A 57,671-nucleotide genomic window follows, 5' to 3' on the forward strand; every position below is an offset into this window, starting at 1 on the left:
GCCCGTACCCCTGGATCCAGGGGTACGGGCCACACGCCGTCGCGCGTTCTCCGGGGTCAGACCACCTGGTGCAGCCAGCGGACCGGGGCGCCCTCGCCCGCGTAGCGGAAGGGTTCCAGTTCGTCGTCCCAGGGCTTGCCGAGGAGCTTGGCGAGGTCGGCCTCCAGGTCGGTCTCACCGCGCTGGGAGCGCAGCAGCGCGGCGCGCAGCCGGTCCTCGGGGATGAGGATGTCGCCGTGGATGCCGGTGACGGCGTGGTAGATGCCGAGTTCGGGGGTGCAGCTGTAGCGCTCACCCTCGGCGGTGGGGCACGGTTCGGCGGTGACCTCGAAGCGCAGCAGGTGCCAGCCGCGCAGTGCGGAGGCGAGTTTGGAGGCGGTGCCGACCTCGCCCTTCCAGGAGAACTCGGATCTCCAGGTGCCGGGCGCGGCGGGCTGCCGGATCCAGTCGAGGTTGACGCGCGTGCCGAGCACCCCCGCGACCGCCCACTCGACATGCGGGCACAACGCGCGGGGCGCGGAGTGCACGTAGAGAACTCCACGTGTCGTCACTGGGGCCTCCGGACAGAGCGAGACATCTTGTAACTTAGCGGAACGGCAGTGGCAGGGCGGCCACGGGGCGAGGCTACCGTGCGGTGACGCGAGGAGTGTGACGTACCGTCGGTCCAGGCGCCGTGAACTCCGAGGTTTCACCCGGCGGGACGCGTCCGGACCTCCTGCGGGGGTCCGGAGCGGTCTCCGGGCCGGTCCGGCCGCCCCGTGGAGCGCGGGCGGCCGGCCCTGTACGACGTGGTGCGACCGACCGCACGGAGCGGGTGCCGACCAACCCTGTACAACGAACGAGGAGACCAGGGGATGCGCAATCGCGGCCACCGTTCACGGGCCGTCCTCGCCGTCGCGGTGGCGGCCCTCCTCGGCGTCGCCGGGTGCGACGCCTCCGGCGGCAACTCCTCCGCGCCCAGCGGTACGGGGGGCCACGCGTCCCCGCGGCCCACGCCGGCGTGGGACCGCAGTCCGACGTCGATGGCCGCGGTCGGCGACTCCATCACCCGCGGGTTCGACGCGTGCAGTGTGCTGTCCGACTGCCCCGAGGTGTCCTGGGCGACCGGCAGCGACCCACGGGTCAGGAGCCTCGCGGTCCGACTGCTCGGCAGGACCGGGGCGGCCGAGCGGAGCTGGAACTACGCGGTGACCGGCGCGCGGATGGACGACCTGCCCGGCCAGATGGCGCAGGCGGCGACCCGCAGGCCGGAGCTGGTCACGGTGATGGCGGGCGCCAACGACGCCTGCCGCGCCTCCACCTCGGCGATGACGTCGGTGACCGCCTTCCGCCGCTCGTTCCGGGACGCGATGGACACCCTGCGCGGGACGCTGCCCAAGACCCAGGTGTACGTGTCGAGCGTGCCGGACCTGAAGCGGCTGTGGTCGCAGGGGCGGGGCAACGCGCTCGGCAAGCAGATCTGGAAGCTGGGCATCTGCCCCTCGATGCTCGGCGACGCGGACTCGCTGACGTCGGCGGCCACGCTGCGCCGGGACCGGGTGCAGGACCGGGTGGAGGCCTACAACCAGGTGCTGCGCGAGGTGTGCGCCAAGGACCGGTACTGCCGCTTCGACGGGAACGCGGTGTTCGACTACCGCTTCGGCACGGACCAGTTGAGCCACTGGGACTGGTTCCACCCGAGCACGGACGGTCAGGCACGACTCGCGGAGATCGCCTACCGGACCGTTACCGCGCGGAGACCTGTCACCTAGGGTTTCTCCCATGAGCGAACTTTTCGGCACACTTTCCGACGGCACTCCCGTCCACCGCTTCACGCTGGAGCGGGCCGGGGTCCGGGTGCGTGTGCTCACGTACGGCGGCATCGTGCAGTCGGCCGAGGTGCCGGACCGGGACGGGCGGGCCCTCGACATCACCCTGGGGTTCCCCGACCTGGCGGGGTACGTGGAGCACCCGGAGCCGTATCTCGGGGCCCTGGTGGGGCGGTACGCGAACCGGATCGGCGGCGCGCGCTTCCCGCTCGACGGGGCGACCTACCACCTGGCGCCGAACAACGGGCCCAACTCGCTGCACGGCGGCGACGGGGGCTTCGACAAGCGGGTGTGGGACGCGGAGCCGCTCGAACACGGGGTGCGGCTCTCCCGGGTCAGCCCGCACGGCGAGGAGGGCTTCCCGGGCCGCGTGGAGGTCTCCGCGACGTACACGCTCGACGAGCGGGGCGCGCTGCGGATCGTCTACGAGGCGGTCACCTCAGCACCGACGGTGCTGAACCTGACGAACCACACGTACTGGAACCTGAGCGGGTCCGGCAGCGCGATCGGGCACGAACTGCGGCTCGACGCCTCGCGGTTGACGCCGGTGGACGCCGACCTCATCCCGACCGGGGAGCTGGAGCCCGTCGAGGGCACCCGCTTCGACTTCCGTACCGCGCGCAAGACGGGGGCGGGGTACGACCACAACTTCGTGCTCGACAAGGGGATCACGGACACTCCGGTCGAGGTGGCCGAGCTGCACGATCCGGCGTCCGGGCGGGTGCTGACCGTGGCGACCACCGAACCCGGCCTGCAGTTCTACACCGCCGACCACCTGGACGCCCCGTTCGCCCCCAACGACGGGATCGCGCTGGAGACCCAGCACTTCCCCGACTCGCCGAACCGGCCGGAGTTCCCGACCACCGAGCTGCGGCCGGGCGCCGTCTACCGGTCGGAGACGGTGTACGCGTTCTCCGCGCGCGCCTAGCGACCCGGGAAACGGCGAGCCCCGGTCCGGAGGTCAGGTTCCGGACCGGGGCTGTTCAGGGGGACGTGCGCCGGTTACGCCTCGATGATCGTGCGCAGCCGGGGGTCCGTGAGGGAACGCCCTGCCTGAACCTCGTACGAACCCTTCACAAACGCCCAGCCGCCGGCGGCGGTGTCCCAGATCTCGAAGGCGCGGCGCGGCAGCTCCACGACGGCCTCGACGCTCTCGCCGGGGCCGGCCTCGACGGCGGCGAATCCGGCGAGCGCCCGAGCGGGCCGCTCGGCGTCCGGCTCCGCCGGGGCGAGGTAGACCTGGACGACCTCGCGTCCGGCGCGCTCACCGGAGTTGCGGACACGGACGGTGACGGTGCTGCCCTCGACCTCGATCGCCTCGTACGTCCAGTCGGTGTAGCCGAGGCCGTGACCGAAGGCGTACGACGGGGTCCGTCCTTCCTTCTCCCAGGCGCGGTAGCCGATGAACACGTCCTCCGTGTACGGGAGTTCGCCGTCGGCGGGGGCGACCCGGGTGACCGGGGCGTCGGCGAGGGATCCCCAGGTGGTGGGGAGCCGGCCGCCGGGCTCGTGGGCGCCGGTGAGGACGTCGGCGAGGGCGGCGCCGCCCTCCTGGCCGGGGAACCAGCTCAGGAGCACCGCGGCGACCTCGTCGCGCCACGGAAGCTCCACCGGGGAGCCGGAGTTGACGATCACGACGGTGTTCGGGTTGGCGGCGGCGACGGCGTGCACCAGTTCGTCCTGGCGGCCGGGGAGCCTGAGGTCCGCCCGGTCGAAGCCCTCGGACTCGACGCGGTCGGTGGTGGCGACCACGACGACGGCGGTGTCGGCGGCGCGGGCCGCCTCGACGGCCTCGGCGATCAGTTCGTCGGCGTCGCGCACCGGCTCCTGGTGGGCGAGCGAGAAGCCGACGACCTTCATCGGGATGTCCTCGGGGAGCGCCACGACGTACGTGAGGGACACCTCGACGGGCTGTCCGGCGGTGAGTTCGACCTGGCCGCGCGGGACCGGAGCGCCGAAGAACGTGATGAAGGGGTCGTCCTTGTCGGTGCCCTGGACGTCGTCGAAGTAGGTCGTGCCGTCGACGGTGAGGGCGAACGCGCCGAGGCCCTTCACGCCAAAGGTGTGCAGGCCGGTGTCGCGCGGGGTGAACGTGCCGGTCAGCTCGACAGTGTGCAGGGTGTCGTGGGTGACGCCCTCGGGCAGGTCGTCACCCATCCACTGGATCTGGCCGTTCGGGGCCGAGCCGCTGCCGATGACCTCCCCCGCTGCGTCGCGGCAGACCGCGCGGAGCTCGAACCCCTTGTCGGCGACGGGGAGTTCGACGGTCGGGTCGGCTCCGACGGCGTAGCTGAGGGTGCCCTCGGGGAGGGCCGCGGTGAGGCCGTCCAGGGGAGAGACCACCCGGGCGGGGAAGACCGTGGCGGAGCCGCCGCCGAGGACGCGGGCGTCGCGGGCGGCGGCGCCGATGAGGGCGACGCGCCGGCCCTCCGTGAGCGGCAGGGCCCCTTCGTTGCGGACGAGGACGAAGGCCCGGCGGGCGATCTCGCGGGCCAGCGCCTCTCCGTCGACGGTCGCGGGCGGCTCGGTGACGACGGGCTCGGCGCCCTGGAGGATGCCGACGCGGGCGGCGAGGCGCAGCACGTTGCGGACGGCCGTGTCGACCGTGGCCTCGTCGACCTCGCCGGCCCGGACGGCGGCGGCGAGCGGTGCGCCGTAGACGGTGCGCGGGCCGGGCATGGCGACGTCGAGGCCGCCCTCGATGGCGGCCTTGGTGGCGCGGCCGGCCATCCAGTCGGAGACGTTGAAGCCGTCGAAGCCCCACTCGCCGCGCAGGACCTCGTTCACGAGGTAGCGGTGCTCGGTCATCGTGGTGCCGTTGACCTGGTTGTAGGCGGTCATGATGCCCCAGGGATGAGCGTTCTCGACGATGGTCTCGAAGGGGGCCAGATAGAGCTCGCGCAGGGCGCGTTCGGAGACGAGGTTGTCGACGGTGAAGCGGTCGGTCTCGGCGTCGTTGGCGACGAAGTGCTTGACGGTGGTGCCGACTCCGCCGGCCTGCACGCCCCGGACGTAGCCGCTGCCGATCGCGCCGGTCAGCAGGGGGTCCTCGCTGTAGGCCTCGAAGTGACGCCCGCCGAGCGGGGAGCGGTGCAGGTTCACGGTGGGGGCGAGCAGGACGTGGACGCCCTTGCGACGGGCCTCCTGGGCGAGGAGCGTGCCGGCACGGCGGGCCAGCTCCGGGTCCCAGGTGGCGGCGAGCGCGGTGGGCGAGGGCAGGGCGACGGAGGGGTCGTCGGCTGTCCAGTGGACGCCTCGGACGCCGATCGGGCCGTCCGACATCACGAGGGACCGCAGGCCGATCTCCGGGAGCGCGGGGAGCGTCCACATGTTCTGGCCGGACAGCAGCCGGGCCTTCGCGTCCAGGTCGAGGCGGGCGAGAGCCGCCTCGACGACGGCCTCGCGGGCCGCGTCCGCCCCTTGCGGGCCCTTCGCCGTGTCCACCGCTGTCTCCGCCATGGCGGCACCTCCTCGTTGAAAGCCGTCTGTGGCTCCATCCTGCATCGACTACCTGTAGAGCGGTAGGTTTCGTTACGTGCCCGTTATGGTGAGGGTGATCGGATGCCGTACGGTGACGCCATGGCGACCAGGACCACCCGGAGTGAGGAGCGGCGCGCGGAGATCGTGCGCGCGGCGCTGGAGGTGATCGCCGAGCGCGGCTACCGGGGCGCGAGCCTCGCCGCGGTCGCCGAGCGCGTGGGACTCACCCAGCAGGGCCTGCTGCACCACTTCCCGACGAAGGAGGCGCTGCTCGTCGCCGTGCTCAAGGAGCGCGACCAGTGGGACGCGGTGCCGGACAGCGCGTGGCGGACCGATCTGCTCGTCTCGCTGGTCGAGTACAACGCGATGCGGCCCGGCATCATCCAGACCTTCTCCGCGCTGCTCGGCGAGAGCGTCACGGAGGGGCACCCGGCGCGTGAGTTCTTCACCCGCCGCTACACCGCCGTCCGCGCGAACATGGCCTCGGTGCTGCGCGCCGAGTACGGGGAGCGGCTGCCGAGCGGCCTCACGCCGGAGCGCGCCGCTCCGCTGCTCGTGGCCGTGATGGACGGCCTCCAGTACCAGTGGCTGCTGGACCCGGAGTCGGTGGACATGCCGGCCGCGTTCCGTGACTTCCTCACGCTGCTGGGCGAGAACTGACCCCTCTCGCACCCCCTGCGAGGACCGGCGCGCTTCGGCCACGTGGGCCCCGCACCATGGCGTACGTCCCCCGCGTCACGGGATACTCGGCGCCGTCCGGTTGCACCCCCACGCGACGGAAGGCCCGAACTCCCTTGAATCGTCTCCGCGTTCGGATCGGCGTCCTCGGGCTCGCGCTGCTGGCGGGGTTCGCCGCGCCGCCCGCCGCCTCGGCCCTGCCGGCCGTGTCCGCCCCGGTGGCCGGGGTTCCCACGGCCGAGGAGCAACGGCTCGACCGGGCGGCGCCGCAGGAGATCCTGCGGCGCTCCGGATTCGACACGGTGGCACCGGAGTTCGCGCGGGCGCTGGAGCGGGCCGGGTCGTACGCGCAGGCCGAGCGGATCGTCCGGCGGCAGGGTGCGCGCCTGTGGCAGCGGGCGGTCGACCGGGTCCAGGGCCGGGGACCCGCGGGCGGGGACCTGAGCCGGGACGACGACCGGCCGCTGTACTGGGCCCGGCTCGGCATGACCCGCGAAGTCCGGCAGTGGCAGCCCGCGTTCGGGATGACCGACGGCCGGCGGACCCGGTTGCTGGACGGCCTGGAGCGGAGTTCACGCGGCCAGGACGCCGTCCGCTATCCGCCGCGCGAGAAGCTGAAGCGGATCCTCGTCACCGGGTTCGACCCGTTCACCCTGGACCGGGACGTCCGTATCTCCAACCCCTCCGGGGCGACCGCGCTCGCCCTCGACGGCACGACGATCAGGACGGCGGACGGTCCCGCGCGGGTGGAGGCCGTCGTCTTCCCCGTCCGCTGGCGGGACTTCGCCGAGGGCGCGGTGGAGCGCGCCCTGCGCCCGTACCTCCCGCACGTGGACCTGTTCACGACCGTGAGCCAGGGCCGCGTCGGCCGGTTCGACGTGGAGCGCACCAACGGGGCCTGGCGGGGCGGCTTCCCGGACAACGAGAACGTCTCCAGCACCGGGACCGTGCCGGTGACCGACCCGGCCGCGCAGCCCCAGTGGACGTCGACGACCCTCCCGTACGCGCGGATCGTCGCCGCGCCGACGGGGCGCTTCCCGGTCTACGACCACACCGCGGTGACCGAGATCCCGGCCGGGGGCACCGATCCCGTCGTCCGCGCCGACGGACCGACCCCGGGCTCACAGGCCCGCGCGGGCGGCGGCGGGGACTACCTGTCGAACGAGATCGCCTACCGGGCGACTCTGCTGCGTGACCGTCTCGGCCTGGGCGCGAGCCTGCCGGGCGGCCATGTCCACACGCCCGTGCTGGAGTTCGGGGCCGGCAACACGGACCCGGCGACCGGGACGGTGACGGACCCCGCGTTCGTGCGCAACCGCCTCGACATCGTCGCCCAGGTGCGCGCGATCCTGACGGTGGCCGCCGATGCCGGGGCACCCGCCGTCGGCGCGGCGCGGCGGTCGCGCGGCTGAACCGGAGGTGCGGGGGCCGGACGCCGCCCGGTCACGGGGCGGCGGTCTCCTCCGCCGAGGCCACCGCGGCCGCCGCGGAGACCTCGGCGTCGCTCGCGCCCTCGCCGGTCTCCTCGCCGAGCAGGTCCCGGGCCATCAGGGTGGCGCCCGCGACGGCGCCCGGCATCAGGAAGACCGCGACGAACGGCACGACGAACGCCAGGGCCAGCGGTGTGCCGAAGCCCCAGACCAGCGTCTTGCGGGAGCGGAGCAGGGTGAGGCGGGCCTTCAGGTCGACCCGGCGGCGCTGCAGGGCGACGGCGACGAGTTCCTCGGTGAGGAAGAAGCCGGTGACGAAGAAGCCGAGCACCGGGACGGCGGTCTGGCCGACGAACGGCACGAAGCCGAGCGCGAAGAGGAGCACGCCCCAGACGGCGGCCCGCACCACGATCCGGAGGCTGTCGCGCCCGGAGATCCACAGTTCCCGCCAGAGCGGCAGCCCCGACTCGGGGGCGGTGCCGTCCGGGGAGACGTCACGGTCGACCTTCTCCGAGAGGTTCTCGTAGAAGGGCTGGCCTATCAGCAGGGTGACGGCGGTGAAGGTGACGACGGCCAGCAGCAGCGCGAGGGCGAACAGGACGGCGGTGAGGAAGCCGCGGAAGAGGCCGGACCAGGGGCTGGTCCAGTGGTCGGCGAACGGGGTGGACCAGGTGACGAGGTCCTCGCCGTACATACCGAGAGAGACCAGCGCCGCGGCGTACAGCACGAGCGTGATGAGCCCGGGCAGCAGGCCGAACCCGTACTGCTTGCCGTGCCGGACCACCCACCGCTGGCCCCGCAACAGATGACCGAAGCCCACCCCGAGATCGCGCATGGGGGGAACCATATCGGGGTGCCGCGCGGGACATCACGGGGCGGTGGCGACCGGTTTCCGCCAGGCGCGGCGCAGGGCCCGTCGTCATGTACGGCGAAAGCCGCACCCCGCGTCCCGGGGTGCGGCCTCCGTGGCGTGCGACGGGCGCCGTCAGACGAGCGTCACGGTGATGTTGCCGCGCGTCGCCTTCGAGTACGGGCAGACCTGGTGAGCCTTCTCCAGGAGCGCGCGGGCGGTGCCGGCGTCGACGTTCGGGATCGCGGCGGAGATCTCCACGATGATCCCGAAGCCGTCGTGGTTCTTGCCGATGCCGACCTTCGCGGTGACGGTCGAGCCGGAGATGTCGGCGTTCTCCTGCCGGGCCACGACGCCGAGGGCGCCCTGGAAGCAGGCGCTGTACCCGGCGGCGAAGAGCTGCTCCGGGTTGGTTCCGGCGCCGCTGCCGCCCATCTCCTTCGGCGGGTTGACGACGACGTCGAGCTTGCCGTCGTCGGTGGCGACGCGGCCGTCCCGGCCGTTCTCGGCGGTGGCGACTGCGGTGTACAGGACCTCGGACTGCTGGATGGACATACGGTGCGCTCCTCCTTGGCCGGTCGCGACTCGCGCCCACGATCGCGACGACTTCGGAAAGAAGTTATCGCATGTCGGAAGTCCTGCGACAGGCCCGCCCCCGGTCGCCGTGGCGGCCGGGGGCGGGACGTGCATCGCGTCCGAGCAGGTCGGGGCAGGTCAGAGCTTGACGATCATCTTTCCGGTGTTGTCGCCGCGCAGGACGCCGAAGAAGGCCTCCAGGTTGTTCTCGATGCCCTCGGCGACCGTCTCGTTGTACTTCAGCTCGCCGGAGCGGACCCAGCCGCCGACCTCCTGGACGAACTCCTGCTGGAGGTCGTAGTGGTCGCCGACGAGGAAGCCCTGGATGCGGCCGCGGGTCTGGATCAGGCGGGCCAGGTTCTTCGGGCCGGGGACGGCCTCGGTGCTGTTGTAGACGGAGATCATGCCGCAGATCGCGATGCGGCCGTCCCGGTTGAGGGCGCCGATCGCCGCTTCCAGGTGGTCGCCGCCCACGTTGTCGAAGTAGACGTCGACACCGTCGGGAGCGGCCTCGCGGAGCTGCTGGGAGACCGGGCCGTTCTTGTAGTTGAAGGCCGCGTCGAAGCCGTACTCCTCGACGAGGAGCTTGACCTTCTCGTCCGAGCCGGCGGAGCCGATGACGCGCGAGGCGCCCTTCAGCCTGGCGATCTGGCCGACCTGGCTGCCGACCGCGCCGGCCGCGCCGGAGACGAAGACCGAGTCGCCCTCCTTGAAGGACGCGACGCGCAGCAGCCCCGCGTAGGCGGTGAGGCCGGTCATGCCCAGAACGCCGAGGTACGTGGAGAGCGGCGCCGCCTCGGGGTCGACCTTGACGGCCTGCTTGGCGTCCACGACGGCGTACTCGCGCCAGCCGAGGAAGTGCAGGACGTGGTCGCCGACGGCGATGCCCTCGGCGTTCGAGGCGACGACCTCGCCGACCGCGCCGCCCTGCATGGTCTTCCCCAGCTCGAAGGGCGCGACATAGGACTTGGCCGAGCTCATCCGGCCGCGCATGTACGGGTCGACGGACACGTAGGCGTTGCGCACCAGGACCTGGCCCGGTCCCGGCTGCCGCACCTCGGCCTCGACCAGGGCGAAGTCCTCGGGCTTCGGCCAGCCGACCGGACGGCTGACCAGCTGCCATTCACGGTTGACGGCGGGGAGCTGGGGGGTCTCGGACATGAGGGTGCGCCTTTCACAGTGACGGGCGAGCGGCTCTGGCGGTTCAGCGGTGGTTCGTCCACGGCAACAAGTACTTCATTACCTGAAACAACCATGCGCCTGAATATTTCATGATGTCAAGTAACGGGGTACGCTCGGAGACATGGCCACCCAGAAGAGACCCCGGATCGACCCCTTGACCATGGAGGTCGTCGAGCTGATCGGCACGGTCGTGGCCCGCTACCACGACGAGTACGAGGACGCCGCGGCCGAGCACGCCCTGACCGGCGCGCAGGCACGGCTGCTGAGCCTGCTCTCGCTGGAGCCGCTGCCCATGCGCCGCCTGGCGCAGAAGCTGCGGTGCGAACCGTCGAACGTCACGGGGATCGTGGACCGGCTGGAGGCGCGGGGCCTGGTGGAGCGGCGCCCCGATCCGGCGGACCGCCGGGTGAAACTGGCCGCCGCCACGGCCGAGGGGCGCACGGTGGCCGGGGGCCTGCGCGACTCCTTGAAGTTCGCGCGCGAACCCCTCGCCGGTCTGTCGGAGCAGGAGCGGCTGACCCTGCGGGACCTGCTGTCCAGGATGCTGCTGGAGCCGGACGGCACCGCGGGCTGACCCTCTCGCACGCAGGGCGCGGGAGTCCCGGGAGGCCGCCCCCTGTGGTCCGGCACGATCCGGACGGCGGATCCTAGGCGCACCACCACAGGAAACGGCTGCACGTCTCCGAAGGGGTGGGTTTCGGCGGCGGGGCCGAGGTCGTCGGGGCCGTCGTGGCGGGGGTCGAGGTCCGGGAGGCCGAGGGGGCCGGCGCGGCTGTCGAGGGCCGGTTCGGGAGCGTGCCCGCGGTCGCCGTCTGCGCGTGCTTGGCGTCCTTCGCGCTCGTCGCGGACGCGGACGCCGAGGGGGAATCGGAGGCCGAGGGCGAGATCGAGGCGTCGGGTGTCCGGCCGGCCGAGGCGTCACCGGGGGCCGGCGTGCCCTCCTTCGGGCGTGCGGCGTCCTTCGCCCGCGCCGCCGAACCGTCGGGCGACTCCCCGCCGGCCGCCGCCGGGCCGGGACCCAACCCGGGTGCGTCGACGCCGAGTTCGGCGAGACTCAGGCCGCCCGCCGCGAGGACGAAGCCGGCCACGACGAACAGAGTGCGACGGCGGCGCCTGCGGTGCGCGGCGGCCTTGCGGTCACGTCGGCTGGTACCGGCCTCCGCGTCCGGCGCCTCCGGATCGTCCAAGTCGTCCGGATCACCCGGCTCACTCGAAGTCCCGCCGCCGGGGCCGGAGTCGGCGCCGTCGTCGTACGAGGTGCCGTCGTCGTACACGGGTCCCTGGCCGTACGCGGCCCCTCCGTCGTACGCGGCACCGTAGACCGGGTCGGCGTCCCGTTCCCGCGCGCCGGGCCGTTCGGTGGGGACCCGGGGTTCTGCGGCGCGCAGGCCCTCGACCGGGGTGCCGCACCCGGGGCAGGCAAGGGCGCCGTTGAGGTGCCGTCGGCACGCGTGGCAGTAGTCCATGACGCGGGAAGACTAAGTTCACCCTCGGTAACGTTCCTAGGGGCGCCTGTGAAAGTTCTGTGCGGAACCCGGAGTTCCGGCATGGCGGTACACGACACCCCCGGCGATTTCCTGCCATCCGCGCCATCCACGACGTCCGGGCCGCCGACGCGACCCGCCCCCCACGCGTCCGCCCGCCGCACCACACTGTCCCGCGCGAGGCCCGCCGAAACCGTTCTCCGCGCGAACCATTGACACCCCCCGGGCCGCGTCTCTACTGTCACGCCAGCATTTCGAACGTGTGACGAAATTTCGAACAGAGAAGCACAGGGGGCAACTGCCGTGCGCATCACGGGAATCACCACACATGTGGTCGGGACACCCTGGCGGAACCTGACCTACGTCCAGGTGCACACCGACGAGGGCATCACCGGGGTCGGCGAGACCCGGATGCTGGGCCACACCGACGCGCTGATCGGCTATCTGCACGAGGCCCGGACCAACCACATTCTCGGCTCGGACCCCTTCGCTGTCGAGGACCTGGTCCGCCGGATGAAGTACGGCGACTACGGCCGCGCCGGCGAGATCGTGATGTCCGGTATCGCCGTCATCGAGATGGCCTGCTGGGACATCAAGGGCAAGGCGCTCGGGGTGCCGGTCTGGCAGCTCCTCGGCGGCAAGGTGACCGACCGGGTCAAGGCGTACGCGAACGGCTGGTACACCACCGAACGGACCCCGGAGGCCTATCACAAGGCCGCCCAGGAGGTCGTCGCGCGCGGTTACCGGGCCCTGAAGATCGACCCGTTCGGCACCGGCCACTTCGAGCTGGACCACGAGGCCACGCTCTACTCGGTGTCGCTCATCGAGGCGGTGCGCGACGCGATCGGCCCGGAGACCGAGCTGATGCTGGAGATGCACGGCCGGTTCTCGCCGTCGACCGCGGTCCGGCTGGCCCGCGAGCTCGCGCCGTTCCAGCCCGCGTGGCTGGAGGAGCCGGTGCCGCCGGAGAACCTCAAGGCACTGGAGAAGGTGGCCGCCAAGGTCGACATCCCGGTCGCCACCGGCGAACGGATCCACGACCGCGTCGAGTTCCGCGAACTCTTCGAGAGCCAGGCCGTCGACATCATCCAGCCCGACGTCGGCCACATCGGCGGCATCTGGGAGACCCGCAAGCTCGCCGCCACCGCCGAGGCCCACTACGTCCTGGTCGCGCCGCACAACGTCGGCGGCCCGGTCCTGACCGCGGCCTCCCTCCAAGTCGGCTTCAGCACACCGAACTTCAAGATCCTGGAGCACTTCAACGACTTCGCGGACGCGGAGATCAAGAAGGTCGTGAAGGGCGCCCCGCAGGTCGTGGACGGCTACTTCGAGCTGTCCCACGAGCCCGGTCTCGGCGTCGAGCTGGACGTCGACGCGGCGGCCGAGTTCCCGCAGCAGCAGGCCAGGTTCGACCTCTGGGCGGACGGCTGGGAGCAGCGCAGGCCGAAGGGGAACGCGTGAGTACCGCGGTCGTCGTCGACGGGCCGGGCGAGCACCGGCTGGTCCCGCACGAGCCGGTGCGGCCCGCGGCGGGCGAGGCGCTCGTGCGGGTGCACGCGGTCGGCATCTGCGGCAGCGACCGCGAGGTCTACCAGGGCAACCGGCCCGACGGGTACGTGCGGTACCCCCTCACCCCGGGCCACGAGTGGTCCGGCACCGTCGAGGAGGTCGGTGCCGGCGTCCCCGCGGCGCTCACCGGCCGCAAGGTCGTCGGCGAGGGCTTCCGCAACTGCCAGGTCTGCGACCGCTGCCACGCGGGCGAGACGACCCTGTGCACCGCGGGGTACGAGGAGACCGGCTTCACCGTTCCCGGCGCGATGGCGGCCACGCTGACGCTCCCGGCACGGCTGCTCCATGTACTGCCCGACACCGCCGACCTGACCGCCGCCGCCCTGCTGGAGCCGGCCGCCTGCATCGCGGCCGCCGCGCTGAAGGCGAACGCGCTGCCCGGTGAGCGGGTCGCCGTGGTGGGCACCGGAACGCTCGGGATGTTCGCGGTGCAGTTCCTCCGGGCGGGCTCCCCGGCCGAGCTGCTCGTGGTGGGCACCCGCCCCGACCGGGCCGCGCTGGCGAAGGAGTTCGGCGCCACCGGTTTCCGTACCCGCGACGAGGAGCTCCCCGGCGGCTTCGACGTCGTCGTGGAGACCGCCGGGTCCGCGTCCGCCGCGCGCACCGCCGCCTCCCTGCTGCGGCGCGGCGGACGCCTGGTCCTCACGGGGATCCCGGCGCCCGGCGCGGAGGGGCTCGACCCGACCGACCTGGTCGTACGGCAGCTGGAGGTGCACACCGTGTTCGGGGCACCGCCGGACGCCTGGGCGCACACGGTCCGGGTGTTCGGCGCCGGACTGCTGAACCCGACGCCCCTGGTGACGCACGAGCTGCCGCTCGCCGCGTTCGCGGAGGCGATCGAGCTGGTGGGGTCCGGTGACCCCGAGGTCGGCAAGGTCCTGCTGAAACCGTGACCGCCCGAGCCGTACGCCGGCGCGGGGCCTCCTGACAGCCCCGTGCCGGCGTACTCCCCGGGCCTCCGCACACCCAAAGACGCGAACCTTGTCCGAAATATCGAACATGAAGGACGGCTTGTGACGACCGATGCCTCTCCCACGGCAGCCCGGCGACCCGGCGAGCGGGCGCTCGCCGCGCTCGGCCTGGGCGCGCCCGCCCTCTCCCCCGCCGACACCTCGCCGCACACCTTCCCGGGAGGCGGCCGCTGGCGCACCGAGGTGCCCTCCGTCGAGGGCCCCGAGGCGCTGGCCGCGGTCCTCAAGGAGTCCTCGCGACTCGACGTGCCCATCCACCGGATCAGCCAGGGCAGCGGTGTCTGGATGCTCACCGACGCCGAGATCACCGAGATGGTCGAGGCCACCGGTGAACGCGACATCGAGCTCTGCCTGTTCACCGGGCCGCGCGGCACCTGGGACATCGGCGCCTCGGTCCGCACCGACTCGCGCGGCGGCGGGCTGCGCGCCCGTGGCCACGACGCCGTCGCCGGCTGCGTCGAGGACGCCGTCCGCGCCACCGAGCTGGGGGTGAAGTGCCTGCTCGTCGCGGACGAGGGGGTGCTGTGGACGCTGCACAGGGCGCGCACCGCGGGGATCATCCCGGCGGACACCACCCTCAAGGTCTCGGCGCTGATCGGCCCGGTCAACCCGGCCGCGTACGCGGTGTACGAGCACCTCGGCGCCGACTCGGTCAACGTGCCGAGCGACCTGACGCTCGGTCATCTCACCGAGATCCGGCGGATCTCCGCCGCCCCCATGGACCTGTACATCGAGGCCCCCGACGACCTCGGCGGGTACGTGCGGATGTACGAGGTCGCCGAGCTGATCCGGCGCGGCGCACCGCTCTATCTGAAGTTCGGGCTGTCCAAGGCCCCCGGGATCTACCCGTACGGCACCCATCTGCGGGACCTGACCCTGGCCACCGCCCGGGAGCGCGTACGGCGCGGCCGGCTCGCGCTCGACCTGCTCGCCCGGCACGGCGCGGACGGCGACATGGCGCCGCTCGGTTCCCGCATGCCCGGGCCGCTCCACCGCTTTCCCACCGATGTCACCCCGCTCTGACCCGCCGCACCACCCGCTGCCCTCTCTCAACGACGAGAAGAACAAGGACTGATCATCATGCGCAACCGCAGAGCCGCAATCGCCGCCATCGCCGGTGCCGCCTCCCTCGCCCTCACCCTGTCCGCCTGCGGGCAGGACAGCGACGGCGGCAGTGACGACAAGGGGGGCAGCACGAAGGGCGCCACGATCGGCATCTCGATGCCGACCAAGTCGTCCGAGCGCTGGATCGCCGACGGCAACAACGTCGTCAAGAACCTCCAGTCGAAGGGCTACAAGACCAAGCTGGCGTACGGGGAGGACGACCCGGACCAGCAGGTCTCGCAGATCGAGAACATGATCACGCAGGGTGTGAAGGCGCTGATCATCGCCGCCATCGACAACAAGTCGATGAACAACGTGCTCCAGCAGGCCGCCGACGCCAAGATCCCGGTGATCTCCTACGACCGGCTGATCCTCGGCAGCAAGAACGTCGACTACTACGCGTCGTTCGACAACACCAAGGTCGGTGAGCTGCAGGGCGGTTACATCGTCGACAAGCTCGGTCTGAAGGACGGCAGCAAGAAGGGGCCGTTCAACATCGAGCTGTTCGCCGGCTCCAACGACGACAACAACACGAAGTACTTCTTCCAGGGCGCGATGAACGTCCTGCAGCCCTACATCGACAAGAAGCAGCTCGTCGTGAAGTCCGGGCAGACCAACCTCACCCAGGTCACCACGCTGCGCTGGGACGGCGGCACGGCGCAGAAGCGGATGGACGACATCCTCACCTCGGCGTACAAGAGCGAGCACGTCGACGCCGTGCTGTCGCCCTACGACGGCATCTCGATCGGCATCCTCTCGTCGCTGAAGTCGGACGACTACGGCTCCAAGAGCAAGCCGCTGCCGGTCGTCACGGGCCAGGACGCCGAACTCGCGTCGGTGAAGTCGATCATCAGGGGCGAGCAGACGCAGACCGTCTACAAGGACACCCGCAAGCTGGCGACGGTGGCCTCGAACATGGTCGACGCGGCGCTCAAGGGCAAGAAGCCCGAGATCAACGACGACAAGACCTACGACAACGGCACCAAGGTCGTCCCCGCGTACCTGCTGCAGCCGGTCAGCGTCGACAAGTCCAACTACGAGAAGGAGCTCGTCACCACGGGCTACTACAAGGCCACCGACCTCAAGTAACCGCCGCCCCCTACTGATTGGAAGGCACGACCATGGCGGGACCCGTCCTGGAAATGCGCTCGATCGTCAAGACCTTTCCCGGCGTCAAGGCGCTGTCGGACGTCACTCTGACCGTCCAGCAGGGCGAGGTCCATGCCATCTGCGGGGAGAACGGCGCCGGCAAGTCGACCTTGATGAAGGTCCTCTCCGGCGTTCACCCGCACGGGAGTTACGAGGGGGACGTCCTCTTCGAGTCGGAGGTCTGCACGTTCAAGGACATCAGGGCCAGTGAGCAGCACGGCATCGTGATCATCCACCAGGAACTGGCCCTGGTGCCGTACCTCTCCATCGCGGAGAACATCTTCCTCGGCAACGAACACGCCACCCGCGGACTCATCAGCTGGACCGAGACGCTGCGGCACGCGTCCGAACTGCTGCGGCGGGTCGGGCTCGACGAGAACCCGCAGACCCGCGTCGCGGACATCGGCGTGGGCAAGCAGCAGCTCGTCGAGATCGCGAAGGCGCTGTCGAAGAAGGTGAAGCTGCTCATCCTGGACGAGCCGACCGCCGCCCTGAACGACGAGGACAGCGGCAAACTCCTGGACCTCATCCTGGAGTTGAAGAACCAGGGCATGACCTCGATCATCATCTCGCACAAGCTGAACGAGATCGAGCGGGTCGCGGACTCGGTGACCATCCTGCGCGACGGGCGGACCATCGAGACGCTCGACGTGAAGGCCGCGGAGACCACCGAGGACCGGATCATCAGCGGCATGGTCGGCCGCGACCTGGAACACCGCTTCCCGGAGCGGACCCCGCACCACCCCGAGGCGGGCGCCGCGCCCGCCCTGGAGATCCGCGACTGGACCGTGTTCCACCCGATCGACCAGCAGCGCAAGGTGGTCGACGACGTGTCGATCTCCGTACGGCGCGGGGAGATCGTCGGCATCGCCGGACTCATGGGCGCCGGCCGCACCGAGCTGGCGATGAACGTCTTCGGGCGGGCCTACGGCCGCTACGCGGGCGGCACGGTGCTCCGGGACGGCAAGGAGATCCGGACGAGGACCGTGTCCCAGGCGGTCGGGCACGGGATCGCGTACGTCACCGAGGACCGCAAGCACTACGGCCTCAACCTCATCGACACGATCAACCGCAACATCACGCTCAGCGCGCTGGGCAAGGTCGCCCGGCGCGGGATCGTCGACGAGCACGAGGAGCGGCAGGTCTCCGAGGGCTTCCGCACCTCCATGAACATCAAGGCGCCGACCGTCTTCGAGCCGGTGGGCAAGCTGTCGGGCGGCAACCAGCAGAAGGTCGTCCTCAGCAAGTGGATCTTCGCGGGGCCCGAGGTGCTGATCCTGGACGAGCCGACCCGCGGGATCGACGTGGGCGCCAAGTTCGAGATCTACACGGTCATCGACCGGCTGGCGGCCGAGGGCAAGGCGGTCGTCTTCATCTCCTCCGAGCTGCCGGAGCTGCTCGGCATGTGCGACCGCATCTACACGATGGCAGCGGGACGGCTGACGGGTGAGTTCTCGCGGGCGGAAGCCTCGCAGGAATCGCTGATGCGTCAGATGACAAAGGACAAAGAGGGAAGCCGATGAGCACGGATGTGACCGCCAAGACGCCGGCCCCCGCGCCGGCCGGCAAGAGCGGATCGGACACGGGAGGGAGCCTGCTCCAGCTGATGCTGGACGGCATGCGCCGCAACATGCGGCAGTACGGCATGCTGTTCGCCCTCGGTCTGATCGTGGTGCTGTTCGCCGTGTGGACCGACGGCGACCTGCTGCTGCCCCGCAACGTCTCCAACCTGGTGCTGCAGAACAGCTACATCCTGATCCTCGCGATCGGCATGATGCTCGTCATCATCGCGGGCCACATCGACCTGTCGGTCGGCTCGCTGACGGCGTTCGTGGGCGCGATCGGCGCCGTACTGATGGTCAACCACGACCTCTCCTGGCCGCTGGCCCTGGTGCTGTGCCTGGCCATCGGCGCCGCCGCGGGCGCGGCGCAGGGCTTCCTCATCGCGTACCTCGGCATACCGTCGTTCATCGTGACCCTCGCGGGCATGCTGACCTTCCGCGGACTGACCGAGATCTTCCTCAAGGGCCAGACGATCGGCCCGTTCCCCGAGGGTCTGCAGAAGGTCGCCAACAGCTTCCTGCCCGAGGTCGGACCCGACACGAACTACCACAACCTCACGCTGCTGCTGGGCATCGCCCTGATCGCCTTCGTGGTGTTCCAGGAGGTCCGTGACCGCAAGCGGCAGCAGGAGTTCTCCCTCGACGTCCTGCCCCGGAACCTCTTCCTGCTCAAGCTCGTCGCGCTGATCGCCGCGGTGTTCACCGTCACCCTGCTGCTCGCCAGCTACAAGGGCGCCCCGGTGGTCCTGCTGATCCTCGGTGTCCTGGTCGCCGGCTTCGGCTACCTGATGCGCAACGCGGTCATCGGCCGGCACATCTACGCGATCGGCGGCAACCTCCCGGCGGCGAAGCTGTCGGGCGTGAAGGACAAGAAGGTCACCTTCCTGGTCTTCCTGAACATGGGCATGCTCGCGGCCCTGGCGGGTCTGGTCTTCGCCGCCCGCTTCAACGCGGCCTCGCCCAAGGCCGGTCTGAACTTCGAACTCGAAGCGATCGCGGCCTCGTTCATCGGCGGCGCGTCGATGAGCGGCGGCGTGGGCACGGTCCTCGGCGCGATCATCGGCGGTCTCGTCCTGGGCGTGCTGAACAACGGCATGAACCTCGTCGGCGTCGGCAGCGACTGGCAGCAGGTCATCAAGGGCCTGGTGCTGCTCGCGGCGGTCGGCTTCGACGTGTGGAACAAGCGCAAGGTCGGTTCGTAAGTCGGCCGGGCCCCGCCCGGCCGGGCGGGGCCCCTTCCAGTGCAGGAGCCGCACATGGACATGAGCAGACGTACGGTCATCGCAGCGGCAACGGCGGCGGGGCTCACGGCCGCCGCCGGTGTCGGAACGGCGCACGCCTCCCCGGGCGGCAGGCCCGCCAAGGAGCTCTTCGGCAGACTCGCCGACGGGACGAAGGTCCACCGGTGGTCGCTGGAGAACGGCGGAACCCGCCTCAAGGTCCTGTCGTACGGCGGGGTCGTCCAGTCCCTGGAGATCCCCGACCGGCACGGCCGGTACCGCAACGTCGTCCTCGGCTTCGCCGGTCTCGACGACTACGTCGCGAAGAGCCCCTACTTCGGGGCGCTGATCGGCCGGTACGGCAACCGGATCGCCAAGGGGCGGTTCACTCTCGACGGCACCACCCACCAGCTCTCCGTCAACGACGGCGTCAACAGCCTGCACGGCGGCGCCCAGGGCTTCGACAAGCGGGTCTGGGACGTGGCGGGCTTCACCTCCGGCACCGACGTCGGGCTCGTCCTGCGCTACACCAGCGCCGACGGCGAGATGGGCTACCCCGGCACGCTCCGCGCCAAGGTCACCTACACCCTGAACCGGCACGGCGACTGGCGCATCGACTACGAGGCGACCACCGACCGGGCCACCGTCGTCAACCTCACCAGTCACGTGTACTGGAACCTCGCCGGTGAGGGCAGCGGCTCGATCTACGACCACGAGCTGGAGATCGCCGCAGCCCGCTACACCCCGGTCGACACCGGCCTCATCCCGACCGGCGAGCTGGCCCGAGTCACCGGCACGCCGTTCGACTTCCGCCGCACGAAGACGGTCGGCGAGGACATCCGGGTGGGCCACCAGCAACTGCTCTACGGCCAGGGCATCGACCACAACTGGGTCCTCGACAAGGGGATCTCCGCCCGGCCCGAGCACATCGCGACGCTGCGCGACCCGTCCTCGGGGCGCACGCTGAGGATCTCCACGACCGAGCCGGGGCTGCAGTTCTACTCCGGCAACTTCCTGGACGGCACCCTGCTCGGCACCGGCGGTCACATCTACCGTCAGGGGGACGCGCTGTGCCTGGAGACGCAGCACTTCCCGGACTCCCCGAACCATCCGTCGTTCCCCTCGACGGTGCTGCGACCGGGGCGGACGTACCGGACGAGCACCGTGCACAGCTTCGGTCCGTGACCGACCTTCACCACTGGTTCACCGGGTCCACACGATTTCCCGGCGATTGAACAGCGCCACATCCGCATCCGTATGGAAGGGCGGCCCGTGCTCCCCCGCACGGGCCACCCCACGTCCGAGGGCCCGTCCTCCCCAGCGGGCCCGCCCCCTACGGAGGTTCCATGGCAGGCAATGTCACCTCGCTCTTTCGCGGCACCGCGGCGCACAGCCCGTCGATGGCCGCACTGACGCGGGAGGGTGACGGAGCCGGACCTGTGGACTTCTGCATTCCGTGCAACCCGTACTTCCCGACCCCCGCGATGTTCGACGAACTCGCGGGCAGGCTGCGGGAGATCATCACCTACTACCCGAGCAGCGCCGACACCATCACCGCCGAGCTGTGCTCGCTGCTCCAGCTCCCGCCGCAGTGCGTCGCGATGGGCAACGGCTCCACGGAGCTGATCACCTGGATCGACCACCTGCTGGTCCGTGAGTCCCTCGCCATCCCCGTCCCCACGTTCGGCCGCTGGACCGATCAGCCCATGGAGACCGGCAAGCGGGTCGACATGTTCCCGCTCCAGGAGTCCACCGGCTTCGCCCTGGACCTCGCCGCGTACGCGAAGTTCATCCGCGCCCGCGGAACCCGGGTCGCCGTCCTGTGCAACCCGAACAACCCCGACGGCGGCTTCCTGCCCCGCCAGTCCGTCATCCAGTTCATGGACGCGATGGCCGACCTGGACCTGATCGTCATCGACGAGTCGTTCCTGGAGTTCGCCGACGCCGAGTCCGAGCCGAGCGTCGTCGAGGACGCGGTGATGCGGCCCAACGTCATCGTGCTGCGCAGCCTCGGCAAGAACTTCGGGCTGCACGGCATCCGCTTCGGGTACCTCGTCGCGAACCCCGCACTGGCCGGCAAGGTCCGCTCGATGCTCCCCAAGTGGAACCTCAACTCCTTCGCGGAGAGCGTGGTGTTCATGCTGAAGGAGCACGGCGCCGAGTACATGGAGAGCCTCCACATGGTCCGCCGCGACCGGCTCGACATGGCCCGTGAACTGGCCGCGCTGCCCGGTCTGACGGTCTATCCCTCGCAGGGCAACTTCCTCTTCGTACGCCTTCCCGTGGGCGCCGAGGGGACCGTGGTCCGGGACCGCATGCTCACCGAGCACCGCATCCTGGTCCGCGAGTGCGGCAACAAGATCGGTTCGTCCAGCCGCTTCCTGAGACTCGTGGTGCGCCCCCAGGCCGACGTGCGTCGCCTGGTGTCCGGTCTGGAGCAGGTGCTCTACGGGTCCAGGAGGGGAGCCGCCGTACCGGAGCTGAGCACAGGGACCGGCTACAGCTCGGGTACGGCGGCCGTCGACCGTCTGGTCGGCGCCACCAACGGTGCCGGGATGCAGGGTCTGGCCGCCCAGGCGGGTGCCTGGCCCGGGACCGCCCCCCAGGTCCGGCCCGCCCCGGCCGCCGCTCCGGCGCCCGTGCTGCCGCCCGCTCCGCCCGTACGGCCCGCCGCCGCCGTGATCTTCCCCGACCAGCAGCCCATGGCGGCTCCGCCCCGCCCCGCCCCGCAGCCGTTCGCGGCCGCCGCCTACGCCGCACCGCAGGCCGCGCCCCCCGGCGTGCCGCAGCCCGGCACCTGGCCCGCGGCGGCCCAGGGACCGGGCGCGATGCCCGCGCAGATGCCACCGGCCGCCATGCCCGCCCCGGCCCAGCCGGCCGGACTCCAGCCGGCCGCCGCACAGACGGGCATGCCCGGCATGGCGAACGCCGCGTCGCTCGGCGCGCAGGGCGGCCTGACGGCCGCCCAGGTCCGCGGCAGGACCCAGCCCGAACCCCCTCCTCCTCCCCCGTCGACCGGCGGCTGGGGAGCCGTCGGCGCGATGCTCTACAACCAGGCAGGCTGAACAGGCCACCCGCGGCAGGCCCTTCGGCCACCCGCTCAGGACCACGGTCCGGGCTCCCGTGCCCGGATCGCGGCCAGGGTCCGCCGACACCTTCCCGCCCCGCCCACCCCTCGACACGGCGCCGGCGCCGACACACCGCCGGAACCAAAACGCAACCGGCCCGGCCCTGTGCGCCGGCCGCCCCCGGGCCTACGATCGACGCTCTTCGTCTACGCGCGTCAAGCGTGGTGGGAACAGAGGTGGTGGCCGTGCGTCGCAGTGCCCGGATCATGGTGACGGTGACGGCCGCGCTCGGCCTCACGGCGAGCGCGGCCGGCTGCGGAGCGGGGCAGGGGACGGAGGACGCGGGGACCACCACGCTCACCGTCGTCGCGACCAACTACGGCGACAGCGTCCACAAGAACTCGCAGGGCTACTGGGACCGCGTCGGACTCGCCTTCCAGGCCGCCCACCCCGGCGTCCGGGTGGTGACGACGGTCTACCCCGCCGACACCGTGGACGCGAAGGTCGCCGCGCTGGTGAAGCGGGGCAAGGCGCCCGACATCGTGCAGAGCGGCAGCTTCGCGCAGTACGCGGCCGCCGGACAGCTCTACTCCGCCGACGAGGTGCTCTCGATCCCCGTGCAGGCCGGGTTCGTCCGCAGCCTCGCGGACGCCGGGAAGGTGAACGGCACCCAGTACGCGATGCCGTTCACCGCGAGCACCCGGCTGCTCTACTACAACAAGGACATGTTCCGGCGGGCCGGTCTCGACGCCCCCACCACCTGGCAGGAACTCGCCGCGGACGCAAGGGCGTTGAAGGCGCAGGGCGTGAAGTACCCGATCGCGCTGCCGTTCGGGCCCGAGGAGGCCGAGGCGGAGACGCTGGGATGGCTGCTCGCGGGCGACGGAGGCTACACCGGCAGCGCCGGGGGCTACGACTTCGTCTCCGAGGCCAACGTCTCGGCGCTCACCTGGCTCAGGACGAACCTCGTCGAGCCGGGACTCACCGGCACGGTGGCACCGGGCCGGCTGAACCGCAGCGCGGCGCTCACCGCCTTCGTCGACGGCGAGGCCGGCATGGTGAACGCCCCGCTGTCCCTGATGCGGCAGATCGACGACTCGTCGCAGAACGTGCCGTACGGCACGGTCGCACTGCCCGGCAGCACCGGCAAGGAGGTGCCGACCATGGGCACCGCCGACTGGGTCGTCGCGTTCGAGCGGGGCGGGCACCGCGAGGAGGCGGGCGCGTTCCTCGACTTCCTGTACCGCGACAAGTACGTCCGTGAGCAGGCCACCGAGTACCAGCTGCTCCCGGTCACCGCGACGGTGACGGCCGCCCTGCGCGCGGATCGCCGCTACAGCGCCCTCTGGCACGGTCTCGACGCCCTGGACGGCATGGACCTGTACCCGCTCGCCGAGACGGACTGGTCGCGGGTGTCGGCCTCGATCCGGTCGAGGATCGGCGCGGCCGTCGCCCCGGGCGGCGATCCGGAGGCGGTCCTGACCTCGATAGCGAAGACGGCCCGCTGAACCGGCCGGCATCTCCCGGACCACTCCGCCCTCCCCCGCCCCTCGGTCCGCGGCCGGAAGACCGGCCGGAGACCGGCGACAGCCCGACCTCCCGGCGGCAGCGGTTCTCTTGACGGACCGACAGTTCCCGGCCCTCCTGGGGGTCCCGCGGCGCGTACGGAGGAGAGGAGGATGCCGTCGTCCACCGGGCGGCGCCGTGCCCCCTACCGCCCATACCGCGTAATCCGTCCGCGCCGGGCACCTCATATGACCATGAAATGACCTGCCTGTGTGGACAATGGCCGCACCCGCCCCCGGGTGCTCGGGCCCGGCCCGGCCGGGGGATCCCCATCGCCGTCCCCGGGAGGACCCGCATGGTGTTGAGCAGACGTACCTTCAGCGCACTCGCCGGCACCGCCGCACTCGGATTCTCCCTCGGTGGCAGCGGCAGCGACGTGGCGAGCGCGGCCGGAAGGACGGCCCTCGCACCCACCGGACCCGCCCCCGCGCCGCCCGGGGCCGACGGCCGGAGACACACCGTCGGCTTCGACCGCTACTCGATGCTCGTCGACGGCCGGCGCCTGGTGATCTGGTCCGGCGAGGTCCACCCGTTCCGGCTGCCCAGCCCGTCCCTGTGGCGGGACGTCCTGCAGAAGCTGCGCGCCCACGGCTACAACACGGTCAGCATCTACGTCGCGTGGAACTACCACTCCCCCGCGCCCGGAACGTACGACTTCACCGGGGTCCGCGACCTCGACCTGTTCCTGCGCACCGCCGCCGAGACCGGGCTGTACGTCATCCTGCGCCCCGGCCCCTACATCAACGCCGAGGTCGACGCCGGCGGCTTCCCCGGCTGGCTGACCGCCACCGCGGGTGTGGCCCGCACCTCCGACCCGACGTACCTGAAGCACGTCGACCAGTGGCTGACCGCCGTCAACCGGATCGTCGGCCGCCACCAGTACACCGACGGCGGCGGCACGGTCGTCCTCTACCAACTGGAGAACGAGTACGACAACCACGTGACCGAGCCCGCCGGCCGCGACTACATGGCGCACCTCTACGCGAAGGTCCGGGCCGACGGCATCGACGTGCCGCTCTTCCACAACGACAAGGGCCGCAACGGCCACTGGGCGCCGGGCACCTTCGACACCGGCGGCGAGCGGGGCCGCTACCTGTACGGCTTCGACGGCTATCCGTCCCCCTTCAAGACGCCTCCGGACTGGGGCCACTTCGGCGTGGGCGGCACGAAGGGCGGGGCGACGGCGAGCCCGGACACCCCGGGTTTCATCCCCGAGTTCGGCGGCGGCTGGTTCGACCCGTGGGGCGGCGCCGAGTTCGACGGCAAGGGGTACGCGGAGTCCCGCCGCACCCGCGACGCCGCCTACGAGCGCCGGTTCTACCTCACCAACCTCGCCAACGGCATCACCGTCCACAACGTCTACATGACGTTCGGCGGCACGTCCTGGGGCTGGCTGCCCGCACCGATCGTCTACACCTCGTACGACTACGGGGCGGCCCTCGACGAGGGGCGGCAGCCGACGGAGAAGCTCACCCCCATGCACCAGATCGGACAACTGCTGCATTCCGTACCGGAGTTGGCGAAACTGGACCGGGCCGAGGCCATCCCGTCCGATGACCTGGGCGCCGATCTCGGCATCAAGAGCTACCACCTGGTCAACCCGGACACGAAGGCGCACGTCCATGTCCTGCGCAACGACTCGGCGGCCGAGGCGGTGGCCTCGGTGCCGCTCGCGGGGACGACCGTGCCCGTGCCGGTGCCCGGCCTCGACGCACGGCTCCTCGTCACCGGGATCTCCCTGGGGCGCCGGACGCTGCGGTACTCGACGGCCCAGCCGATGCTCCGGCTGACCGCCGGACGCCAGGACATCGCGGTGTTCACCGGCCGCTCCGGAGAGTCCACGCGCACCTGTCTGGAAGCGACGAGCGAGCCGAGGGTCACCGTGCTGGACGGCACGGCCCGGCACGGCTTCGAGGACGGGGTGCTGCGGATCGACGCCCGGCTGGACGGCGTCACCCGTGTCCTGGTCGAGGGCGGCGGCGTCACGGCCCCCCTCCTGCTGCTGCTCGCCGACGACGAGAGCTCCCGTCGGCTGTGGCGGTACGACACCCCCTCGGGGCCGGTCCTGGTGCGCGGCCCGGCGCTGCTGCGCACGGCGGCCCTGCGCGGCAGCACCCTCCATCTCACCGGGGACACCGTGGACGCGGCGGACCTGGAGGTGTGGGGGCCCCGCGGGACGAACGAACTCGTCTGGAACCAGGGCACGTTGCGGGCCCGTTCCACCACCTCGGGGAGTCTGCGCGCCGAACAGCGTTTGCCCGGCGTGCCGTCGGTGCGGCTGCCCGCCCTGACCACCTGGCGCCGGTCCGCCGAGAACCCCGAGTCCGCCGCCGACCACGACGACTCGGCGTGGCAGGTCGCCGACCGGAAGACCTCGTACAGCGTCACCCCCGTCCCCGCCGGGCAGCCCGTGCTCTTCGCCGACGACTACGGCTTCCACTACGGAGACGTCTGGTACCGGGGCCACTTCAAGGACGACGGTGACGCCGAGTCCGTGGCGCTCTCCTATGTAGCCGGCGCCCAGGGCCTGTTGATGGCCTGGCTGGACGGCGAACCGCTGGGCACGCACCGGATGCCGGTGCCGGACAAGAAGACCGTGCGGCAGGGGACCTGGTCGGCCACCGCGACCTTCCCGGTCCGGCCGCGACCGGGCCGCTCCCACGTGCTGTCCGTGCTGGTCCGCCGGATGCAGCACGACGAGGACGGCAGGGCGAACGACAGCCACAAGGCCGCCCGCGGACTGACGGCCGTGACCTTCGCCGGGGCGGCCCCCGCGATCGACTGGCGCATCCAGGGCGAGGGCGCCCCCGACCGGGTGCGCGGGCCGCTCAACAACGGCGGCCTGCACGGGGAACGGCACGGCTGGCATCTGCCCGGGTTCGCCGACGGCGACTGGAAGCTCGTGGACCTCCCGCGCGCCGAGAAGCGGCAGGGCGTCACCTGGTACCGCACCGGGTTCCGGCTCGCGGTAGAGAGCGGCGTGGACGCGTCGATCGGCCTCACCCTCACCGACGACCCGTCCCGCGCCTACCGCGTCCAGATCTTCCTGAACGGCTGGAACATGGGCCAGTACATCAACGACGTGGGCCCCCAGCACACGTTCGTGCTGCCCAACGGGGTGTTGCGCACCCGGGGGTCCAACACGCTGGCCCTCGCCGTACTGTCCGACGGGACCACCCCGGCGGGCCCGGGGCGGGTGGAACTGACCCTGCTGGGCAGCGCGGCCGGAGGAGTTCCGGTGACCCCGGTCGACTCCCCCGGCGCCGCGCGATAGGTCCGCCGTCGGCGCTATCCGGCGAACGGCGGCTGCGGCAGGCCCTTTCCGGCTCCCGGGAGCACCAGCAGGGAGCCGGACAGCGGGTGCGGGCGTGCCAGGCCGGTGCGGGCGGTGGTGACGTACAGGTCGGTGAGGTCGGTGCCGCCGAAGGCGCAGGCGGTGGGGCGGCGGACCGGCAGGGGAACGACCCGGTCGAGTGCGCCGTCCGGGGTGTAGCGGCGGACCGCCCCGCCGTCCCAGAGGGCCACCCACACTCCGCCGTCGGCGTCCACGGTCAGACCGTCGGGGAAGCCGTCCTCGATGGTCGTGAACGCTCTGCGGTTCACGGGGAGATGGTCGTCGTCCAGGTCGAACACGTCGATGCGGCGGGTCGGCGAGTCGACGTAGTAGACACGGCGGCCGTCCGGGCTCCACCCGGTGCCGTTGCTGACGGCGACGTCGTCGAGGAGCGGGCGGACCGTGCCGTCGGGTGCGATCCGGGTGAGGGTGCCGCCGCCCGGCGCCTCGTCGTAGCGCATCGTTCCGCACCACAGCGAGCCGTCGGGGGCGACGGCCGCGTCGTTGGCCCGGCGCCCCGGGACGGGTTCGCGGTGCAGCCAGCGGAACGGGGCCGCCGCGCCCGCGGGTTCGCCGGAGCCGGTGGAGCCACCGGACGCCGGCGGCGGGTAGAGGCCCACCCCGTCACGGAGGTTGACGACCAGGCCGCCGCCCGCGCGGGGCTTGGCCGCGCCCACGTGCTGCTCGGTGGCCAGCACCGTACGGCGGCCGGTGGCGGGATCGTAGGTGTGGACGCGGGAGCCGAGGATGTCGACCCAGATCAGGCGGTCGGGGGCGCTGTCCCAGGTGGGGCCCTCGCCGAGCGCGGCGTGCGCGCGGACCGCGACCTCGACGGCCGTCATCCCACGGTCCGGTGACCGAGGCGCTCGGACAGTTCGGCCGCGCCCTTCGCGGCGAGCTGCTCCAGTTCGGCGCGGCGCTCGTCGCTCCAGCGGATCATCGGCACGGAGATGGAGAGCGCGGCGACGACCTGTCCCGTGCGGTCGCGGACCGGCGCGGCGACACAGCTGACGTCCGGGTTGGACTCCTGGTTCTCGACGGCGACCCCGCGGCCGCGGATCTCGGCGAGGGCCTCGCGCAGGGCTCCCGGTTCGGTGATGCTGTTGGGCGTCATGGCGACGAGGTCGGCGTCGTCGGGGATGCGCGCGGTCAACTGCTGCTCGGGCAGGGAGGCGAGGAGCATCTTGCCGACGGAGGTGCAGTGCGCGGGAAGACGCCGGCCGGCCGCGGACACCATGCGCACGGCGTGCGTGGAGTCGACCTTCGCGATGTAGATGACGTCCGTGCCCTCCAGGATCGCCACGTGCACGGTCTCGTCGCAGGTCTCGGCGACGGAGCGGGCGACCTGCTGGCCCTCGGCGGCGAGGTCGAGCTGCTCGGCGTACCGGCTGCCGAGCTGGTAGGGCCGGACGCCGAGGCGATAGCGTCCCGGCTGCCCCGGCACCTGCACGATGTACGAGCGGGCACAGAGCGTGGTGACCAGTTCGTGCACGGTGGTGCGCGGCAGCCGGAGCCGGCGCACGATGTCGGGGGCGGAGAGCGTGCCGTCCCCGTCGAGGAAGAGTTCCAGGATGTCCAGAGCCCGGGTCACGGCAGGTACGAGGCGTCCCACAGCCGGCCCCCTCCCATATGTTCGAAATTTCAACAGACGATCGGCATGACGAACACAGGCTAGTCATAGTGGGCTTGGGCGGGCAATGGGTGGGGCGGGGTCCCCGGTGAGCGCGCGCTGCGGCGGGACGCGTGGGTCCCACGGGGCGGCGAGGCCGGTGGGCGGGGGCGACCCCGGGCCGCCCCCGCACCCGGGCACCGCTCAGCGGCGGGCGCGGGGGTCGCCCAGTACGCCGCGCAGGCGCTGGGCCCGCAGGACGAGTTCGAGTTCGAACCGCCGGTCCGGGTCGTCGATCTCGTCGCCCCACAGTTCCCTGATCTGGCGCAGACGGTAGCGGACGGTCTGCGGGTGGACGCCGAGCCGGGCCGCGACCTCGGGGGCGCCGCCGCGCGTCTCCAGCCAGGCCAGCAGCGTCTCCGCGAGCCGCCTGCCGTGCGTGGGCCCGCAGTGGGCGAGGGGTTCCAGGCACCGCAGGGCGAGATCGTCGATCAGTTCCTCGGGCTGGAGGAGGACGAGTGCCTCGGTGTGCTCCGTGCAGTGCAGCACCTCTCCGCCGGGCAGGAGCCCCCGCTCCATGAGACGTACCGCGGCCTCGGCCCAGCGCAGCGACTTCGCGGCGTCGGCGAGCGGGACCGGCGGGCCGATCGCGCCGGACCATCCGGTCAGCGCCCGGTGCAGCAGTTCGGGCCGGCCGGCCGCGTCCGGTTCGGGCACGACCATGCGCGGCTGCTCGTACTCCATGTCGAGCAGCACGCTCTGGCCGACGGCGGGCGCGACCGCCTCACGGGCCGGCCGCAGCAGGACGCCGACGGCCAGCCGGCCGGGCAGCGGCCAGCCGACCCGGGCGGCCCGTTCGGCGAGGCCCTCGGCGAGGTCGCCCCGGGGGTGGTGTTCGGAGAGCAGGACTTCCATCAGGCGCCGCTGGAGGCGCAGCCGTTCCCCGGCCTGCCGGGCGGCGGCCTCGGCGTAGCCGCGGACGGACTGGTCGACGAGGCCGTCGAGGTACTCGTATCCGGCGTCGACCAGTTCGTACATCGCCGGGGGCGGGATGTCGACGCGCTGCCCGATCTCCGCGAACCGGCGCCAGGCGAGCCGGACGCCGAGCCGGTAGATGGCCTGGAGGGAGTCGAGGCTGCGGCCGTGCAGTCCCTCACCGCGGCCGAACTCCTGGAAGACCTCGGGGTGGACGCGCGGGCGGCCCTCGGCCGTTCCGAGGTGCTGCACGAAGACCTCGATGGCGCGGCGGATGCCGACGAGGGCCATCGGCTCGCCGGAGTCGTCGAGCACGAGCGGCAGGTGCGGGTACTCCCGGCGGATGTCGCGCAGGATCTCCTCGGCGAGCCCGGGCGCCTCGGCCATGGCGATGGTGGCGAACTGCCGGACCTGGTGGCGCGGAACGTCGCGCCAGGCCGAGCGGGGTGCGACCGCCCCGGCGCGGGCACGTGCTGCGCGGCCGGCTCCGGGCTCGCCCGCGGCCGGAGCGTGGCCTGGTGCCGCCTCCGCCGCGTCGGGGACCTCGTGTCCCGACGGATCGGTCCCGCTCCGCCGGCGCCCGGGACCGGCCCGCGCGGCGCCGGGCTCCGGCCGCTCACCGGGTCCGGCGTCGCGAGCGGTCATCGGTGCGGGTTCCGCCAGGCGTTCGGGATCGGTCGGGGACCGACCCGACTGCTCACCCGTCGAGTCGAGGGTCCCGTTCCCGTCCTGGCGGGGCGGTCCCTCCGCGGGCACTGCGGATCCGCCCCGCCACGGGGGGTCCTCGGACTGTCGGGACAGTGCCGGCCGGGTGCCTCTGCGGCTCGGCACCGTCAGCGCTCCCGGGCGGCGTTCTGGTACGTGATCAGCGGGGTGTTCGGCTGGTCGGGGGTCGCGTCGAGGAGCGCGACGAGGCCGAGTGCGGCACCCACGGCGAGTGCGGCGGAGGCCGCGACGGTGAGCGCCGCGGCGAGCAGTCTGGACATCGCAGGGTCAGCCTCTCTGTCGGAGGTCGTCCCCACCCCGGAACCCGTGCGGCCACCGGTCGAGCGGTCCCACGGACAGCGCCTGCGCCGGTCCCGCCCGGCAGGAGCCAGTCTCGACAATGCATTGACACTCCGTCAAGGGTGCGCCTACGGTTCCCGGCCCGTACCGCACGTGCACTTTCTCCCACGGTGTCGACGCATCCGTATCACCTCGCACCAGCTGATATCACCCGTGCGTCGAGCCTCCTCAGCCCCTGGAGTGCCCGGATGCGCCGTAAGTCCTCACCCGTCTCCCTCATCCTCGTCGGCCTCGGCACCTTCCTGCTCGTGCTGGCCCCGATGCTCGCCTGGTACGTGGCACCACGTGCCGCCGTGAACCCGATCGACATCGACACGACCGCCGTCTACAAGGGCACCGGCAGCGTCTTCGACCTCGACAAGGCCGAGACCGTGCCCGGCCAGGACATCACCGTGACCCAGGTGGTGCGCGGCGACGTCGCCGACAGCGAACGCAGCGGCCGAGCCGTGTGGGACGTGACGACGACGGTCGACACGGACGCCTCCCTGCCGGCGGCCGACCCGCACGACGCCCTGGAGTTCATGCCGGGCCGCTGGGTCACCGACCGGCGGTCCAACGAACCCGTGCACTGCTGCCAGGAGCACCCGTACTTCGAAGGCGACGCCTATCTGAAGTTCCCCTTCGACGTGCGCGAACACGACTACCGATGGTGGGACAACTCCCTGGGCGCGCCGGTCACCCTGCACTACCGGGGCACGAAGAAGATCCGCGGGTACCGGGGCTACCGGTTCACCGGGACCGTCCCCGCCACCCGGACCGGGACGCGGCAGGTGCCGGGCGCGCTGGTCGGACAGCCGCAGCGCGGTCAGGTGCTCGCCGAGGAGTGGTACGCCAACCACCTCGTCGAGCTGGTCGTCGACCAGCGCACCGGGCGGGTGATCTACGCGCAGGTCGGTCCGCGCAAGACGCTGCGGGCCCCGGGGGGCACGAAGGACGCGGCGGTGCTGCTGGACAGCCGGAAGCTGGCCTTCACGGCGGCGACCCAGCGGGACCAGGTCGAGCAGGCGAAGACCGAGAGCGCCCAACTGCGGCTTCTGGGAACGACATTGCCGATCGGCGCCGGTCTGCTGGGGTTCGTCCTGGCCGTGGCGGGGGCCGTTCTGCTGGTACGCGGGCGACGGGATCCCGGTTCGTCCGCTTCGCCCCCGTCCACGCTCACGATGTGATGTGCCGTCAGCTCCACAAAGCCCCGAACTTGTCACCTCGGTGAGTAGCCGACGCGAACGGCGCGGCGAAAACTGTCCACCCCTACCCGAACACAGCGCTTTCACAGCCCCGTTACAGCCGAGCGCCCCGCGTCCCCCCGCCGCAGGGCGCACCCCGGCGTCACCCGCGACGCCGGCCACGTCACCCACGGAAGGCATCCGAGGCGGCACGACCACCGAGGACCGGCGCCATGTCCCGCCCCCCACACTGAGTTCCGCACCCCGAGACGAGTTGGAGCACCCATGCCCCAGCACGTACCGTCCCCGCTGCGCACCGTGTCCCCGCGGACCGCGCAGTACCCTCCGGCGCCCTCCGCGCACCCGCGCCGCATCGTCTTCCTCGCCCGCCGCGATCTCGGCAACCCGGCGGCGGGCGGCTCCGAACTCCTGGTCGACCGGCTGGCCGAGGGGCTGACCGGGCTGGGCCACCAGGTCACCCTGGTGTGCGGCGGCCCCTCGTCGGGCCACGGCTACCGGGTCGTCTCGGCGGGCGGCGACCTCGGGCACTTCCTGCGCGCCCGGCCCGCCTTCCACCGCGAGGTCGGAGGCTGCGACCTGCTCGTCGAGGTGTGCAACGGACTGCCGTACCTGGCCCCCCTGTGGCATCACGGGCCCACGCTCTGCCTGGTCAACCACGTGCACACGGACCTGTGGCCGATGCGGTTCGGCGGACCGCTCGCGCCCGCCGCCCGGCTCGGCCGGCGTCTCGAACACTGGGCGCTGGCCGGCGCCCAACGCGGCAACCTGCTGGTCGCCGTCTCCCCGTCGACGGCGCTGGCGCTGCACGCGATCGGCGTCGAACGGGACCGCATCCGGGTCGTGCACAACGGGGTGGAGGAGCCGGGGCCACGCTCCGCTCGGTCGTCGGAGCCGCTGTTCGTCGCGGTGGGGCGGCTGGTGGAGTACAAGCGGATCGATCTGCTGCTGCGCCTGTGGGAGCGGGTCAGACCGGTCACCGGAGGCCGGCTGGTGATCGTCGGGGACGGCCCCGAGCGCGAGCGCCTCGCGCAACTCGCCGGTCCGGGAGTGGAGTTCACCGGGCATGTCTCGGAGGTGGAGAAGCACCGGCTGCTGTGCGCCGCCTGGCTGCTGCTGCACCCCTCCGCGGTGGAGGGCTGGGGTCTGGTGGTCACCGAGGCGGCCGCGCGGGAGACCCCGGCGATCGCCTTCGACGTGCCGGGGCTCCGGGACTCCGTCGTGGACGGCGAGACGGGTGTGCTGGTGCGCGGCGAGTCCTCCTTCGCGGCCGCCTGGTGCACCCTCGCCCTGTCCGCCCGCCGCCGCGCGCTGATGGGCCGGGCGGCCCGCGACCGTGCCGCCGCCTACCGCTGGAACCACACGGTCCGCCGGTTCCGGGCGGTGGCCGCGGAGGCGGTGAGGGGCTGGGCACCGTGACGGCCGCCGGACGCAGACCCGGCCGCGCGGGTGCGGCCCCCGCCGGCGGCACCGGGCCCGTCGGCGGCACCGGGTTCAAGGACCCCTCGCTGCGCCGCTCCCTCGCCCTGTTCCGGGCCTTCCTGCACGAGCAGGACGACCCCACCGCCTGCTACGCGCTGCTCGCCCGCGACGCGGCCGACCAGGTCGAGGCGGTCCACGGTGCCGTCCGGGGCCGCACCGTCCTCGACATCGGAGGCGGCGGCGGCTACTTCACCGAGGAGTTCCGGCGGCGCGGCGCCCACGCCTACCTCTTCGAGCCGGACGTACGGGAGTTGGGGGCGGAGCCACCCGGCGGGGCCGTCGTCGCGGACGGCTATCTGCTGCCGCTCGCGGACGGGGTCGCCGACGTCTGCTTCTCCTCCAACGTCCTGGAGCACGTGGCCGATCCGCAGACGTTCCTCAGCGAGATGGTCCGGGTGACCCGCCCGGACGGACTGATCTACGTGGCGTTCACCAACTGGCTCTCCCCGTGGGGCGGTCACGAGTGGGCGCCCTGGCACTACTTCGGCGCCGAGCGGGCCCGCGCCCGCTACCGGCGCCGTACGGGCAGGCCCGCCAAGCACACCCTCGGCGAGAACCTCTTCGCCGTGCACGTCGGCACCACCCTGCGGCAGGTCCGCGCCCGCGACGACGTCACGCTCGTCTCGGCGCGCTCCCGCTACTGGCCCTTCCTCGCGGAAGCCGTCACCAAGGCACCGGGGCTGCGCGAGTTCGCCACCTGGAACCTCCTCCTCATCCTCCGGCGGTGTCCACCATGACGAGCACGGTCCAGGCCCCTCCCCCGGCAGCCGTCCGCCCCGCAGCAGGCGCGTCCGGACCCCCGGAGGGGCCCCGCTCACGCCGGTGGCTGCTGGGGTTCTGGGCCGTGGTGTTCGTGCTGTTCCTCGCCGTGCACCCCGGGCGGGCGACCTTCGACACCAAGCTCGGGGTGTCGCAGGACCCCTGGCAGTTCCTCTCCGACCTGGGTCAGCTGTGGCACGACCGGGGCGGCTTCGGGGGCATCCAGGACCAGTACGTCGGCTACGCCTGGCCGATGCTGCCGTACTACGGGCTGTGCCGGCTGGTCCATCTGCCGGTGTGGCTGGCGGAGCGGCTGTGGCTGTCGATCGTGGTGTCGGTGGCCTTCTGGGGGGCGCTCCGGCTGGCCGAGCGGCTGGGGACCGGCAGCCGCGCGTCCCGGCTGCTCGCCGCCGTCGCGTACGCGCTGTGGCCGGTGTTCACCGTCGTCGTCGGGTCGACCTCGGCGGCCGCGCTCCCCGGCGCCTTCCTTCCGTGGGTACTGCTGCCGCTGACCGACGAGCGGTACACCGCGCGGATCGCGGCCCTGCGTTCGGCGCTCGTCGTGCCCTTCATGGGCGGCGTGAACGCGGCGGCCACCCTCGCGTCGCTGCTCCCCGTCGGGCTCTATCTGCTCACGCGGCCGCGCGGGCCCCGGCAGCGCAGACTGATCGGGTGGTGGGTGCCGGGCGTGATCCTCGCGACGGCCTGGTGGTGGATCGCACTGCTGCTGCTCGGCGCGTACGGCGAGAACTTCCTTCCGTACATCGAGACCTCGCAGACGACGACGGCCACCATGTCGGCCACCGAGTCGCTGCGCGGTGCGGGCAACTGGGTGGCCTACCTGCACTTCGGGGAGGCGTGGCTGCCGGCCGGCTGGTCCGTCGCGTCCTCGGTGATCGTGGTCCTCTGCTCGGCGCTCGCCGCGGGGCTCGGGCTCGCGGGCCTGGCGCGACGGGACCTGCCCGAACGCCGCTGGCTCGTGCTGACCGTGCTGTCGGTCGTCCTCATCACCCTTGCCGGGTACGGCGGTTCGCTCGGGGCTCCCTTCCACGGCGTGGCCCAGGACTGGCTGAACGGCTGGCTCGTCCCCTTCCGCAACATCTACAAGTTCCAGACAGGTCTCGCCCTCGCCCTCGCCCTCGGCCTCGCGCACCTGGTGGGGGTCGCCACCCGGACGCACGGCGCCCGACCGGTGCGCGGCCGACGTCTCGCCCCGCTGGTCGCGGCGGTCCTCGTGCTGCCCGGCCTCGCCTGGCCGTACCTCAACGGGTCGGTCCTGCAACCGGGTTCGTTCCAGGAGCTGCCCCGGTACTGGCACACCACCGCCGACTGGCTGGAGAAGTACTCGCCCGACTCCCGCGCCCTCGTCGTCCCCGCCACCGCGCACGGCATCTACACGTGGGGCTCCCCCATCGACGAACCTCTCGACGTGCTCGCCGACTCCCGTTGGGCCGAGCGGGACTACGTGCCCTTCGGCACCCCGGGCAACCGGCGCGCCATGGACGCGGTCGAACAGGCCCTGCTCACCGGCGGCGACGTCCCGGGGCTGGCGGACTACCTGAGCCGGGCCGGTCTGTACTACGTCGTGGTCCGCAACGACCTCGACCCCGACCAGCTCGGATACGTCCCCACCGCGACCGTGAAGCGGACGCTGGAGCAGTCCGGCTACCGGCGGGTCACCGGGTTCGGTCCCGTGACGACCGGCGGCCGGATCGCGAACGACACCCCGCTCCAGGTCGAGGGCCTCTACCCGCGCCAGCGCGCCGTGGAGATCTACGAGCCGGCCGACGAGGCGGTGCCCCGGCCCGGGCAGGCCGGACTGAAGCCGATCGCGGACACCGCCGTGGTCTCCGGCGGCCCCGAGGCGCTGCTCCCCCTCGCCGCCGACCCGGCGATCCGGGGACGCGCGGCCGTGCTGACCGGCGACAACCATCCCGGGCTCGGCACCGCGGGCGTGCAGGTCGTGGGGGACGGGCTGCGGCGCGCCGACACCCGCTTCGGCCTGGTCGACGCGAACACCTCGTACACGTACACGCGTGACCAGCGCAACGACAGCGACAGCGTGCAGGACGCGGGGCGCGCGCCGCGGCAGATCCTGCCGACGGACGGCGTCGCGCACCAGACCGTCGCGGAACTGCGCGGCGCCCGGTCGGTGACCGCGTCGTCCAGCGGCAACTGGCTGTTCCATCTCCCGCAGTACGACCCGGTGAACGCCTTCGACGGCAACCCGGACACGGCGTGGGCCGAGGGCGCGGCCGGCTCGGCGGACGGGCAGTGGCTGCGGATCCGCTTCGACGGCTCCGTGGACGTGCCCGCCTCCTTCGACGTGATCCCGCTGCCGCAGGACGGTGTGCGTTCGGCGGCGACCCGGGTCCGAGTGGAGACCGAGAAGGGCTCCGTCTCCAGCTACCTGCTGCCCAACGGCCGAAAGCAGACCGTCAAGGCCCGTCCGGGGGCGACGCGTTGGCTCCGGATCACGATCACCGGCTCCACCGCGCAGCGCGCCGGGCTCACCGGCGCGGGCTTCGCCGAGATCGGCCTGCCCGACGTCCAGGTGACGCGGCTGCTGCGGCTGCCCACGGACGCCTCCGGCGCGGACGCGACCGCAGAGATCGTCTCCCTGCACCGCTCCACCGACCCGACCGGGCTGTCCCCGACGGGCACCGAGGCGGGCCTGCACCGCGCCTTCTCCACGTCGACGGGGGGCACGTACACGCTGAGGGCGAGCGCCGTCCCCGTGCCGGGCGCGGAACTCGACAAGCTGCTGTACGAGGTCGCGCCCGAGCAGCAGAGCCGGATCACGGCGACGGCGGACTCGACGGCGCGGCTCGGCGCGGGGGTGTCCGCGCGCAACCTCACCGATGGTGACCTGACGACGGCGTGGATCGCGGGCTCCGATCCGACGATCCATCTGAGCTGGCCCGGCAAGCAGCCGGTCTCCTCCGTCGTGCTGGCCCCGGCGGGCGGTCTGTCGACCCGCCCGACGAAGGTGGAGATCAGCTCTCCGGACGGTGCCGCGGTGGTCGGGGTGGACGAGAACGGCTGGGCCCGCTTCGACCCCATCACCACCGACCACCTCGACATCAAGGTGACCGGCACGGCCCGGCTCACCGTCCACAACCCCGTCGCCGGCGCCGACCTGCGGCTGCCGGTCGGCCTGACCGAGGCGTACGTGCCCGGCCTCGACCAGTACCGCACCCCGCAGCCCGCGGGCACCCGCCCCTTCACACTGTCCTGCGGCAAGGGCCCGGTCGTGGCCGTCGACGGGAAGCTGTACGGGACGAGCGCACAGGGAACCGTGCGGGATCTCGTGGAGCGCCGCCCGATCGAGGTGACGCTCTGTCAGGAGGGGCGGGACGGCGGCGATCTGAGCCTCACCGAGGGCTCGCACCGGGTCGAGGCGGGCGACGGGGGGCCACTGGCCCTCACGGACGTGACCCTGACCCGCGGCACCCCTGCGGAGACCGGCACCACGGAGCGGGGCCTGAAGGTACGGGACTGGCTGGGCGACCGCCGCGAGGTGACGGTCGGCTCGGGCGCGGCCTCGTACCTGACGACGTACGAGAACTTCAACGACGGCTGGCAGGCCACCCTGGGCGGCAGGGAACTGACCCCCGTACGGCTCGACGGCTGGCAGCAGGGCTGGCGGATCCCGTCCGGAGCGGGCGGCACGGTCACGCTGTCGTACGAGCCCGCGACGACGTACGAGGCGGGGCTGATCGCCGGCGGCGTCGGCATCCTGGTGCTCGTGGGCCTGGTGGTGTGGCGCCGTCGGGTGCCCAACCCCGACGAGCCGCAGCCGGTGCCGCCCGCGCCGGGGATCTGGCTGGGGCTGGTCGCCCTGACCCTGGTCGGCGTCGTGATCGCGGGCGTGTTCGCCCTGCTGGTCCCTGCCCTCGCGCTGCTCGCCCGGCGCCGGCACACACTCCTCGTCCCGATCGCGTTCCTCGCCCTCGCCGGGGCCGGGATCGCCGCCGCGACGGGGGCCGGCTCGCCTCCTTCGGCGGGCGAGGGGGCGTTCGGCGTCGTCGCCCAACTCCTCGCTTTGATCGGTCTGTTCGCCGGCCTGGTGAGCGTGGGCGAGGCACGGCGTCGGGGTGTGCCGGCCACGCCCGGAGCCGCACCGGCACCGGACACCGCGCCGGCCCCGACGACTCCCCTGCCCCGCCGGGAACGCGACGGGTCCCGCGGTCCGCGCACCCTCCCGGCGGGGTTCAGGGCCCGCCGGGGAGCGGACCTGTCGAAGCGGGAGAACCCCGATACGGGGCCCGGCAGGGAGCGGCCCGGAGAACCGGAGGCCGGGGCGGAGGATGTGGCCGGACCGGCCGGAGTGGTCGGAGTGGCCGGTGTGTCCAGCGCACCCCCTGCGCCTCGCGCGTCTCGTGCACCTCGTGCATCTCGTGCGGAAGACGTCGAAGTCCGGCCGGGTAAGGGCGAGCCCGCCGAGGCGAGCGCCGAACTCCGATCCGGAGAGGGCGAGTCGGTGACGGCGACGCCCGAAGTCGGCTCCGTGCAGCGGCAGTCCGGGGGTGTCGCGTCCGAAGGGGCCGCCGGCTCGTCGCAGTCCGGTGGTGTCCCGTCCGCAGGCCCCGCCGGTTCGCCGGAGTCCGGGCCCTCCGAGCGCCCCGTGCGCGCCCGGTCGCCGGAGTCCGGGATCGTCGCCGGGCCCACCGTGTCCGCGCGCGGACCCGAGCCGGTGCGGCCCGAAGGCGATCCGGCGGGCGCGCGGACCGCGCTCCGCAGGCCGTTCCGCACGCCGGGGCTGCGGGCCGCGCCGCCCGAGGAGCCCCGGAACGACCCGGGGAAGGGAGCGTCCTCATGACCACGCTGGACCATCCCGCACACGACGGCGCGGGCGGCCCCGCCCCGCGCCCGGTGCGGGTTCCGTTCCCGGTGGTGGACGAGGTCGCCCGGCACTGCCTCCAGGAGGCCGAGCCGGAGACCGTCCACATCGAGGTCCATCTCCCGGGCCCGCTCGACCGGGACCGGCTGACGGCCGCCTTCGCCGAGGCGCTGCGCCGCCATCCACGGGCGCTGATGCGCGAGGCGCCGGGACGCTGGTACCGCCGCCGCTACGAGTGGGAGCTGACCCCGGAGCCGGACACGCCGGTGGTGTCCTTCGCGCCGCCCGGCCGGGACTCCCTGCGGGCCGCGCGGGCCAGGTGCCTGGAGGCGGCGCCGCCCCTGTCGGCGTCCCCGCCCGTCCGCCTGGAAGTGGTGGAGGGCACGGGCCCGGTGGTGGGGAGCGAGGAGGCGGACGCGGTGGGCGTCCCCGGCCGCGCGCGCACCCTCGACGGCGTCGGTACGGACCCCCTGCCGCACGGGGCGGACCGCACCCGCGACGCCACGGGCGCCCCGCCCGGGACGACCGGGCCCGGCACCCCGGGGGACGTCGGCGAGGCGGTCCGCGAGGGCACCGGCAGCCCCGGAGACGTCGGCTCCACCGCCCGCGAGGACACCCGTGTCCCCCGAGACGTCGGCGCGACCGCCCGCAAGTCCACCGGGACGGGCGCGGACACCGCCACCGGCACGAGCGCCGGTTCGGCCACGAGCACCGGCACAGCCACCGGGGCGGGCGCCCATAGGGGCACCGGCACCGGCACGGTCCTCTTCCTCACCATCAACCACACCGCTCTGGACGGCCCCGCCTGTCTCCGGGTGCTCGCCACCGCGGCGGAACTGTACGGCGGCCGGGACAACACCCCGGCCGCGCCGCCCGTACGCCCTCCGGACGCCGTCGAGCCCGGGGACGGGGACACCCCGTCCGTCTGGACCCCGCCCGCCCGGGTCGCCCCCGGTGCCCCCGAGCCCACCCCGGGCAACGGGCTGATCGTCACCGAACTCGCCGTGCCGCGCCGCCCCCCGGGCTCTCCGTACACCGTCAACGACCAGCTGATGGCCGCCACCGCGCTGACGGTCGCCCACTGGAACCGCGAACACGGGGCGCGGCCCCGGCCGTTGCGCATCACGATGCCGGTGGACGACCGGCCGCGCGGCGCGGACATGCCGATCGGCAACGGGACCCGGCTGGTGGAGGTCACGTTCGCCCCCGCCGAGGTGGACGCCTCCCGCATGGGCGAGCTGCTGCGCCGCACGGCCACCCGCACCCGCGCGCTGAAGGCCGCCGAGCGGCCCCAACTCGGGCACGGGGCGGCCCTGTTGACCGCTCCGGTCGTTCCGGTGGCCTGGCGGGCCGCGGTCACCCGGGGACTGCGCAGGGCGGCCGGACCGTGGACCTCGACCTGCCTGCTCAGCAACATCGGCCGCATCCCGTACGCCCTGGACTTCGGCGAGGAGGCCGGCCGCGCCCGGGCCGTCTGGTTCTCGGCGCCCGCCCGGACCCCCCGCGGGCTGACCGTCACGACCGCGTCCACCGCGGGGCGCCTGCACGTCTCGCTGCGCTGGTCGCGCTCGCTGCTCGGGCACGACGACGGGGCCCACCTCCGCGACCTCTTCGAGCAGTACCTGCACGCGACCGAGGAGACGGGGTGATCGGCCGATGACGACCCCCGCCCGGTCGGCGGAACCCGCCCCGGCCACGGCCGCGGCCCACCGCAGCGGCGGACTCCGGGACTTCTACGAGGACCCGGCCGTCCCCGTCGCCTCCGGTGCCGCGCGCACGCTGCGCCAGGCGCGGATGCTGGCCGCGGCGCTCGGCCCCGCCGACGCGGGCGCGCGGACCGTCCTCGACATCGGCTGCGGCGACGGCACCGCCGCCCAGGCCGCGGCGCCCCTCCTCGCCGGGCACCGGGTGGTCGGCGTCGACTGGTCGCAGGACGCGCTGCGCCGGGCCCGCACCCGCGTCCCGTACGCGGTCCGCGGCGAACTCAGCGGCGGGGGGCTGCCGTTCGCCCCGTCGTCGGCGGACGCCGTGCTGTTCAGCGAGGTCGTCGAGCATCTCGTGGACCCGGACGGGGCGCTCGACGAGATCCGCCGGGTGCTGCGCCCCGGCGGACACCTGATGCTGTCCACCCCGAACCTCGCCGCCTGGTACAACCGCGGCCTGCTGCTCGCCGGGGTCCAGCCCGTCTTCTCCGAGGTGAGTCTGCGCGCCGTGCACGGCCGTCCCGGGCGGGAGGTCGTGGGCCATCTGCGGCTCTACACGGCCCGCGCGCTCCGGGAGTTCGTCGCCGCGTCGGGCTTCGAGGTCGTCCGGCTCGCGGGCGCCCCCTTCCACGGTGTGCCGCGCCCGCTGCGTCCGCTGGACCGGCTGGCCTGTGCCGCGCCGTCGCTGTCCTCGATCCTGCTCCTGCACGCGCGAAGGACGTAGCCATGTGGTGGGGAGTGATCGCGGCGCTGCTCGCGAACGTGCTGTACAGCACCGGATTCGTCCTGGAGAAGCGGGCGCTCGGCACGATGCCGGAGGTGGACTTCCGGCGTCCCGCGCGGCTGCTCCGGCTGGTCCTCGGCAGCCCGCTGTGGATCGGCGGCTCCCTCGCGCTGGCCTCCGGGTTCGCCGCTCAGCTCGCCGTGTACCGCGCGCTGCCGATCGCCGCCGCCCAGGGCATCTTCGTCTCCGGGCTCGTGCTGCTCGTCCTGCTCTCCTCCCGGCTGCTGGGCGAGCGGACGACGGGCCGGGAACGGTACGCGCTCGGGGCGATCCTGCTGGCCCTGCTGATGGTCGTGCTGTCCCTGCGCGAGGGCTCGGACACGGTCGGCCGCAGCGCTCCCGCCCCGCTGGTCCTCACCGTCTGCCTGCCCTCGCTCGCCCTGGGCGTGTGGCTGTACGGGCGCGCGGAGCGGCGCTCCCGGGAACCGCACCGCGCGCCGCCCAGCGGCGTCGAGTACGGGGTGGCGGTGGGCCTGCTGTACGGGGTGAGTTCGCTCGCAGTGAAGGGGGTGTCGAGCCGGCTGACGACCCACGACGCGGCCGGCGCGGCCGTCGGGCTGCTGCGCTCCCCCTACCCCTATCTCCTGCTCTTCACGGGCGCGTTCGGGCTGGTCATGTCGCAGGCGGCGCTGCAGCGCTGCCGGGCGTCGCTGATCGTGCCGGTCTGCACGACCGTGAGCTGTCTGTTCACGGCGGTGCTCGGCACCCTCACGTTCGGCGAGGCGCTGCCGCACGACCCGGTCCGGCTCACCCTGCGGCTGGCCGGCACCGTCCTCGCGGTGGCCGTCCTGCTCGCCATGCCCAAACAGGACGCGGCGTCGCAACCCTCCCTCGGCGCCAAGGAGTTGACACCCCCATGAACCCCGACGACCCGCTGCTGAGGATCCTCGCCTGCCCTCTCGACAAGGGACCCCTTCACCTGCTTCCGCCCGACGCGGAGCAGCAGGTGGAGGAGGCGCTCTACAACCCGCGTCTGCGCCGCCGCTATCCGGTCGTGGACGGCATTCCGCAGCTGCTGCCGTCCTCCGGACAGCAGGTGACGGAGGACGAACACCGGGAACTCCTGCGGCGGATGACCCCGTGAGCGGATCCGCCGCCGGTCGCGCGGACCGGACCCTCGCCGCTCGCGTCGCCCCCTTCGTGCCCACCCGTCTCGTCGCGGCGGCGGCCCGGTTCGTCTACCCGCGCTTCGAGCCCGAGCTGGCCCGGCTCGCCGACCTCTGCCCGCCGGACTGCGGCACGGCGGTGGACGTCGGCGGCTGGTACGGCCCCTGGACGCACCGCCTCGCCGGCCGGGCGCGCCGCGTGGTGACCGTGGAACCCGTACCGCACCTGGCCCGGCTGCTCGCGTCGGGCGCCCCGGGCAACGTGCGCGTGGTGAGGGCCGCCGCCTCCGACCACCGGGGCACCGCCCGGCTGTGGCTGCCCGCCGACGACGCGGGCGACCGCGGGGTGTCGTCACTGGTGCGCCGGGACATCCACGCGCGCGCCCTGGAGGTGCCCTGTCTGACCCTCGACAGCCTGGACCTGCGGGACGTCGGCTTCATCAAGATCGACGTGGACGGCAACGAGCCGGCCGTGCTGCGGGGAGCCCGGAACCTGCTGGCCCGCGACCGGCCCGCCCTCTTCGTCGAACTGGAGTCCCGTATCCAGCCGGTCGCCCCGGTCGTCGAGCAGCTGGCCGGGCTCGGGTACGCGGGCTGGGTGCTGCCCGGCAGGAGCTGGCTGCCGCTCGCCTCCTTCCCGCTGGAGGAACACCAGGCGCGGACGGCGTACGTCGTCGGACAGGGGCTGCTGCGCCGGGTGCTGCCGCCGCGCGGGCCCCGGTACGTGAACTCGGTGCTGTTCCTGCCGGACGGCCGGCGTCCGGGCGAGGGGCCGGTGCGCGACGATGGACCGCATGCCGGCCAGACGCCCCACCACCCCGTTCACCCCGCTCGACTTCCAGCTGGTCCTGCTGCGCCGCATGGCCGACCACCAGCCTGACCTGGTCGAGGACGCCCGCCACGCCCTGGGCGTGTCCATCGCCGACATGCGCGAGGCCAACCGCCGCTGGCAGGCGATGCTGCACGCGCCGCGGCAGCGGTCCGCGGCCTCCCGCTACCGCTCGGTCCTCGGCGCCCCGCAGACCTCGGCGGAGCGCCGCATCGGCGACCTGACCTGCGAGGCCCTCCAGTGGCCGGTCCCGCTGTGGCCCACGCTGCGCTTCGAGGTCCTGGTCACCGGGAACGGCGTCGCCTGGAACGAGTGGCTGGTGCGGGCCCCCGGTGCCGACGGCCCCACCCTGGAGACCCTGGACGACCTGGCGCCCTGGTCCTGCACGGTCGACGAGGTGGCCCGCGCCTTCGCCCCCGTGCGGCCCCTGGAGGGCACCGCCCCGACCCGCTGGGGGCTGGCGTTCACGGCCCCCGACGCGTCGGGGGTACGCCAGGAGTGCGCGGCGGAGTTCACCTGGGGGCTGCTGCAACGGGTGGCCGTGAAGGGCCCCGCGCCCGAACCGGGGCCGCCGGGTCACTGAGGGGCGGCGGCCTCGATGATCGCCTCGACGACGACGGGCAGCGACTGCGGGTGCAGGAACAGGAAGAGGTTCGGCTCGACGAGCTCCAGCTCCATCACCAGGGGCCGACCGTCGTCGCCGTCGACGAGGTCCACGCGCGCGTAGAGCACGGCGTCCGCGCCGCCCGGGACGGCGGCCAGCGCCCGCTCGGCGACGGCCCGTTCGGCCGCCGTGGGCTCCCAGGCCTCCAGGCGCGGGTGCGGCGTCTTGGCGCCGTCGAAGGGGGTGCCCGGCTCCAGGACCGCTCCCTTGCGGCTGGCGTGCAGCAGCCGTCCGCCGAAGAACTGCAGGGCCCGTTCGCCCCGGACGTCGATGCTCGCCAGATACGGCTGGACCATCGCGGTCAGCCCCTCGGCGTGCATCCGCGCGAGCTGGGCCGCCGCCGTCTCGCGCTCCTTCGGCGTGTACCGGGCGGCGTAGCGCGCTCCCGCTCCGGCCGTGGGCTTCACGACGAACTCGTGCTCGCCGGGCAGGTCGACGGCGTCCCCCGGCGCGAGGTACCGGGTCGGGACGACCGGGACACCCGCCTCCGCGAGGTCTCCCAGGTACCGCTTGTCCGTGTTCCAGCGCACGACCCGCGCCGGGTTCAGGAGCCGTGTCAGGCCCGCGCACCGCTCGGCCCACTCCACGAACTCGGCCGACCGCCAGCTGTAGTCCCAGGTCGACCGGATCAGCGCCAGGTCGAACGCGGCCCAGTCGGTCTCCGGGTCGTCCCAGTGCACGACGGCGGCCTCGGCACCTGCGTCCTCCAGCGCCTGCCGCAGCACCGCCAGGTCCCGGTCGACGGTGGGCTCCTCACCCGGGTTGTACGTGACGAGCGCGATACGGGCCACGACGACTCCCTCCTCGTACGACACCGGCGTACGGCCACGGACGCGCCGCACCGGCACGCCACCTCGGGACGATCCCGCCGCAGGCTAACAACCACCCGCACGCCCGGGCCAAGCCGATACCGGACGTCGCCCGGGCGCGCGGGCCGGTGTCCCTCCGCGGGGCGGGACGGGGGCCGCGCGCCGGTCAGTCCTGCGGGCCGTAGCCCAGCGAGGTGCGGATGGCGCGGCCGACCGGGTCGACGGGGCCCCGGCCGCCGGGCCGGGTCAGCCAGGAGCGGAAGACGCTCGCCAGGTGCAGGCCGAACTCCTCCGCCCGGGCCTCGTCCGCCTGCCGTGATCCGTCACGGGCGGCGACGGTGAGGGCGAACTCGCGGCGCGGCGGCGCGCCCGCCGCGGTCCAGTCGGGACGGCCCGAGAGGGCGGCGCGCGCGACGGCGGAGGCACCGTCCACGTGGTGGTCGCGGTGCCCTTCCTGCATGTGCCACAGCTCGTGGCCGAGGATGACGAGCTGCTGTACGGTCTCCGCGCGCTCCTCGACGACGACCAGGTCGAAGTCGCCGAACTCCATCCACAGGCCGGTCACTTCGATCTCGTCGGGGAACCGCTCGAAGCGGAGCTGGACGGGACGGCCGGCCCGCCGCCGGCTCATCTCCTCGCACAGCGCCCGTGCCAGGTCCCGCACGTCGACGGGAGCGTCGATCCTGTGCCGGAGCTCCCTGCCGAGTTCCACCGCGAGCGCCCGGGTCTCGGAGCGGGCGCCGCGCGGACGCAGCGCGGTCAGCAGCCTTCCGACGGCGCCCGCAGGCCGCGTCATCGGTCCGCCCCCTCGCCGCCCGGCGGGCCGGGCAGTCGGGTCGCGCGCGGGACGGGGCGCGGCCCGAACGGCGCGCGGGCCCGATCCCGGGTCCGGTCGCCCACCGTTCCGCCGGCCCGGACGTCACACACCGGCCCGGCCGCCCGTACCGCCCGGAGGTGCTCCGCGGGCGGAGCCGTCCGGGACGAGGGGGCGCACGGGGCGAGGACGTCGCCCCGGTCCTGGCCCTGCCCGGCGGTCGGCGCGTCGAGGCGTTCGCGGGTCTCGGGACGGGGTGGCGGGGACTGACTCACCAAAGGGCTCCCGGCAGTTGACTCATCAAGTTGTCTCGCCCGGCCGACACTACGGGGCCCGGTCCGTCGGCGCCACGGTTCCCGGACGATCGCGCCCGCATCCCGGACGATCGTCACGGCGTCCGCACCCGCCCTCCACGTCCCCGACGCGGACCGGCGGCCGACCACCCGCCGCGGGAGCGTCATCGTGTAGGAAGAGGCTGTCCGTCCCGGTGAAGTCTCACGGCAAGGAGTCCTCGTGTTCTCCCTCTTCCCGGCCCTGGTGAGCGGATCGGTCGCGGACCGGTCCGCGCTGCGCTTCGGTCATCGGTCCCTGACGTACGCGGAACTCGCCGCCTCGGCAGGGGCGCTGGCCGCGCGGCTCGACGGTGTCGGGCGGGTCGCCGTGTGGGCGACCCCGACCCTGGAGACGGCCGTGGGTGTCGTCGCCGCGCTGCTCGCCGGAGTACCGGCGGTCCCGCTCAACCCGAAGTCGGGAGTGGCGGAACTCGGGCACATCCTCGGCGACAGCGCGCCGTCCCTGGTGCTCGCCGCCCCCGGCGAGACCCTGCCCGCCCCGCTCGCGGCACTGCGCAGGATCGACGTCGAGGTCCCCGGCACGGGAGGCGCCGACGCGGCTGCGCGGCAGGGCACTTCGGACACGATCGACGCCGGCGGGTCCGACGCCTTCGCGTCCGCCGGTTCGGTCACCGACCCCACGGCTGCCGCGCTCGTCGTGTACACCTCCGGGACCACCGGCCCGCCCAAGGGTGCCGTCATCCCGCGCCGGGCCATCGCCTCGACGCTGGACGCGCTCGCCCACGCCTGGCAGTGGACCGGCGACGACGTGCTCGTGCACGGACTGCCCCTGTTCCATGTGCACGGGCTGATCCTCGGCGTTCTCGGCCCGCTGCGGCGCGGCGGGTCCGTGCGCCACCTCGGGAGGTTCAGCACCGAGGGCGTGGCGCGGGAGCTGAACGCCGGGGCGACCATGCTGTTCGGGGTGCCGACGATGTACCACCGGCTCGCCGAGGAACTCGACGGGAATCCGGAACTGGCGGCGGCGCTCGGCCGGGCGCGGCTGCTCGTCTCGGGGTCCGCCGCGCTGCCGCTGCACGACCACGAGCGGATCGCCGCCGCGACCGGACGCCGGGTCGTCGAGCGGTACGGGATGACGGAGACCCTGATGAACACCAGCGTGCGCGCGGACACGGAGGCCCGGCCCGGCACGGTGGGCGTTCCGCTGCCCGGTGTCGGGCTGCGGCTCGTCGAGGAGGACGGGACGACGATCGCCGGGTACGAGGCCGACGGCACCCCGACCGGCGCGCACGACGGCACGAGCGTGGGCGAGATCCAGGTGCGCGGGCCGAACCTGTTCACCGAGTACCTGCACCGGCCCGACGCGACGGCCGCCGCGTACACCGCGGACGGCTGGTTCCGTACCGGCGACATGGCGGTCCTCGACCCCGACGGCGCCGTCCGGATCGTCGGCCGCAAGGCCACCGACCTGATCAAGAGCGGCGGCTACAAGATCGGCGCGGGGGAGATCGAGAACGCGCTGCTCGACCACCCCGGCGTGCGCGAGGCCGCCGTCGCCGCGGAGCCCGACACGGACCTCGGGGAGCGGGTCGCCGCCTGGATCGTGCCGGCCGATCCCGGTCGTCCGCCGTCCGCCGAGGAGCTGGCCGATCACGTGGCCCGCAGCCTCGCGCCGCACAAACGGCCGCGCACGGTGCGGTTCCTGGACGAGCTGCCCCGCAACGACATGGGCAAGATCCTGAAGCGGGAGCTGCCCCGTGACTGAACGCTTCTCGGCCCGCGAGGCCATCGCCCAGGTCACCGACAGCTTCGCCGAACTCCCCTCTCCGGAGGGGAAGTCCGGCCCGGACGGCCCGCTGTCCTGGGACGGGTACGACGCGGCGCGGGCCCGCGCCGCCGACCGTACCGGCGAGGAGGAGTCCGTCGTCTGCGGCACGGCGACGTTCGGGACGGCGAGCTTCGGCACGACGACCGACGGCAGGGAGCCGCTCGGTCCGGTCACCGCGGTCCTCGTCGCCTTCGAGTTCGGCTTCCTCGGTGGTTCGCTCGGCGAGCGCACCGGGGCCCGTCTGGAGGCGGCCCACACCCACGCCCGCGCCCACGGGCTGCCCGTCGTCTCGCTCGTCGCCACCGGCGGCAGCAGGATGCAGGAGGGCATGGTCGCCCTGACCCAACTCCAGCGTGTGGCACGGCAGTCGGAGCTCACCCGGGAGGCGGGTCTCCCGCAGATCGCCGTCGTGCGCGATCCGACGACGGGCGGCGGCTGGGCCACGCTCGGCGCGGGCGCCGACATCACCCTGGCGCTGCCCGGGGCGCAGGTCGCCTTCGCCGGCTCCCGGGTCCGGCCGGCCGACGCGGACCCGGCCGCGTACACGGCGGAGGCCCAGCTCGCGTCCGGGGCGGTCGACGCCCTGGTCCCCCGGGAGGTGTTGCGGGAGACGCTCGCCCTCTGGCTGGACCTCCTCGGCAGGCCGTCCGCCGAACCGGCGCCCGTCCCGGCCGCGTTGGGCGCCACCGAGCTGCCCGCCACCGGCTGGGACGCGGTGGAGCGCGCCCGCGCCGGCGGACGTCCGCGCGCCGACGCCTATCTGGACGCGTACTTCACCCGTCGGGCGACGATCGGCGGCGACCGCTGCGGTGGCACCGACGACGGCATGGAGTGCGGCTTCGGCCGCACGCGCGACGGGCGGACGGTCGCGTTCGCCGCCCAGCGCGGGACGGCGACCCGTCCCGCGGGATACCGCACCGCGGCCCGGCTGGTCCGGCTCGCGGGCCGGCTCGGCGTCCCGGTGCTGACGCTGGTGGACACCCCGGGGGCGGCGAACGACGCGGACGCCGAGCGGCAGGGTGCCGGGCCGGCGATCGCCGACCTGTTCGCGGCGGTCGCGACCGCCCGGACGCCGGTCACCACCCTGGTGATCGGGGAGGGCGGCTCGGGCGGGGCGCTGGCGCTGGCGGCGCCCGGCAACACCTGGGCCACGCCGGACAGTTACTTCTCCGTCATCGCTCCGGAGGCGGCCGCGGCGATCCTCAAGCGGCCCGCCGACGAGGTTCACGCGACCGCCGACCAGCTCCGCGTCCGGCCGCAGGACCTGCTGGAGCTCGGTGTGATCCGGGGCATCGCGGAGCCCTTCGGCGGGTGAACGGACGCGGCCGCCGGCTCCCCCCTCCCAAGGGGAACCGACGGCCGCCCGGGGGACCGGCGCGCCGCGTCGCTCCTGTGCGGAGGGACCGGGGTGCCGAGGTCTCCCGTTCCGTGGGCCGGCCGCGCGGCGCCCCTGGTCGAAGGGGCGCCGCGCGGCGGCCGGTCACTTCACGCCCACCGCCCGGATGATCTCCTGGGTGACCGTGCCGCCCTGGTCGTCCCGCGCGGAGGCCCGCAGCGAGATGAAGCCGGCGCCGCGCGGGACCACCAACAGGCCCTTCCAGGAGGCCTGGTGGCCGAGGAGCGGCACCTTCTTCCAGGTCTTCCCGTCGTCGTAGGACACCTCCAGCTTCCCGCCGCCGATGGTGCCGGTGTCCGGCGCGCCCTTCACGTACTCGGCGGAGAGACCCACCGGGACGAGACCGTGCCGGACGTCGCCCGTCAGGTCGGTGTCGACGTCGAAGCCGAGGTTGAGGAGCGGGAGGAAGGTGTAACGGTCCTCGGGGGTGGCCGCCGACCGGACGGTCCACGCCGTGTGCCCCTTGGTGGAGAGCTTCCAGCGCTCCGGGTCGAGGGCGGTGTCCGTGACGACCTTGTAGGTGTGCTCGTCGGCGGGCGCCTCCCACACATAGGCGGCGGAGCTGGTGCCCCGGTCGACGAGGACGTCGTCCTGGTACACCGAGGTGGTCTGGGTCATCCCGGACTCCTCGCTCCACACGTCGCCGAAGCCGGTGTGGTCGGGCCCGGAGTCGCCCCAGCCGGGGGTGTTGAACTGGATCTGGTTGCCGGCGCGCTGCTGGCCCCAGCCGAGCCCGGTGCCGAGCCAGGGGTGCCAGACCGGCTTGAACCAGTCGAGGGTGTCGTGGGTGCCGCCCTTGTAGGGGACCAGGCCGCTGCGCTCCTCCAGCGTGCCCTCGCCGACGAACGCGGACTCCGTCCAGGTCTGGCCGGGGCCGGTGGAGACGTAGTCGGTGCGCTCGGCCGGGAAGTCGACGCGCTCCTGGAAACCGATGCCGATCGGGAACGGACTGGCGATCGAGTAGCGGAACTCGCTGCCCGAGACCGGCTTCACCGCGTGGAACTTCGTGTCCAGGACGGCCAGTTCACGACGGCCGGGCCGGTAGGTCAGGCTCCGGTCCGGGACCGCGTCCTCGAAGCCCTGCGAAAGGTCGTACACGTAGGGCGTGTTGCGGGTGCCGGTCATGTCGACGCTCCGGGAGGAGCGCAGCTTCGCGGCGTCCGCGGTGTTCACGGTGGCGATCTGGAGCGGCCGGTCGGCGTAGTCGTCCGTGCCGAACCATGCGTTGAGTCGGCCCGCCGTGTCGTCGGTGACGAACAGGGCCTTGGCGCCGGCGTCCTGGGCCGCCTGGGCGAGCGAGGCCGGCTCGACGCCGTCGGTGAGCGTGGCGAGGACGGCCTTGCCGCGCACCCCGGTGAACGGTCCGTCGCCGACGTCGACGAGGGACAGCCTGCTGCGGCCCTCGATCAGGGTGCCGCCGGGCTGGGCGACCGCTTCCCCGACGCCCTTCACCTCGAGGAGGGGCTTCCCGAGACGCCACACGGTCCGGTAGTCGAAGCTGCCCTCGGTGACCTTGGGGGTCGGCGCCGCGAAGATGCTGTCGTACATGATCGGCACCTGGACCGCGCCGAACAGGTCGGAGCCGCCCGCGTCGCGGTCGTACTCCATCAGGAGCTGCCGCGTCTCGGTGCGCTGGTCGACCTCGGCGGCGATCTCCCGCAACGTCCGTCCGTCGAGGGTGACTTCGCGGTCCCGGTCGAGGGTGATCTGGGGTGCGGCGAGGAAGCCGAGGCCGAGCGAGTCGGCGCCGTGGCTGCCGCGCACGTCGAGGAAGGACGTCAGGCCGTACGTGCCCGGCAGGAGCCGGAGCTTCACGGTGCCGGACTCCCCGACGGACGCCGGGGAGGGGTCGGTGCCCGCGGCGAACTGCTGCACCGCGAGGTCGGCGGCGGTCGGCTTGCCGTCCCGGTCCTTCACATGGACGGTGAGCGTGTACCGCTCCTCCTCCTTGACCAGCCCGAACGCGGTGTGGGCGACCGGGGTGCCGTCCACCGAGGCGACGATCTGCCCGGAGGTGTCGCCGACCGGCGCCTTCGATCCGTCGCCGGTGACCGTGGTGGAGGCGGTGCCGTGCGCGGGCACGGTGAGCGTGGTGTCGGCGAGGGTGGCGACACCCTCGCCGGCCCCCTCCGCGGCGAGCGTCAACCGCACCGCCGCGTCGGAGGAGTTGGTGTACGTCACGGTCTTCGTGACGGGCTTGTCGTCCTCGTAGGGCCAGCCGTGGAAGCCGAGGTCGGCGCTGCCGGTGGCGGTGATCTTCGCGCCGGTCGCGTCCGGGACGCTCACCCGGCCCGCGCCCAGCTGGTAGACGGAGGCGTCGAGCCGCTTCGACGTCGACATCAGCCCGTCCTTGAGCTGCGCGCCGGTCCAGTCGGGGTGTTTCTGTGCCAGCAGCGCGGCCACGCCCGCGACGTGCGGCGTCGCCATCGACGTACCGCTCATCGTCGTGTAGGGGCCGCTGCCGTCGACGAGCGTCGAGCGGGCGGCGAGGATGTCGACGCCGGGCGCGGACAGGTCGGGCTTGAGGGCGTTGTCGCCCCAGCGCGGTCCGGCGCTGGTGAAGTAGGCGGCCTCGTCGGCGGAGTCGACGGCACCGATGGTCAGCGCGGAGTCGGCGGCACCGGGCGAGCCGATGGAGGAGGGGGTGCCGGTGTTGCCCGCGGCGATGACGAAGAGGGCGCCGGTCTCCTTCGACAGGCTGTCGACGGCCAGGGCCATCGGGTCGGTGCCGTCGCTGGGCTCGGTGGAGCCGAGGCTCATCGAGATCACCTTGGCGTGCACGTCGCGGGCGGCCCACTCCATGCCGGCGATGATCTGCGAGTCGCTGCCCGAGCCCTCGTCGCTGAGCACCTTGCCGACGGCGAGCGTGGCGTCGGGCGCGACGCCCTTCTCCTTGCCGTCGGAGGCGGCACCGCTGCCGCCGACGGTGGAGGTGACGTGCGTGCCGTGCCCGTTGCGGTCGGCGACCTCCTGCCCGTCGATGAAGCTCTTGGTCTGCGTGACGCGGCCGGCCAGGTCGGGGTGACTCGTGTCGACACCGGTGTCGAGGACGGCGACGGTCACGCCCTTGCCGGTGAGACCGGCCTCCCACGCCTCGGGGGTGCCGATCTGCGCGTTGCTCTCGGCCATGTCGGCCTTGACGCGCCCGTCGAGCCACACCTTGCCGATGCCGTCCTGGCGGGTCACCGCCTTCCAGAACGTCCGGCCCTTGTCCGCGTCGACAGCCGCGCCGCGGATGCTGGGCAGCGCCCGGGTCCGCTCGGCCCCGGCCGGGGTCGCGGCCCGTGCCTTGGCGTCGTAGGTGACGATCAGCGGCAGCTCGTGCGTCTTCTGGTCGGTGAGCCCCTGACGTATCAGCTCGCTCACGTCGAACAGCCGCCGGTCGAGGGTGCCCGCCCGCAGATACGGCAGCGCCTCGTCGGGTACGACCGTCACGGCACCGTCGGCCACCTGGGTGCGGACCGCTCCGGTGGCACCCCGGGGGCGCACCACGGACACCGTCTTCTTGCCGCCGCCGACGTCGGTGACGGTCACCTTGTCGCCGGTCACGAGGGTGACGGTGTGCGCAGCGGACGCGGCTCGCGTCGAGGCCGGGGTGCCGGTGTCGCCGGTTCCCGCGGCGTCGAGCGCGCCGGCCCGCCCCATGGGCAGCAGGGCGAGCACGAGCCCGGCCGACAGCAGCGCCGCCGGACGTCTCGCTGGTCCTCTGGTCATTGGTGCCCTCTCTTCATCGCCGTACCGCGCCGGACGGGGGTGGTGCCCGGGGCTTGCGAAGAGTGTCGGGGGGCTTGTGTTGCAGGGGTGTTGACGGAACCTGGCGGGAAGGCGCCCTGGCGGTTTCCCGCCAGGTCACGGACGGGGACACGGCGGTAGGAGCCACAGAAACCGGGACACGTCCACGCCCCCGCCGGCCTGCACCGCGAAGGACACCGCGCTCACCCCGGTTCCCCGCCGCACTCGCCTCGAACACCGGAACCGAACGCGAGGCGGGGGTCGACGCCGCGTCCGGCACGCGGTCGGCGCCGCGTTCGACTCGGAGGTCGGCGGAGAGACCGGCACCGTGTCCAGCGCGGGAGCCGGCGCCGTATCGGGCCCGGGGTCGGCACCGTTGCACGACACGGAGGTCGGAGCTCTGTCCGGCACGGAGGTCGGCGCCTTCTTCGGCGCGCGGGTCAGCACGGCGGTCGACTCCGAGGTCGGCGACGTCTTCGGCACCCACCTCGTGGAGGGCAACGCCCCGACTCGGGAGTCGGCTCCGTGTCGGGGCGCCCGGGTCTCCGAGAGTTGGCGCCGTGCTCGGCGCCGAGTCATGGCCGGGTTCGGCCAGATGGCCGGCGACTCGCTGACGAGTGGTCAGCCAGGTGTCTCGGTGACCGCCCCGCGCGCGCTGACCATCCGTCATCGGCCCGCGCCGACCGGGGATGCCGCCGGCCGGGCAGGTGCTCCAAGGGCTCGGCGTGGACCACTCCGGCCGTGCGGAGGCGCGGGCAGCGGAAGACCACCCGTCCAGCGGCACCCCGCCCGGCCCCCCACAAAGGGCGGCGCCCGCCTCGCGCGCCGAGGATGCGAAGAGAGGACCGCCGCCCGGCGGAGCCCCACACGGTCTGCGCTCTCGGGAGGACCCGCCATGACCGCCAGCCTGGAGCAGTTGCGCCGCTGCCATTTCGCCGTCGACCTGGGGGCCGCGAGGACCCGTGTGTACGTGAAGGGCGCGGGTCTGGTCGTCGACCAGCCGAGCGTCGCGGCGATCAACACGAAGACGGGCGCGCTGATCGCGGTCGGTGAGTTCGCGGAGAAGATGACGGGCCGTACGCCCGACTACATCCGGGTCGTGCGTCCCGTCTCCGGCGGCACGGTCGTGGACATCGACATGGCCCAGCGGATGCTCCGTCACCTGCTGGGTGACAAGGTCCGTCGCGCCCTGCGCCGCAAGCCCCGGCTGCGGGCCGCCGCCTGCACCCCGCACGACGCGGACCCGCTGGCGCAGCGCGCGGCCATCGAGACGCTGGTCGGGCTCGGGGCGCGGCGGGTCGAACTGGTGGACACGCTGATCGCCGCCGCGGTCGGCTGCGGCCTGCCCGTCGAACGTCCCGAGGCCACCATGATCATGGTGTGCGGGGCCGCCGCCACCCAGCTCGCGGTCCTGTCGCTGGGCTCGATCGTGACGGCCGAGCGCATCCCGGTCGGCGGCGAGGCCGTGGACCACGCGATCGTCCAGCACCTGCGCCACCAGCACGAGTTGATGCTGCCGAGCCAGGCCGTACGTCCCCTCCAGATCGCGCTCTCCGGCAACGGGCTCACCCCGCACGGTCCGGCCCTCACCGAGATCCACGGGCGGGACGTCGCCACCGGCCTCGCCCGTTCCGTGCAGGTCGACACCGCCGCCGTGCGCAACGCGATCCAGACCCCGCTGACCGCGGTGCTCGACGGCATCGGCAAGGTGCTCCGCACCTGCCCGCCCGACCTCGTGGCCGACCTCGCCGACCGCGGGATCATGATGGTCGGCGGCAGCGCGCTACTGCCGGGCCTCGACCAGATGCTGCGGCAGGCGACGGGCATGCCCGTGCACATCGCGGAACGGCCCGACGTGTGCGCCGTCCAGGGGCTCGGCTACATGCTGGAGGGCAAGATCGAGCCGCTGATCCTGGACCCGCTGGCCGGCTGACGCCTTGGCGCCCGGGGGTCTCGCATGACCGGTCCCGCACACGTACCCGGCCGCGGGTCCGATCCCGTCCCCGGGCTCCCGCCCCTCCTCGAAGCGGTGCTGCGCGTCGGCACCGACCTCGAACTGCGCGCCACGCTCCAGCGGATCGTGGACGCGGCGGCGGAGTTGACCGGCGCCCGGTCCGCGGCCCTGGGCACGACGGACCCGGGCCGGGACGGCCTGGTACGCATCCGCACGACGGTGACCGACCCGCGCGCGCAGCCTCCCGGAACGCCCGCCGAAGGCGACGGCGACGGCCATGAGCACGACGCCGACGACCGGCACGGGCACGGCGAAGACCGCGACGGCCACGGCACCGGCGACAGCACCGGCCCCGGCGACAGCCGCGGCGAGACCGGAACGGCCACCGGCGCGGGCGTCGAGGCCGAGGCCGGGGCCGAGGCAGGCGCCGAAACCGGGGCCGAGGCAGGCGCCGAAACCGAGACCGGCGTCGACGCCCAGGCAGACGCCGAAGCCGGGGCCGGGGCCGACCCGCATCCCGCCCCCCACCTCTGCCTGGACGTCCCCATCCGTGTCGGTGACGAGGTGTTCGGGAACCTCTATCTCGCGGACAGGGCCGGCGGCCCCTTCACCCCGGAGGACGAGCAGCTGGTGCGGCTGCTCGCCACGCAGGCCGGGATCGCCATCGCCAACGCCCGGCTGTACGAGACGGCCCGGCAGCGCGAGCGCTGGATCGAGGGAGCCGCCGCGGTGACCACGGCCCTGCTCACCGGGGAGAGCGCGGACGACGCGCTGCTGACGGTCGCCGAGCGGGCCAGGCTCCTCGCGGGCGCGGCGGCCGGCGTGATCCTCCAGCCCACCCCGGAGGGCGGCATGGAGATCGTGGCCGCCTCCACGCACCAGGACCCGGACGGCATCGTCGGGACCACCATCGCGCCCGGCAGCCCCGTCCTCGAACAACTCCTCGGCGGGGAGCCGGTGTTCATCGACGACTCGGCGACCGACCCGCGGATGACGACGCCGGTGCGGTCCCGGTTCGGGCCGAGCATGATGCTGCCCCTGCAAGCCGAGGGTCGGCTGATCGGCACGCTGGCCCTGCCGCGCGCCCGGGGCGACCGCCCGTACACCCGGGTCGAACGTCTGCTGGCCACCCAGTTCGCCTCGCAGGCCGCGCTCGCGCTCGTCCTCGCCGGTGCCCGGCACAGCCGGGAGCGTCTCGCGGTCTACGAGGACCGCGACCGCATCGCCCGTGACCTGCACGACCTGGTCGTCCAACGCCTGTTCGCGACCGGCCTGATGCTGGAGTCCACGCTGCGCCGGAGCCGGGCGGAGGGGATCGGCGGCGCGACGGAAGCGGCGGACGCGAAGGCAGCCGGTGACGACGGCGGCGCGGAGGTGCGGGTGACACTCGGCCACGCCGTCGACGAGCTGCAGTCCACCATCCAGGAGGTCCGCACCGCGATCTTCGCCCTCCAGCAGCCGCCCGCCGACGCGCCCACCACCTTCCGCGGCAAGGTGCTGCGTGAGACGGCGGGCGCGGGAGCCCTGCTCGGTTTCCAGCCGTCCGCCCGGTTCACCGGCCCCGTCGAGGACCGGGTCCCGGAGTCCGTCGCCGGGCACCTCGTCGCCGCCCTGCGCCGCGCCCTCGCGGTCGCCTCTCGGCGTGCCGGTGTCTCCCGGATCGAGGTCGACGTCGACGCCACGGCCGCCCTGCCGGACGGCCGCCCCGCCGTACGGCTCACCGTCCGGGACGATGCCCCGGTGGCCGAAGGCGGCACGGACACCCCGTTCAGCTGGCAGTCACCGCTGTGAGGACCCGGCACCCGCCGAACTGACGTCTCCCCGTCCGGACCCCGTTCCGACGCGTTCACGGGATTCATCCGGCCGGCCGCGCTCCCATTGCGCAAATGCCCGCTCGCGACTAAGTCTGAAATCGAAGAAGTGCAGGTTGCGAGATAGATCCGACTGGTACTCTCCGCCCGATAGCAGCCCATCAAGCGAAAGTCCTCACATGAACCTTCCGGTGACGCAGGCGACGCACCGCTCCGCCGCCCCCAGGCCCATGCGCCGCCCGCACACTCCCCTGGCGGCGATCGACCCGCTCGGGACCGCCGCCGTGAGGTCCGCCGGACGAGTGACGGACATCCCCGGACGCCGCCCGGCCAGGCCGATCACCTTCGACTCGGCCCTCTAGGCACCCCTCCGCTTTCGTACGGGCGCATCCGGGTCACCCCGCCGGGTGCGCCCGTCCGCGCGCCCCGCATCCCCCAACAGGCCTTGCGGATCAAGGAGTTCGCGGTACAGGGGGCGCGTTCCCGGTATTACCCTTCACCGGGTGAAGCTCCAGCAACTCGTCCTCAAGATCCACAGCCGGTGCGATCTGGCCTGTGATCACTGTTATGTGTACGAGCATGCCGATCAGAGCTGGAAAAGCCGGCCCACCTTCATTTCCGAAGAAACGCTCGGAAAAGTGGCCCGGAGATTCGCGGACTATGCCAGAGAAGAGAAACTCCCGTCCGTTTCCGTGATCCTTCACGGTGGCGAACCCCTTCTCGTGGGTCCCGTCCGTATGAGGGACATCTGTGCGGAACTCGTCCGCACCATCACCCCGGCGACCGCTCTCGATCTCAGAATTCACACGAACGGCGTGCGACTGAACACCCGCTATCTCGATGTGTTCAAGGAATTCGACGTCAAGGTCAGTATCTCGCTGGACGGCGACCGTGCCGCGAACGACCGGCACCGGCGCGACCGGCGGGGCCGCAGCAGCCACGACCGGGTGCTGCGCGCGATCGACCTGCTGCGCACGCCCGCGTACCGGCACCTCTACAGCGG

44 protein-coding genes (1 of these 44 running past the window's edge) are annotated in these 57,671 nt (G+C 73.1%); 31 read left to right on the forward strand and 13 right to left on the reverse strand.

What is annotated here, in order from left to right:
- Positions 1 to 56: 56 nt before the first annotated feature.
- Positions 57 to 551, reverse strand: coding sequence for a DUF3145 domain-containing protein (locus AB0C62_RS14440; protein WP_362972908.1), 495 nt, complete (start codon positions 549 to 551; stop codon positions 57 to 59).
- Between the two features lie 303 nt (positions 552 to 854).
- Between AB0C62_RS14440 and AB0C62_RS14445 the strand changes: the two genes are divergently transcribed.
- Positions 855 to 1,751, forward strand: a complete 897-nt coding sequence (locus AB0C62_RS14445) for an SGNH/GDSL hydrolase family protein (RefSeq protein ID WP_362972910.1) — start codon at positions 855 to 857, stop codon at positions 1,749 to 1,751.
- Positions 1,752 to 1,761: 10 nt separating this feature from the next.
- Positions 1,762 to 2,736 (forward strand): aldose epimerase family protein, encoded by a 975-nt coding sequence (locus tag AB0C62_RS14450; RefSeq protein WP_362972912.1) that lies wholly within the window; start codon positions 1,762 to 1,764, stop codon positions 2,734 to 2,736.
- Between the two features lie 74 nt (positions 2,737 to 2,810).
- On the opposite strand, the gene AB0C62_RS14455 is transcribed toward AB0C62_RS14450, so the two are convergent.
- Positions 2,811 to 5,267, reverse strand: coding sequence for a glycoside hydrolase family 3 C-terminal domain-containing protein (locus tag AB0C62_RS14455; RefSeq protein WP_362972914.1), 2,457 nt, complete (start codon positions 5,265 to 5,267; stop codon positions 2,811 to 2,813).
- 102 nt (positions 5,268 to 5,369) lie between these two features.
- Here AB0C62_RS14455 and AB0C62_RS14460 point away from each other — a divergent pair, with 102 nt between their 5' ends.
- Positions 5,370 to 5,948 carry a TetR/AcrR family transcriptional regulator gene (locus AB0C62_RS14460; protein WP_362972916.1) on the forward strand — a complete coding sequence of 193 codons (579 nt, stop codon included), beginning with the start codon at positions 5,370 to 5,372 and terminating at the stop codon, positions 5,946 to 5,948.
- A gap of 134 nt (positions 5,949 to 6,082) precedes the next feature.
- Positions 6,083 to 7,378 carry a pyroglutamyl peptidase gene (locus AB0C62_RS14465; protein WP_362972918.1) on the forward strand — a complete coding sequence of 432 codons (1,296 nt, stop codon included), beginning with the start codon at positions 6,083 to 6,085 and terminating at the stop codon, positions 7,376 to 7,378.
- Positions 7,379 to 7,409: 31 nt separating this feature from the next.
- Here AB0C62_RS14465 and AB0C62_RS14470 read toward each other — a convergent pair whose 3' ends face one another.
- The 3 genes from AB0C62_RS14470 to AB0C62_RS14480 form a co-directional block, all read right to left on the reverse strand.
- Positions 7,410 to 8,231, reverse strand: coding sequence for an EI24 domain-containing protein (locus AB0C62_RS14470; RefSeq protein WP_362972920.1), 822 nt, complete (start codon positions 8,229 to 8,231; stop codon positions 7,410 to 7,412).
- Between the two features lie 150 nt (positions 8,232 to 8,381).
- Positions 8,382 to 8,801, reverse strand: a complete 420-nt coding sequence (locus tag AB0C62_RS14475) for an organic hydroperoxide resistance protein (protein ID WP_362972922.1) — start codon at positions 8,799 to 8,801, stop codon at positions 8,382 to 8,384.
- Between the two features lie 159 nt (positions 8,802 to 8,960).
- Positions 8,961 to 9,983 (reverse strand): NADP-dependent oxidoreductase, encoded by a 1,023-nt coding sequence (locus AB0C62_RS14480; RefSeq protein ID WP_362972924.1) that lies wholly within the window; start codon positions 9,981 to 9,983, stop codon positions 8,961 to 8,963.
- A gap of 142 nt (positions 9,984 to 10,125) precedes the next feature.
- On the opposite strand from AB0C62_RS14480, the gene AB0C62_RS14485 reads away from it, so the two are divergent.
- Positions 10,126 to 10,578 (forward strand): MarR family transcriptional regulator, encoded by a 453-nt coding sequence (locus AB0C62_RS14485; RefSeq protein ID WP_362972926.1) that lies wholly within the window; start codon positions 10,126 to 10,128, stop codon positions 10,576 to 10,578.
- Between the two features lie 73 nt (positions 10,579 to 10,651).
- On the opposite strand, the gene AB0C62_RS14490 is transcribed toward AB0C62_RS14485, so the two are convergent.
- On the reverse strand, positions 10,652 to 11,470 hold the full coding sequence (locus tag AB0C62_RS14490) for a hypothetical protein (RefSeq protein WP_362972928.1): 819 nt from the start codon (positions 11,468 to 11,470) through the stop codon (positions 10,652 to 10,654).
- Between the two features lie 321 nt (positions 11,471 to 11,791).
- On the opposite strand from AB0C62_RS14490, the gene AB0C62_RS14495 reads away from it, so the two are divergent.
- The 10 genes from AB0C62_RS14495 (at position 11,792) to AB0C62_RS14540 (ending at position 26,971) form a co-directional block, all read left to right on the forward strand.
- Positions 11,792 to 12,949 (forward strand): mandelate racemase/muconate lactonizing enzyme family protein, encoded by a 1,158-nt coding sequence (locus AB0C62_RS14495; protein WP_362972930.1) that lies wholly within the window; start codon positions 11,792 to 11,794, stop codon positions 12,947 to 12,949.
- On the forward strand, positions 12,946 to 13,950 hold the full coding sequence (locus AB0C62_RS14500; protein WP_362972932.1) for an alcohol dehydrogenase catalytic domain-containing protein: 1,005 nt from the start codon (positions 12,946 to 12,948) through the stop codon (positions 13,948 to 13,950). Before AB0C62_RS14495 ends, AB0C62_RS14500 begins: the two co-directional genes overlap by 4 nt.
- 120 nt (positions 13,951 to 14,070) lie before the next feature.
- Positions 14,071 to 15,051 (forward strand): hypothetical protein, encoded by a 981-nt coding sequence (locus tag AB0C62_RS14505; protein WP_362972934.1) that lies wholly within the window; start codon positions 14,071 to 14,073, stop codon positions 15,049 to 15,051.
- Positions 15,052 to 15,108: 57 nt separating this feature from the next.
- On the forward strand, positions 15,109 to 16,221 hold the full coding sequence (gene chvE / locus AB0C62_RS14510) for a multiple monosaccharide ABC transporter substrate-binding protein (RefSeq protein ID WP_362972936.1): 1,113 nt from the start codon (positions 15,109 to 15,111) through the stop codon (positions 16,219 to 16,221).
- A 32-nt stretch (positions 16,222 to 16,253) separates the two neighbouring features.
- Positions 16,254 to 17,804: a multiple monosaccharide ABC transporter ATP-binding protein gene (mmsA, locus tag AB0C62_RS14515; RefSeq protein ID WP_362972938.1), complete on the forward strand. Its 1,551-nt coding sequence runs from the start codon at positions 16,254 to 16,256 to the stop codon at positions 17,802 to 17,804.
- Positions 17,801 to 19,045, forward strand: a complete 1,245-nt coding sequence (mmsB, locus tag AB0C62_RS14520) for a multiple monosaccharide ABC transporter permease (RefSeq protein WP_362972940.1) — start codon at positions 17,801 to 17,803, stop codon at positions 19,043 to 19,045. Before mmsA ends, mmsB begins: the two co-directional genes overlap by 4 nt.
- A 54-nt stretch (positions 19,046 to 19,099) precedes the next feature.
- Positions 19,100 to 20,248 carry an aldose epimerase family protein gene (locus AB0C62_RS14525; protein WP_362972942.1) on the forward strand — a complete coding sequence of 383 codons (1,149 nt, stop codon included), beginning with the start codon at positions 19,100 to 19,102 and terminating at the stop codon, positions 20,246 to 20,248.
- Between the two features lie 161 nt (positions 20,249 to 20,409).
- Entirely contained in the window at positions 20,410 to 22,128 is a 1,719-nt protein-coding gene (locus AB0C62_RS14530; protein ID WP_362972944.1) for a histidinol-phosphate transaminase, read from the forward strand.
- A 248-nt stretch (positions 22,129 to 22,376) separates the two neighbouring features.
- Positions 22,377 to 23,639 (forward strand): extracellular solute-binding protein, encoded by a 1,263-nt coding sequence (locus tag AB0C62_RS14535; RefSeq protein ID WP_362972946.1) that lies wholly within the window; start codon positions 22,377 to 22,379, stop codon positions 23,637 to 23,639.
- Positions 23,640 to 23,992: 353 nt separating this feature from the next.
- Positions 23,993 to 26,971: a beta-galactosidase gene (locus AB0C62_RS14540; protein WP_362972948.1), complete on the forward strand. Its 2,979-nt coding sequence runs from the start codon at positions 23,993 to 23,995 to the stop codon at positions 26,969 to 26,971.
- 14 nt (positions 26,972 to 26,985) lie between these two features.
- Here the strand turns inward: AB0C62_RS14540 and AB0C62_RS14545 are convergent, their stop codons facing one another.
- From AB0C62_RS14545 to AB0C62_RS14560, 4 genes are all read right to left on the reverse strand, one after another.
- Entirely contained in the window at positions 26,986 to 27,873 is an 888-nt protein-coding gene (locus AB0C62_RS14545; protein WP_362972950.1) for an SMP-30/gluconolactonase/LRE family protein, read from the reverse strand.
- Complete coding sequence (locus AB0C62_RS14550; protein WP_362972952.1) at positions 27,870 to 28,643, reverse strand: IclR family transcriptional regulator; 774 nt, start codon at positions 28,641 to 28,643, stop codon at positions 27,870 to 27,872. The genes AB0C62_RS14545 and AB0C62_RS14550 overlap by 4 nt, the downstream gene beginning before the upstream one ends.
- A 201-nt stretch (positions 28,644 to 28,844) precedes the next feature.
- Positions 28,845 to 30,260 carry a helix-turn-helix domain-containing protein gene (locus tag AB0C62_RS14555; protein WP_362972954.1) on the reverse strand — a complete coding sequence of 472 codons (1,416 nt, stop codon included), beginning with the start codon at positions 30,258 to 30,260 and terminating at the stop codon, positions 28,845 to 28,847.
- A 188-nt stretch (positions 30,261 to 30,448) separates the two neighbouring features.
- Positions 30,449 to 30,601, reverse strand: a complete 153-nt coding sequence (locus AB0C62_RS14560; RefSeq protein WP_362972956.1) for a hypothetical protein — start codon at positions 30,599 to 30,601, stop codon at positions 30,449 to 30,451.
- Positions 30,602 to 30,868: 267 nt separating this feature from the next.
- On the opposite strand from AB0C62_RS14560, the gene AB0C62_RS14565 reads away from it, so the two are divergent.
- The 10 genes from AB0C62_RS14565 to AB0C62_RS14610 all read left to right on the forward strand — a co-directional run bounded on the left by AB0C62_RS14565 (position 30,869) and on the right by AB0C62_RS14610 (position 43,950).
- On the forward strand, positions 30,869 to 31,846 hold the full coding sequence (locus tag AB0C62_RS14565; RefSeq protein ID WP_362972958.1) for a DUF3068 domain-containing protein: 978 nt from the start codon (positions 30,869 to 30,871) through the stop codon (positions 31,844 to 31,846).
- A 282-nt stretch (positions 31,847 to 32,128) separates the two neighbouring features.
- Positions 32,129 to 33,280, forward strand: a complete 1,152-nt coding sequence (locus tag AB0C62_RS14570; RefSeq protein WP_362972960.1) for a glycosyltransferase family 4 protein — start codon at positions 32,129 to 32,131, stop codon at positions 33,278 to 33,280.
- A gap of 89 nt (positions 33,281 to 33,369) precedes the next feature.
- Positions 33,370 to 34,080: a class I SAM-dependent methyltransferase gene (locus tag AB0C62_RS14575; RefSeq protein ID WP_362973183.1), complete on the forward strand. Its 711-nt coding sequence runs from the start codon at positions 33,370 to 33,372 to the stop codon at positions 34,078 to 34,080.
- The gene (locus AB0C62_RS14580; protein ID WP_362973185.1) at positions 34,077 to 38,924 is read left to right on the forward strand and encodes an alpha-(1->3)-arabinofuranosyltransferase family protein; all 4,848 of its coding nucleotides are present in this window, start codon (positions 34,077 to 34,079) and stop codon (positions 38,922 to 38,924) included. Before AB0C62_RS14575 ends, AB0C62_RS14580 begins: the two co-directional genes overlap by 4 nt.
- Positions 38,921 to 40,594, forward strand: a complete 1,674-nt coding sequence (locus AB0C62_RS14585) for a condensation protein (protein WP_362972962.1) — start codon at positions 38,921 to 38,923, stop codon at positions 40,592 to 40,594. The genes AB0C62_RS14580 and AB0C62_RS14585 overlap by 4 nt, the downstream gene beginning before the upstream one ends.
- Before the next feature lie 7 nt (positions 40,595 to 40,601).
- Positions 40,602 to 41,372, forward strand: coding sequence for a class I SAM-dependent methyltransferase (locus AB0C62_RS14590; RefSeq protein WP_362972964.1), 771 nt, complete (start codon positions 40,602 to 40,604; stop codon positions 41,370 to 41,372).
- Positions 41,373 to 41,386: 14 nt separating this feature from the next.
- Positions 41,387 to 42,292, forward strand: a complete 906-nt coding sequence (locus tag AB0C62_RS14595) for a hypothetical protein (RefSeq protein ID WP_362973187.1) — start codon at positions 41,387 to 41,389, stop codon at positions 42,290 to 42,292.
- Entirely contained in the window at positions 42,289 to 42,516 is a 228-nt protein-coding gene (locus AB0C62_RS14600; RefSeq protein WP_362972966.1) for a Trm112 family protein, read from the forward strand. Before AB0C62_RS14595 ends, AB0C62_RS14600 begins: the two co-directional genes overlap by 4 nt.
- A complete protein-coding gene (locus AB0C62_RS14605) occupies positions 42,513 to 43,418 on the forward strand; it encodes an FkbM family methyltransferase (RefSeq protein WP_362972968.1) in 906 nt (301 codons plus the stop codon). The genes AB0C62_RS14600 and AB0C62_RS14605 overlap by 4 nt, the downstream gene beginning before the upstream one ends.
- Positions 43,324 to 43,950 carry a hypothetical protein gene (locus AB0C62_RS14610; protein WP_362972970.1) on the forward strand — a complete coding sequence of 209 codons (627 nt, stop codon included), beginning with the start codon at positions 43,324 to 43,326 and terminating at the stop codon, positions 43,948 to 43,950. Before AB0C62_RS14605 ends, AB0C62_RS14610 begins: the two co-directional genes overlap by 95 nt.
- Here AB0C62_RS14610 and AB0C62_RS14615 read toward each other — a convergent pair.
- Both AB0C62_RS14615 and AB0C62_RS14620 read right to left on the reverse strand, forming a co-directional pair.
- Positions 43,944 to 44,822, reverse strand: a complete 879-nt coding sequence (locus tag AB0C62_RS14615) for a hypothetical protein (RefSeq protein WP_362973189.1) — start codon at positions 44,820 to 44,822, stop codon at positions 43,944 to 43,946. The two genes, AB0C62_RS14610 and AB0C62_RS14615, sit on opposite strands and share 7 nt — an antisense overlap.
- A gap of 184 nt (positions 44,823 to 45,006) precedes the next feature.
- On the reverse strand, positions 45,007 to 45,636 hold the full coding sequence (locus tag AB0C62_RS14620) for a toxin-antitoxin system, toxin component (RefSeq protein ID WP_362972972.1): 630 nt from the start codon (positions 45,634 to 45,636) through the stop codon (positions 45,007 to 45,009).
- Between the two features lie 531 nt (positions 45,637 to 46,167).
- Between AB0C62_RS14620 and AB0C62_RS14625 the strand changes: the two genes are divergently transcribed.
- Both AB0C62_RS14625 and AB0C62_RS14630 read left to right on the forward strand, forming a co-directional pair.
- A complete protein-coding gene (locus AB0C62_RS14625) occupies positions 46,168 to 47,712 on the forward strand; it encodes an acyl-CoA synthetase (RefSeq protein WP_362972974.1) in 1,545 nt (514 codons plus the stop codon).
- A complete protein-coding gene (locus AB0C62_RS14630; RefSeq protein ID WP_362972976.1) occupies positions 47,705 to 49,090 on the forward strand; it encodes a carboxyl transferase domain-containing protein in 1,386 nt (461 codons plus the stop codon). The genes AB0C62_RS14625 and AB0C62_RS14630 overlap by 8 nt, the downstream gene beginning before the upstream one ends.
- A 165-nt stretch (positions 49,091 to 49,255) precedes the next feature.
- On the opposite strand, the gene AB0C62_RS14635 is transcribed toward AB0C62_RS14630, so the two are convergent.
- Entirely contained in the window at positions 49,256 to 52,885 is a 3,630-nt protein-coding gene (locus AB0C62_RS14635) for a S8 family serine peptidase (RefSeq protein ID WP_362972978.1), read from the reverse strand.
- A 913-nt stretch (positions 52,886 to 53,798) separates the two neighbouring features.
- Here AB0C62_RS14635 and AB0C62_RS14640 point away from each other — a divergent pair.
- The 4 genes from AB0C62_RS14640 to fxsB all read left to right on the forward strand — a co-directional run.
- The gene (locus tag AB0C62_RS14640) at positions 53,799 to 54,836 is read left to right on the forward strand and encodes a rod shape-determining protein (RefSeq protein WP_081217139.1); all 1,038 of its coding nucleotides are present in this window, start codon (positions 53,799 to 53,801) and stop codon (positions 54,834 to 54,836) included.
- A 24-nt stretch (positions 54,837 to 54,860) separates the two neighbouring features.
- On the forward strand, positions 54,861 to 56,648 hold the full coding sequence (locus tag AB0C62_RS14645; RefSeq protein ID WP_362972980.1) for a GAF domain-containing protein: 1,788 nt from the start codon (positions 54,861 to 54,863) through the stop codon (positions 56,646 to 56,648).
- A gap of 199 nt (positions 56,649 to 56,847) precedes the next feature.
- Complete coding sequence (locus AB0C62_RS14650; RefSeq protein ID WP_362972982.1) at positions 56,848 to 57,030, forward strand: hypothetical protein; 183 nt, start codon at positions 56,848 to 56,850, stop codon at positions 57,028 to 57,030.
- A gap of 141 nt (positions 57,031 to 57,171) precedes the next feature.
- A protein-coding gene (fxsB, locus tag AB0C62_RS14655; protein WP_362972984.1) for a radical SAM/SPASM protein FxsB, inactivated metallohydrolase extension form crosses the window boundary here: on the forward strand, positions 57,172 to 57,671 show its beginning. It continues 1,693 nt past the right edge of the window; only the first 500 of its 2,193 coding nucleotides appear in the window; the start codon lies at positions 57,172 to 57,174; its stop codon lies off the right edge, out of view.

Origin of the sequence: Streptomyces sp. NPDC048643 (genome assembly GCF_040650615.1) — a bacterium.
GTDB lineage: Bacteria > Actinomycetota > Actinomycetes > Streptomycetales > Streptomycetaceae > Streptomyces.

Bases quoted from the DNA above. Each gene is read 5' to 3' on its own strand.
- AB0C62_RS14445 (WP_362972910.1), top strand. From the start codon at position 855: ATGCGCAATCGCGGCCACCGTTCACGGGCCGTCCTCGCCGTCGCGGTG.
- AB0C62_RS14450 (WP_362972912.1), top strand. From the start codon at position 1,762: ATGAGCGAACTTTTCGGCACACTTTCCGACGGCACTCCCGTCCACCGC.
- AB0C62_RS14455 (WP_362972914.1), bottom strand. From the start codon at position 5,267: ATGGCGGAGACAGCGGTGGACACGGCGAAGGGCCCGCAAGGGGCGGAC.
- AB0C62_RS14460 (WP_362972916.1), top strand. From the start codon at position 5,370: ATGCCGTACGGTGACGCCATGGCGACCAGGACCACCCGGAGTGAGGAG.
- AB0C62_RS14470 (WP_362972920.1), bottom strand. From the start codon at position 8,231: ATGCGCGATCTCGGGGTGGGCTTCGGTCATCTGTTGCGGGGCCAGCGG.
- AB0C62_RS14475 (WP_362972922.1), bottom strand. From the start codon at position 8,801: ATGTCCATCCAGCAGTCCGAGGTCCTGTACACCGCAGTCGCCACCGCC.
- AB0C62_RS14480 (WP_362972924.1), bottom strand. From the start codon at position 9,983: ATGTCCGAGACCCCCCAGCTCCCCGCCGTCAACCGTGAATGGCAGCTG.
- AB0C62_RS14485 (WP_362972926.1), top strand. From the start codon at position 10,126: ATGGCCACCCAGAAGAGACCCCGGATCGACCCCTTGACCATGGAGGTC.
- AB0C62_RS14490 (WP_362972928.1), bottom strand. From the start codon at position 11,470: ATGGACTACTGCCACGCGTGCCGACGGCACCTCAACGGCGCCCTTGCC.
- chvE (WP_362972936.1), top strand. From the start codon at position 15,109: ATGCGCAACCGCAGAGCCGCAATCGCCGCCATCGCCGGTGCCGCCTCC.
- mmsA (WP_362972938.1), top strand. From the start codon at position 16,254: ATGGCGGGACCCGTCCTGGAAATGCGCTCGATCGTCAAGACCTTTCCC.
- mmsB (WP_362972940.1), top strand. From the start codon at position 17,801: ATGAGCACGGATGTGACCGCCAAGACGCCGGCCCCCGCGCCGGCCGGC.
- AB0C62_RS14525 (WP_362972942.1), top strand. From the start codon at position 19,100: ATGGACATGAGCAGACGTACGGTCATCGCAGCGGCAACGGCGGCGGGG.
- AB0C62_RS14530 (WP_362972944.1), top strand. From the start codon at position 20,410: ATGGCAGGCAATGTCACCTCGCTCTTTCGCGGCACCGCGGCGCACAGC.
- AB0C62_RS14540 (WP_362972948.1), top strand. From the start codon at position 23,993: ATGGTGTTGAGCAGACGTACCTTCAGCGCACTCGCCGGCACCGCCGCA.
- AB0C62_RS14545 (WP_362972950.1), bottom strand. From the start codon at position 27,873: ATGACGGCCGTCGAGGTCGCGGTCCGCGCGCACGCCGCGCTCGGCGAG.
- AB0C62_RS14555 (WP_362972954.1), bottom strand. From the start codon at position 30,260: ATGACCGCTCGCGACGCCGGACCCGGTGAGCGGCCGGAGCCCGGCGCC.
- AB0C62_RS14560 (WP_362972956.1), bottom strand. From the start codon at position 30,601: ATGTCCAGACTGCTCGCCGCGGCGCTCACCGTCGCGGCCTCCGCCGCA.
- AB0C62_RS14565 (WP_362972958.1), top strand. From the start codon at position 30,869: ATGCGCCGTAAGTCCTCACCCGTCTCCCTCATCCTCGTCGGCCTCGGC.
- AB0C62_RS14570 (WP_362972960.1), top strand. From the start codon at position 32,129: ATGCCCCAGCACGTACCGTCCCCGCTGCGCACCGTGTCCCCGCGGACC.
- AB0C62_RS14580 (WP_362973185.1), top strand. From the start codon at position 34,077: ATGACGAGCACGGTCCAGGCCCCTCCCCCGGCAGCCGTCCGCCCCGCA.
- AB0C62_RS14585 (WP_362972962.1), top strand. From the start codon at position 38,921: ATGACCACGCTGGACCATCCCGCACACGACGGCGCGGGCGGCCCCGCC.
- AB0C62_RS14590 (WP_362972964.1), top strand. From the start codon at position 40,602: ATGACGACCCCCGCCCGGTCGGCGGAACCCGCCCCGGCCACGGCCGCG.
- AB0C62_RS14600 (WP_362972966.1), top strand. From the start codon at position 42,289: ATGAACCCCGACGACCCGCTGCTGAGGATCCTCGCCTGCCCTCTCGAC.
- AB0C62_RS14610 (WP_362972970.1), top strand. From the start codon at position 43,324: ATGGACCGCATGCCGGCCAGACGCCCCACCACCCCGTTCACCCCGCTC.
- AB0C62_RS14620 (WP_362972972.1), bottom strand. From the start codon at position 45,636: ATGACGCGGCCTGCGGGCGCCGTCGGAAGGCTGCTGACCGCGCTGCGT.
- AB0C62_RS14635 (WP_362972978.1), bottom strand. From the start codon at position 52,885: ATGACCAGAGGACCAGCGAGACGTCCGGCGGCGCTGCTGTCGGCCGGG.
- AB0C62_RS14640 (WP_081217139.1), top strand. From the start codon at position 53,799: ATGACCGCCAGCCTGGAGCAGTTGCGCCGCTGCCATTTCGCCGTCGAC.
- AB0C62_RS14645 (WP_362972980.1), top strand. From the start codon at position 54,861: ATGACCGGTCCCGCACACGTACCCGGCCGCGGGTCCGATCCCGTCCCC.
- AB0C62_RS14650 (WP_362972982.1), top strand. From the start codon at position 56,848: ATGAACCTTCCGGTGACGCAGGCGACGCACCGCTCCGCCGCCCCCAGG.